Annotated in this window: 57 protein-coding genes (2 of these 57 running past the window's edge); 39 read left to right on the top strand and 18 right to left on the bottom strand. The window is 70.9% G+C overall.

The features are described from left to right. Positions 1-489: the 5' portion of a winged helix-turn-helix domain-containing protein gene (locus tag NQ151_RS08045; RefSeq protein ID WP_257507846.1), read on the bottom strand. It extends 258 nt beyond the left edge of the window; 489 of the gene's 747 nt are visible here — the first part of the coding sequence; its start codon is at positions 487-489; its stop codon lies beyond the left edge, outside the window. Between the two features lie 418 nt (positions 490-907). Between NQ151_RS08045 and NQ151_RS08040 the strand changes: the two genes are divergently transcribed. The 5 genes from NQ151_RS08040 to NQ151_RS08020 all read left to right on the top strand — a co-directional run bounded on the left by NQ151_RS08040 (position 908) and on the right by NQ151_RS08020 (position 3,065). Then, positions 908-1,477, top strand: a complete 570-nt coding sequence (locus NQ151_RS08040; protein WP_257527657.1) for a P-loop NTPase family protein — start codon at positions 908-910, stop codon at positions 1,475-1,477. Between the two features lie 60 nt (positions 1,478-1,537). After that, a complete protein-coding gene (locus NQ151_RS08035; protein WP_257527656.1) occupies positions 1,538-1,837 on the top strand; it encodes a GNAT family N-acetyltransferase in 300 nt (99 codons plus the stop codon). Further along, positions 1,837-2,247 carry a DUF1622 domain-containing protein gene (locus NQ151_RS08030; RefSeq protein WP_257508723.1) on the top strand — a complete coding sequence of 137 codons (411 nt, stop codon included), beginning with the start codon at positions 1,837-1,839 and terminating at the stop codon, positions 2,245-2,247. The genes NQ151_RS08035 and NQ151_RS08030 overlap by 1 nt, the downstream gene beginning before the upstream one ends. A gap of 87 nt (positions 2,248-2,334) precedes the next feature. Beyond that, entirely contained in the window at positions 2,335-2,550 is a 216-nt protein-coding gene (locus tag NQ151_RS08025; protein ID WP_257507849.1) for a hypothetical protein, read from the top strand. Beyond that, complete coding sequence (locus NQ151_RS08020) at positions 2,547-3,065, top strand: hypothetical protein (protein ID WP_257507850.1); 519 nt, start codon at positions 2,547-2,549, stop codon at positions 3,063-3,065. Before NQ151_RS08025 ends, NQ151_RS08020 begins: the two co-directional genes overlap by 4 nt. On the opposite strand, the gene NQ151_RS08015 is transcribed toward NQ151_RS08020, so the two are convergent. Continuing rightward, positions 3,047-3,826 carry an alpha/beta fold hydrolase gene (locus NQ151_RS08015; RefSeq protein WP_257527655.1) on the bottom strand — a complete coding sequence of 260 codons (780 nt, stop codon included), beginning with the start codon at positions 3,824-3,826 and terminating at the stop codon, positions 3,047-3,049. The two genes, NQ151_RS08020 and NQ151_RS08015, sit on opposite strands and share 19 nt — an antisense overlap. A 52-nt stretch (positions 3,827-3,878) precedes the next feature. Between NQ151_RS08015 and NQ151_RS08010 the strand changes: the two genes are divergently transcribed. Continuing rightward, positions 3,879-4,163 (top strand): DUF2277 domain-containing protein, encoded by a 285-nt coding sequence (locus NQ151_RS08010; RefSeq protein WP_257507852.1) that lies wholly within the window; start codon positions 3,879-3,881, stop codon positions 4,161-4,163. Here the strand turns inward: NQ151_RS08010 and NQ151_RS08005 are convergent. Next, on the bottom strand, positions 4,142-5,488 hold the full coding sequence (locus NQ151_RS08005; RefSeq protein ID WP_374113791.1) for an MFS transporter: 1,347 nt from the start codon (positions 5,486-5,488) through the stop codon (positions 4,142-4,144). The genes NQ151_RS08010 and NQ151_RS08005 overlap by 22 nt on opposite strands. A gap of 58 nt (positions 5,489-5,546) precedes the next feature. On the opposite strand from NQ151_RS08005, the gene NQ151_RS08000 reads away from it, so the two are divergent. From NQ151_RS08000 to NQ151_RS07980, 5 genes are all read left to right on the top strand, one after another. Beyond that, entirely contained in the window at positions 5,547-6,698 is a 1,152-nt protein-coding gene (locus NQ151_RS08000; RefSeq protein WP_257527654.1) for an exonuclease SbcCD subunit D, read from the top strand. Next, positions 6,695-9,688 (top strand): AAA family ATPase, encoded by a 2,994-nt coding sequence (locus NQ151_RS07995; protein ID WP_257527653.1) that lies wholly within the window; start codon positions 6,695-6,697, stop codon positions 9,686-9,688. The genes NQ151_RS08000 and NQ151_RS07995 overlap by 4 nt, the downstream gene beginning before the upstream one ends. Before the next feature lie 9 nt (positions 9,689-9,697). Next, the gene (locus NQ151_RS07990) at positions 9,698-9,877 is read left to right on the top strand and encodes a hypothetical protein (protein WP_257527652.1); all 180 of its coding nucleotides are present in this window, start codon (positions 9,698-9,700) and stop codon (positions 9,875-9,877) included. Between the two features lie 10 nt (positions 9,878-9,887). After that, positions 9,888-10,016 carry a hypothetical protein gene (locus tag NQ151_RS07985; protein ID WP_257507856.1) on the top strand — a complete coding sequence of 43 codons (129 nt, stop codon included), beginning with the start codon at positions 9,888-9,890 and terminating at the stop codon, positions 10,014-10,016. Positions 10,017-10,119: 103 nt separating this feature from the next. Beyond that, entirely contained in the window at positions 10,120-10,698 is a 579-nt protein-coding gene (locus NQ151_RS07980) for a hypothetical protein (RefSeq protein ID WP_257507857.1), read from the top strand. 21 nt (positions 10,699-10,719) lie between these two features. Here the strand turns inward: NQ151_RS07980 and NQ151_RS07975 are convergent, their stop codons facing one another. Continuing rightward, positions 10,720-12,801 (bottom strand): NAD(+) synthase, encoded by a 2,082-nt coding sequence (locus tag NQ151_RS07975; RefSeq protein ID WP_257507858.1) that lies wholly within the window; start codon positions 12,799-12,801, stop codon positions 10,720-10,722. Between the two features lie 56 nt (positions 12,802-12,857). Between NQ151_RS07975 and NQ151_RS07970 the strand changes: the two genes are divergently transcribed. Beyond that, the gene (locus NQ151_RS07970) at positions 12,858-16,361 is read left to right on the top strand and encodes a TM0106 family RecB-like putative nuclease (protein ID WP_257527651.1); all 3,504 of its coding nucleotides are present in this window, start codon (positions 12,858-12,860) and stop codon (positions 16,359-16,361) included. 48 nt (positions 16,362-16,409) lie between these two features. Here the strand turns inward: NQ151_RS07970 and upp are convergent, their stop codons facing one another. Together upp and NQ151_RS07960 are read right to left on the bottom strand one after the other, a co-directional pair. Then, complete coding sequence (gene upp / locus NQ151_RS07965) at positions 16,410-17,042, bottom strand: uracil phosphoribosyltransferase (RefSeq protein WP_257527650.1); 633 nt, start codon at positions 17,040-17,042, stop codon at positions 16,410-16,412. A 161-nt stretch (positions 17,043-17,203) separates the two neighbouring features. Further along, entirely contained in the window at positions 17,204-17,872 is a 669-nt protein-coding gene (locus NQ151_RS07960; RefSeq protein ID WP_257527649.1) for a hypothetical protein, read from the bottom strand. Positions 17,873-18,011: 139 nt separating this feature from the next. On the opposite strand from NQ151_RS07960, the gene tadA reads away from it, so the two are divergent. Beyond that, complete coding sequence (tadA, locus tag NQ151_RS07955; protein WP_257508725.1) at positions 18,012-18,449, top strand: tRNA adenosine(34) deaminase TadA; 438 nt, start codon at positions 18,012-18,014, stop codon at positions 18,447-18,449. Between the two features lie 103 nt (positions 18,450-18,552). Here the strand turns inward: tadA and NQ151_RS07950 are convergent, their stop codons facing one another. Both NQ151_RS07950 and NQ151_RS07945 read right to left on the bottom strand, forming a co-directional pair. Further along, complete coding sequence (locus NQ151_RS07950) at positions 18,553-19,512, bottom strand: cation diffusion facilitator family transporter (protein ID WP_257507862.1); 960 nt, start codon at positions 19,510-19,512, stop codon at positions 18,553-18,555. A 23-nt stretch (positions 19,513-19,535) separates the two neighbouring features. Beyond that, positions 19,536-20,651, bottom strand: coding sequence for an alpha/beta fold hydrolase (locus NQ151_RS07945; protein ID WP_257527648.1), 1,116 nt, complete (start codon positions 20,649-20,651; stop codon positions 19,536-19,538). A 138-nt stretch (positions 20,652-20,789) separates the two neighbouring features. On the opposite strand from NQ151_RS07945, the gene proC reads away from it, so the two are divergent. Then, entirely contained in the window at positions 20,790-21,623 is an 834-nt protein-coding gene (gene proC / locus NQ151_RS07940) for a pyrroline-5-carboxylate reductase (protein WP_257507864.1), read from the top strand. 6 nt (positions 21,624-21,629) lie between these two features. Here the strand turns inward: proC and NQ151_RS07935 are convergent, their stop codons facing one another. Beyond that, the gene (locus tag NQ151_RS07935) at positions 21,630-22,301 is read right to left on the bottom strand and encodes a potassium channel family protein (RefSeq protein WP_257507865.1); all 672 of its coding nucleotides are present in this window, start codon (positions 22,299-22,301) and stop codon (positions 21,630-21,632) included. Beyond that, entirely contained in the window at positions 22,294-23,736 is a 1,443-nt protein-coding gene (locus NQ151_RS07930; RefSeq protein WP_257527647.1) for a TrkH family potassium uptake protein, read from the bottom strand. Before NQ151_RS07930 ends, NQ151_RS07935 begins: the two co-directional genes overlap by 8 nt. Positions 23,737-23,803: 67 nt before the next feature. Between NQ151_RS07930 and NQ151_RS07925 the strand changes: the two genes are divergently transcribed. The 6 genes from NQ151_RS07925 (at position 23,804) to NQ151_RS07900 (ending at position 25,631) form a co-directional block, all read left to right on the top strand. Then, on the top strand, positions 23,804-24,208 hold the full coding sequence (locus tag NQ151_RS07925) for an ArsR/SmtB family transcription factor (protein ID WP_257507867.1): 405 nt from the start codon (positions 23,804-23,806) through the stop codon (positions 24,206-24,208). 125 nt (positions 24,209-24,333) lie between these two features. Then, positions 24,334-24,525 carry a helix-turn-helix domain-containing protein gene (locus tag NQ151_RS07920; protein WP_257507868.1) on the top strand — a complete coding sequence of 64 codons (192 nt, stop codon included), beginning with the start codon at positions 24,334-24,336 and terminating at the stop codon, positions 24,523-24,525. Between the two features lie 80 nt (positions 24,526-24,605). Further along, positions 24,606-24,704 carry a 30S ribosomal protein bS22 gene (locus tag NQ151_RS07915; RefSeq protein ID WP_003792170.1) on the top strand — a complete coding sequence of 33 codons (99 nt, stop codon included), beginning with the start codon at positions 24,606-24,608 and terminating at the stop codon, positions 24,702-24,704. A gap of 78 nt (positions 24,705-24,782) precedes the next feature. Then, on the top strand, positions 24,783-25,076 hold the full coding sequence (locus NQ151_RS07910; RefSeq protein WP_257527646.1) for a rhodanese-like domain-containing protein: 294 nt from the start codon (positions 24,783-24,785) through the stop codon (positions 25,074-25,076). A 1-nt stretch (position 25,077) separates the two neighbouring features. Then, complete coding sequence (locus tag NQ151_RS07905; RefSeq protein ID WP_257507870.1) at positions 25,078-25,335, top strand: glutaredoxin family protein; 258 nt, start codon at positions 25,078-25,080, stop codon at positions 25,333-25,335. Continuing rightward, positions 25,332-25,631, top strand: a complete 300-nt coding sequence (locus NQ151_RS07900; protein WP_257507871.1) for a Dabb family protein — start codon at positions 25,332-25,334, stop codon at positions 25,629-25,631. Before NQ151_RS07905 ends, NQ151_RS07900 begins: the two co-directional genes overlap by 4 nt. A gap of 72 nt (positions 25,632-25,703) precedes the next feature. Here NQ151_RS07900 and NQ151_RS07895 read toward each other — a convergent pair whose 3' ends face one another. Together NQ151_RS07895 and NQ151_RS07890 are read right to left on the bottom strand one after the other, a co-directional pair. After that, positions 25,704-26,492: a tyrosine-protein phosphatase gene (locus NQ151_RS07895; RefSeq protein WP_257527645.1), complete on the bottom strand. Its 789-nt coding sequence runs from the start codon at positions 26,490-26,492 to the stop codon at positions 25,704-25,706. Positions 26,493-26,532: 40 nt separating this feature from the next. After that, a complete protein-coding gene (locus NQ151_RS07890; protein ID WP_257527644.1) occupies positions 26,533-27,969 on the bottom strand; it encodes an MFS transporter in 1,437 nt (478 codons plus the stop codon). Positions 27,970-28,279: 310 nt separating this feature from the next. Here NQ151_RS07890 and NQ151_RS07885 point away from each other — a divergent pair, with 310 nt between their 5' ends. After that, positions 28,280-28,939 carry a YoaK family protein gene (locus NQ151_RS07885; protein ID WP_257527643.1) on the top strand — a complete coding sequence of 220 codons (660 nt, stop codon included), beginning with the start codon at positions 28,280-28,282 and terminating at the stop codon, positions 28,937-28,939. After that, positions 28,936-32,421: an FUSC family protein gene (locus NQ151_RS07880; protein ID WP_257527642.1), complete on the top strand. Its 3,486-nt coding sequence runs from the start codon at positions 28,936-28,938 to the stop codon at positions 32,419-32,421. The genes NQ151_RS07885 and NQ151_RS07880 overlap by 4 nt, the downstream gene beginning before the upstream one ends. A 73-nt stretch (positions 32,422-32,494) precedes the next feature. On the opposite strand, the gene aspS is transcribed toward NQ151_RS07880, so the two are convergent. After that, the gene (gene aspS / locus NQ151_RS07875; protein ID WP_257527641.1) at positions 32,495-33,847 is read right to left on the bottom strand and encodes an aspartate--tRNA(Asn) ligase; all 1,353 of its coding nucleotides are present in this window, start codon (positions 33,845-33,847) and stop codon (positions 32,495-32,497) included. Between the two features lie 99 nt (positions 33,848-33,946). Between aspS and NQ151_RS07870 the strand changes: the two genes are divergently transcribed. The 6 genes from NQ151_RS07870 (at position 33,947) to ccsB (ending at position 39,601) form a co-directional block, all read left to right on the top strand. Continuing rightward, on the top strand, positions 33,947-34,642 hold the full coding sequence (locus tag NQ151_RS07870) for a DedA family protein (RefSeq protein WP_257527640.1): 696 nt from the start codon (positions 33,947-33,949) through the stop codon (positions 34,640-34,642). A 50-nt stretch (positions 34,643-34,692) separates the two neighbouring features. Then, positions 34,693-35,325 (top strand): histidine phosphatase family protein, encoded by a 633-nt coding sequence (locus NQ151_RS07865; protein ID WP_257527639.1) that lies wholly within the window; start codon positions 34,693-34,695, stop codon positions 35,323-35,325. After that, positions 35,325-35,939: a TlpA family protein disulfide reductase gene (locus tag NQ151_RS07860; protein WP_257527638.1), complete on the top strand. Its 615-nt coding sequence runs from the start codon at positions 35,325-35,327 to the stop codon at positions 35,937-35,939. Before NQ151_RS07865 ends, NQ151_RS07860 begins: the two co-directional genes overlap by 1 nt. After that, positions 35,936-36,685 carry a cytochrome c biogenesis CcdA family protein gene (locus NQ151_RS07855; RefSeq protein WP_257527637.1) on the top strand — a complete coding sequence of 250 codons (750 nt, stop codon included), beginning with the start codon at positions 35,936-35,938 and terminating at the stop codon, positions 36,683-36,685. Before NQ151_RS07860 ends, NQ151_RS07855 begins: the two co-directional genes overlap by 4 nt. Beyond that, positions 36,666-38,396: a cytochrome c biogenesis protein ResB gene (gene resB, locus NQ151_RS07850; protein ID WP_502883560.1), complete on the top strand. Its 1,731-nt coding sequence runs from the start codon at positions 36,666-36,668 to the stop codon at positions 38,394-38,396. Before NQ151_RS07855 ends, resB begins: the two co-directional genes overlap by 20 nt. 155 nt (positions 38,397-38,551) lie before the next feature. After that, entirely contained in the window at positions 38,552-39,601 is a 1,050-nt protein-coding gene (gene ccsB / locus NQ151_RS07845) for a c-type cytochrome biogenesis protein CcsB (protein WP_257527636.1), read from the top strand. A gap of 45 nt (positions 39,602-39,646) precedes the next feature. Here ccsB and NQ151_RS07840 read toward each other — a convergent pair whose 3' ends face one another. Then, entirely contained in the window at positions 39,647-40,897 is a 1,251-nt protein-coding gene (locus NQ151_RS07840) for an MFS transporter (protein WP_257527635.1), read from the bottom strand. Between the two features lie 64 nt (positions 40,898-40,961). Here NQ151_RS07840 and NQ151_RS07835 point away from each other — a divergent pair, with 64 nt between their 5' ends. Next, on the top strand, positions 40,962-41,570 hold the full coding sequence (locus tag NQ151_RS07835) for a CGNR zinc finger domain-containing protein (protein WP_257527634.1): 609 nt from the start codon (positions 40,962-40,964) through the stop codon (positions 41,568-41,570). A gap of 99 nt (positions 41,571-41,669) precedes the next feature. Here the strand turns inward: NQ151_RS07835 and NQ151_RS07830 are convergent, their stop codons facing one another. After that, positions 41,670-43,721 (bottom strand): YhgE/Pip domain-containing protein, encoded by a 2,052-nt coding sequence (locus NQ151_RS07830; protein ID WP_257527633.1) that lies wholly within the window; start codon positions 43,719-43,721, stop codon positions 41,670-41,672. Further along, entirely contained in the window at positions 43,718-46,540 is a 2,823-nt protein-coding gene (locus NQ151_RS07825) for an efflux RND transporter permease subunit (protein WP_257527632.1), read from the bottom strand. The genes NQ151_RS07830 and NQ151_RS07825 overlap by 4 nt, the downstream gene beginning before the upstream one ends. Before the next feature lie 174 nt (positions 46,541-46,714). On the opposite strand from NQ151_RS07825, the gene NQ151_RS07820 reads away from it, so the two are divergent. After that, entirely contained in the window at positions 46,715-47,290 is a 576-nt protein-coding gene (locus NQ151_RS07820) for a TetR/AcrR family transcriptional regulator (RefSeq protein WP_257507886.1), read from the top strand. Here the strand turns inward: NQ151_RS07820 and NQ151_RS07815 are convergent. Next, a complete protein-coding gene (locus NQ151_RS07815; RefSeq protein WP_257527631.1) occupies positions 47,283-48,272 on the bottom strand; it encodes an o-succinylbenzoate synthase in 990 nt (329 codons plus the stop codon). The two genes, NQ151_RS07820 and NQ151_RS07815, sit on opposite strands and share 8 nt — an antisense overlap. Before the next feature lie 77 nt (positions 48,273-48,349). Between NQ151_RS07815 and NQ151_RS07810 the strand changes: the two genes are divergently transcribed. From NQ151_RS07810 to NQ151_RS07780, 7 genes are read left to right on the top strand one after another with little or no spacing between them, the layout of a single operon-like run. Then, the gene (locus NQ151_RS07810) at positions 48,350-48,685 is read left to right on the top strand and encodes a PadR family transcriptional regulator (RefSeq protein ID WP_257527630.1); all 336 of its coding nucleotides are present in this window, start codon (positions 48,350-48,352) and stop codon (positions 48,683-48,685) included. A 1-nt stretch (position 48,686) separates the two neighbouring features. Continuing rightward, positions 48,687-49,655 (top strand): permease prefix domain 1-containing protein, encoded by a 969-nt coding sequence (locus tag NQ151_RS07805; protein WP_257527629.1) that lies wholly within the window; start codon positions 48,687-48,689, stop codon positions 49,653-49,655. 29 nt (positions 49,656-49,684) lie between these two features. Next, a complete protein-coding gene (locus NQ151_RS07800; RefSeq protein ID WP_257527628.1) occupies positions 49,685-50,641 on the top strand; it encodes a hypothetical protein in 957 nt (318 codons plus the stop codon). A 5-nt stretch (positions 50,642-50,646) separates the two neighbouring features. Further along, entirely contained in the window at positions 50,647-51,444 is a 798-nt protein-coding gene (locus tag NQ151_RS07795) for an LLM class F420-dependent oxidoreductase (protein WP_257507891.1), read from the top strand. A gap of 40 nt (positions 51,445-51,484) precedes the next feature. Beyond that, positions 51,485-52,384 carry a 1,4-dihydroxy-2-naphthoyl-CoA synthase gene (locus tag NQ151_RS07790; RefSeq protein ID WP_257507892.1) on the top strand — a complete coding sequence of 300 codons (900 nt, stop codon included), beginning with the start codon at positions 51,485-51,487 and terminating at the stop codon, positions 52,382-52,384. Positions 52,385-52,391: 7 nt separating this feature from the next. Then, entirely contained in the window at positions 52,392-53,549 is a 1,158-nt protein-coding gene (locus NQ151_RS07785) for an AMP-binding protein (RefSeq protein WP_257527627.1), read from the top strand. 22 nt (positions 53,550-53,571) lie between these two features. Next, positions 53,572-54,549, top strand: a complete 978-nt coding sequence (locus NQ151_RS07780; RefSeq protein WP_257527626.1) for a 1,4-dihydroxy-2-naphthoate polyprenyltransferase — start codon at positions 53,572-53,574, stop codon at positions 54,547-54,549. Position 54,550: 1 nt separating this feature from the next. Here the strand turns inward: NQ151_RS07780 and NQ151_RS07775 are convergent, their stop codons facing one another. After that, positions 54,551-54,838: a DUF4229 domain-containing protein gene (locus NQ151_RS07775; RefSeq protein WP_257507895.1), complete on the bottom strand. Its 288-nt coding sequence runs from the start codon at positions 54,836-54,838 to the stop codon at positions 54,551-54,553. A gap of 85 nt (positions 54,839-54,923) precedes the next feature. Here NQ151_RS07775 and NQ151_RS07770 point away from each other — a divergent pair, with 85 nt between their 5' ends. Further along, positions 54,924-55,286, top strand: coding sequence for a PLD nuclease N-terminal domain-containing protein (locus NQ151_RS07770; RefSeq protein WP_257507896.1), 363 nt, complete (start codon positions 54,924-54,926; stop codon positions 55,284-55,286). Beyond that, on the top strand, positions 55,283-55,405 hold the beginning of the coding sequence (gene menD / locus NQ151_RS07765) for a 2-succinyl-5-enolpyruvyl-6-hydroxy-3-cyclohexene-1-carboxylic-acid synthase (RefSeq protein ID WP_257527625.1). It continues 1,662 nt past the right edge of the window; only the first 123 of its 1,785 coding nucleotides appear in the window; the start codon lies at positions 55,283-55,285; its stop codon lies off the right edge, out of view. Before NQ151_RS07770 ends, menD begins: the two co-directional genes overlap by 4 nt.

The raw sequence follows: 55,405 nt of genomic DNA, 5'->3' as shown, positions 1-55,405 counted from the left end.
CTCGAACTCCTTGAAGGTCAGTGCGGCCGACGCGCCGTCGATCAGCACGCGCTTGCGCGAGATGTCGACCGTGACGCCGCCGGGGGCGACGTCCTCGTCGGGTTCGTCCTGCTGCGTGCGGGCGACGGCGCTGGGCTCGTGCAGCGCCAGACGCACCACGTCGACGTCGCGACCGCCGGCGCCGGTGGGGGCCAGCGCCACGGTGGCGTAGGTCTCGGCGTGTGGGGCGAGCTCGCCGAGCGTGCGACGCAGCGCCTCGACGAGAACGGAGAGCGAGATGCCGTCTGCTGCGGCCTTGGCCTCGTCGATGCCGACATAGAGCGCGAAGCCGCGCGGTGCCGTGCCGGCGGGAAGCGGCCGGCCGGCCGCGGGAGCCGCGGGAGCGGCGGGAGCCGGGGTCGGCGCAGCGGCGGCGACCGGAGTGACATCCTCGACGGCGCGGAGGTGGCGGGTGGTGGCGGGACGGGTGAGAAGGGCGGTGGTCGACATGGAAGCGGTCCTATGCGGAGGGGAACCCGGGCGCTGGGCCTGGAGCGGGTTCGCGTGTGTGCTGCGGAGCCCGGGACGGGCTGTGTGTCTGAGCAACCGCTGGCGCGTCGTGGGCGCTCAGTGCGGTGCTCGGGGGCTCGGTCGCGGCGTTCAGATCAGCGGCGACGGGAGCCCGACGGGTCATCGTGTCAGCGACACATTCGGCAACACATGACAGCAACACGGCCGGCCATCATCATGGCGGCAGTCCCGTTCGCCTCCACGGCGGACAGAGAGCGTGCGTTGACAGTCATGGGGCTCATTATGTCCAACCGTGTCGCAGCATGTCAAACCGCTCGGATGCCGCAGTCTCCGCATGACGAAATATGACAGATTGCTCAACCCGGGCTCCATCGGCACCACCGCGTACCCTGGGGCGATGCCCAGCGACGCCGTTCCCGTGCCCCGCCGCATCCGCATCGTCGGCACCTCGGGGTCCGGGAAAACTCGGCTGGCCGAGCAGGTCGCCGCCGTTGCCGGGATCCCGCGGCTCGAGCTCGATGCCGTGTTCTGGGATGCCGACTGGCAGTACCGCGACCTCGCCGAGGCACACGACACCATCCGCCGGTTCGTGGCCGAGAACCCCGACGGCTGGGTGATCGACGGCAACTGGACCTCTCGTCTGGACGGGCTGCTCGCGCCCGGGACCGCGGGGGGTCCCGATGTGGTCGTCTGGCTCGACCACGCGCGCCCCGTCGTCATGGCCCGCGTGATCCGCCGGACGCTGCGGCGCGGCATCCTGCGCGAAGAGCTCTGGCACGGCAATAGGGAGCGCCCGTCGTCCTGGCTGCGGCTCGACCCGGAGGAGAACATCATCCGGTGGGCGTGGACGCAGCATTCCCGCCAGCGCGAAACCATGGCGGCTCGGGCCGCCGACGGCTGGCCGATCGTGCGCCTGTCCGGACAACGCAGCGTGGATGACTGGCGCGATTCGCTCCTGCGGCACTGAGTTCTCCAGAACCCGCGCGCTGCCGGCCGGAAGGTCCGATCCCAGGCGTAGCCTGGTGGCATGACCGATCTTCGGTTCGAGAATCAGGCTGATGCGTCCCGCTGGGCGATGTATCGCGGCGACGATCTGGTGAGCGTCCTGGACTACCGCGACGATGGCCACACGGTCGCGATGACCCGCGCCTACACGGTGCCGCCGTTCCGCGGCCACGGTTATGCCGCGCAGCTCGTCGACCACGCCGTCGCCGAACTCGAGGCCCGTGGCGACCGCGACGTGGTCGCGACGTGCTGGTACGTCGCGGATTGGTTCGCCGCGCATCCCCGCCATCGCGGCATCCTGAGGCAGCCCCGGTCGGCGTGATGGAGACCGTGTTCACCGCGGTCGCAGTCGGCTTCGAAGTCGTCGGCGCGGTGGTCATGGTGATCGGCTTCGTCATCGCAATCGTGCTCGGTGCGCTCGCGCTGCTGCACCAGCGGGGCGGGCAGGTCGCGTTCACCACGCTGCGCACGACGCTCGGGGGAGCGATCCTGCTCGGACTGGAGGTGCTGGTCGCCGCCGACCTCATCCGCACCATCACGTCTAAGCCGTCGTTCGAGGATGCCGCGATCCTGGGCATGATCGTGCTGATCCGAACCGTGCTGTCCATCTCGATCCAGATCGAGATCGAGGGCGTGCTGCCGTGGCGGCGGGCGCTGCTCACCAGCGGAGCCCAGGTCGTGGCAGGCGAGGTCGCCAAGGCCGGCACGGTTCGAACCGCCGACACGACGTAGCACTACGCGGGGCGCGCCCGTTCGTCAACCCCGTGCGGCGGGTTGAGCCGGAGCGCCAGAGTGGGGTGCAGACGAGAGGAGCACGCCATGACCGGAAATCCGGATCAGGATCTGCCCGAGGGTGTCATCAACGCCGACCCGCCCGGTGGGTGGAGCGGTATCGACGACGTCGAGACACGGGAGCGCAACGCGGATGCCGTCGGCTCGCCCGACCTCAGCGGCGCCCCGGAGGACGTGGGCGACGTCGAATCGGCCGAACCGTCCCGCGGAGCCGACCCCGACATGGGAGTAGAGGAATCATGAGCGAGCGTCAGAACGAATTCGACAACACCGGCGGCAACTACCCCGACCAGGGCGGTGCCGACGAGGACGCGATGCAGAAGACCGCCGCCGACAGCCCGACGGTCACCGACCCGGCCGAGGAAGCCGGCAGCGCTGCGCCGGCACCCGTCGACGGGTCCGCCCCGCCTGCCGGTCCGCCCAGCCACGAAGCGGTGGGCATCGGTGTCACCGACAGCGGCGAGAACGTCGGGACCGAGCACTTCGGCCAGGACGAAGGCCGCGACACGCTCACCGTGAGCGAGACGCAGCAGCAGGACCTGTCCGGCGAGCAGGAGCAGCGGCTGCCGGCGATGGCGCAGAACAACGCGCCCGAGGTCGACAAGGTGGCGGGAATCCTCGCGCAGACGCGCTCGGACCTCGCGACCGAGCCACACGATCGCATCGTGCACGTGCTGCGCCAGCGGCTGGAGCAATCCGGTATCCACCTGCCCGACGACGAGATCGCGGAGCTGGCGCGTCAGGTGTCGACGGGCTGAATCCCGAGGTCGGCGAGGATCGCGCGCGCGGCCGGCGCCGCGTCGCGGATCATCGTCTCGTGGCCGTGGCCGGAGATCTCCACCAGCGGGGCGCGCAGCGCTGTGGCCACCTGCCGGCACCACGCCGGCGGGCACACCACGTCGAGTTCGCCCCGGATGACCAGTCCCGGCACGGTCACGCGCGGGTAGACCAGCTCTGGCCGGTGCACCAGCATCGCCCGCATCTTGCGGCGCAGGTGCGGACCCGCCCGCACGTATTCCCGCGCGCCCAGCAGCAGCACCGTCGGGCTCTCCACCAGCAGGTCGTGCGCGAGGCGCCCCAACTGCGCCAGGGCGCTACGGGCCGCGGGGTCGACCGTCGGACCGATCAGCACGACGCGGTCGACGGCGCCCGGATGCCGCGCGGCAAGTTCGGCGACGACCTGCGAGCCCATCGAGTGGCCGATCGCGATGGTGTCCCCATCGGGTCGGTCCTCGGCCGCGAGATAGGCCGCGAGCAGGTCGGCCAGCCGTTCGATCGTCGGGATGCGGATCGGTTCTTCGGCCGCGCCGTACCCCGGCAGATCCACCGCCACCACGCGCCCGTGCGGACTCAGCTGTTCGACCAGATCACCGAACACCCGCCGTCCCATGCCGATGCCGTGGACCAGCAGAAACGTGCGGCCGCCCGTTCCCCGCTCGGCGACGACGAGTTGGGCGCCGCCGTGCGTGAACGTGGTGACACGGTCTTCCTCGGGGGTCGTCGGTGCGCGGTCGTCCACGCTCCGAGATTAGAGGGTGGCCGCTGCGGCATCCTGAGCGTACGGTGACCGCATGTGCCGGAACATCCACACCCTTCACAACTTCGAACCCGCCGCGACGGACGATGAGGTCCACGCCGCCGCGCTGCAGTACGTGCGCAAGATCACGGGGACGACCAAACCCTCCCAGGCCAACGCCGAGGCGTTCGCCCGCGCCGTCGACGAGATCGCGCACGCCACGCGCCACCTGCTCGCGGACCTCGTCGCGGTGTCAGCGCCGAAGAACCGCGAAGAGGAGGCCGCCAAGGCGCGCGCCCGGGCGGAGAAGTCGGGCCGCTACGCGCCGCGCGTTGCCTGACCGCGGCGGCGTGGCTGGTCCATGCCGATGTGGATGCGGGTGCGCTTGCGTTCGATCACGATGAACACCCACCCGATCACCCACAGCGGGATCTGCGTGAGGAACGCAAGGCGGAACGCATCGAGCGTGTAGGTCTCCGGCGTGCCGGCGCCCTGCAGGTCCAGCGCCACACCGATCAGGAAGATCGCGATCAGCCCGGCGAGGAAGCCGCCCGCGTTGGTGATGCCGGTGGCGGTGCTGAGCCGGTGCGACGGGTTGTGAGTGCGGGCATGGTCGAAGGCGATCATGGATGCAGGTCCCCCCATCGACAGCGCGATCGCGAGACCGAACAGCATCCACAGCGGCGCGGGACCAGGCTGGGCGATCACGATGAGCCAGGCGACGGCCTGCACCGCGATCGAGGGGAGCACGAGGGCGCGTGAGCGGAAGTTCGGGATGCGGCTGGACAGCATGCCCATGAACGGCCCGATCGCGATCCCGGCCAGCACGTAGACCGTCGTCACCAGCGCCGCCTGGCCCTGCGTGAGCCCTTCGCCGGCGGTGAGGAACGGGATGCCCCACAGCATGATGAAGGCCGATCCGGCGAACGGGGTGGTGAAGTGGGACCAGAACGCGAGCCGGGTGCCGGGATGCGACCAGGCGGCGCGCACGCCGACCCGGTTGTCCAGCGCCGAGGTGACCACCCGGATCGCGCCGGTCGAGGCGTCGACGGTGACGTCGGTGTCGCGGTCGGGCGGATGGTTGCGGATGAGGGCGAACACGAGCACCGTGAACAGGACGCACAGACCCGCGACGCTGCCGAACGCGATCGACCAGCTGGTGGCGTGCAGCAGCGCCGCCAGCGGCACGATTGCGGCGATCTGGCCGAGCTGGCCGAGGATGCCGGTCAGCTGCACCATGACCGGGCCGCGCTGGGAGGGGAACCAGGTGGCGATGAGTCGCAGGACGCTCGGGAACACTGCGGCATCACCCGCCCCCAGCAGCATGCGCGCGGCGATCGCGACGCCCACGTTCGGCGACACCGCCATGACCAGTTGGCCGACGGCCATCAGCGCCATACCCGCAGTGATCAGCGGACGCGCACCGTAGCGGTCGAGCATGAGCCCGACGGGGATCTGCATCGCGCCGTACACGCCGAGCTGGATCACGGCGAACATCGACAGCGTCGACGCGTCGATGTCGAAGCGGTGAGCGGTATCCACACCGACCGATGCCAGCGACGTGCGGTTGGTGACCGAGAGCATGTACGCGGCGACGCCGACTCCCCACACCAGCCAGCTGCGCCACGTCGGGGCGGCGGCGGAGGGGAGGGTGGTCACGGCCATTCAGCCTACGCGGGCGATCCTCCCCGTCGATGTCGGAGGCGGCGCATACCGTGTGAATATGCGCATCCTGCACACTTCGGACTGGCACATCGGGCGGACCTTCCACGGTCACTCCACGCTCGATGCGCTCGGTGGTGTGCTCGACGCGCTTGTGGCCCAGGTGCGCGAGAACGACGTGGACGTCGTGATCGTCGCCGGCGACGTGTTCGACTCCGCCACGCCCGCCGCCGGCTGCTACGCGCTGCTCACCGACACGCTCGCCGCGCTGGCCGATGCCGGCGCGCAGGTGGTCGTCACCAGTGGCAACCATGACTCCGCGGCACGCCTCGGCTTCCAGGCGGCGCTGCTGCGCCCCGGCATCCACGTCGTCACCGATCCGCAGACGGTGGGCACGCCGATCACGGTGTCCGATGCGCACGGTCCCGTCCACATCTACGGCATCCCGTTCCTCGAGCCGGCGCTGCTGCGGCACACCTGGCCGGGGGTGCGCTCGCAGGCGGAGGTGCTCGACCGTGCCATGCAGCTCGTCCGCACCGACCTCGCCGCGCGCGGCGGGCGATCGGTCGCGATCGCGCACTGCTTCGCCGCCGGCGTCGAGCCCACCCCGCATCTCGAGCGCGACATCCAGCAGGGCGGCCTCGACGTCGTGCCCCTGTCGACGTTCGACGGGGTCGACTACATGGCGCTCGGGCACATCCACGGCCGGCAGCGGCTGTCGGACCGGGTGCGCTACGCCGGCGCCCCGCTGCACTACAGCTTCGGCGAGGGTGACAAGCCCCGCGGCTCGTGGCTCATCGAGCTGGATGCCGGCGGACTGGCGGGCGTGCAGTGGCTGGAGCTTCCCGTGCCGCGCCGGCTGGTCACGCTGGTCGGGCCGCTGGAGGAGCTGCTCTCCGACGAGAAGTACGCCCCGCACGAGGGCGAGTGGGTGTCGGTGGAGTACACCGACACGCTGCCGCAGCGGGACCCGATGCGCCGGCTGCAGGAGCGGTTCGCGCACTGCGCGTGCGTCGCACACAAGCCGGCGCAGAAGACCGGAGACGACAGCGGCAACAGCTACGCGCAGCGCGTGCGTGGGGCGCGCAGTGACCGCGAACTGCTCGACGCGTTCCTGCGCCACGTGCGCGACGGTGAAGGGGCCAGCGACCGCGAGACAGCCCTGATCGAGGATCTGCTCGACGCCCGCACGCTCGCGGAGGCGGCGACATGAAGCTGCACCGGCTGGAGCTCACCGGGTTCGGGCCGTTCCTTTCGACTCAAACGGTCGACTTCGACGCGTTCGCGCGCGACGGCATCTTCCTGATCTCCGGGCGCACCGGAGCAGGCAAGTCCAGCATTCTCGACGGGGTGAGCTTCGCCCTCTACGGCAGCGTGCCCAGATACGAGTCCGGCGACAAGCGACTGCGCAGCGACCACTGCGCACCGGAGGACCCCACCGAGGTGCGGCTGGAGTTCACCGTTGCCGACCGCCGATGGCGCGTGACGCGCGGCCCGGAGTATCAGCGTCCGGCGCGGCGCGGCGGGGGACTGACCACCGAGCCCACGCGGGCCGAGCTGGAGGAACTGGTCGACGGTCAGTGGATCGGCCGCGCAGCCAAGCCGCGCGATGTCGCCCTCGCCCTCGATGAGGTGCTGGGCCTGAACGCGCAGCAGTTCCAGCAGGTCATCCTGCTCGCGCAGAACAAGTTCTCCCGGTTCCTGCTCGCCTCCGGGGGCGAGCGGCAGCCGCTGCTGCGCACGCTGTTCGGCACGCGACGGTACGAGGACTACGTCCGCGCAATCGGGGAACGAAGCAAAGCCGCGCTCGCCGGTCTCGACACCCTGGGCGAGCACGCCCGCACCCTGCTCGACCAGGCCGAGCGCGTCATCGCCGAGCACGACCTCGCCGGCGACGCCGTGGCCCCCACCGATCTGGCCGGCCGCCGCGACGCCGCCGAGCGCGCCGTGCAGCGCGCCGACTACCGGGTCGAGACGCTCGGGCGCGAGCGGGCGGATGCCGACAGCGCCTTCGCCGCCGCGACGACCGCCCACGCCGCCCGCGTCGCCCTCGCCAAGGCGCACGCCGACCTCGCGCAGGCCCGCGAGCGACTGGCATCCCTCGAGAGCGACGCCGAGCGCATCGCGGGCGACCGGGTGACGCTGGAGCGCGCCCGGGCCGCCGAGGGCATCCGGTCGGTGCTCACCGCCGCCACTCGCGCGGCGCAGCTCGCGACGGCTGCCGCCGCGACCGCCGCGGCCGCCGATCGCGCGTGGGCGCAGGTCGCCGGCGACGCTGAAGCCGACGTCGACCTGGCCGTCATCGACGAGCAGCTCACCGGCGACCTCGCCGTGTGGGCCGCCGCCGCTCGGCAGGAAGCCGAGCTTTCGGCGCGGGAGGCTGCTCTTGCCACAGCGCGCGAGCGGGTCGCCCGGCTTGAGCGGGAGCTGGCCACGTTCGATGAGCAGCGCGCTTTGATCCCCGCCGAACGCGTGAGGCTCGGGGAACACCTCACGGCCGCCCGAGCACGAGCGGCGGTGCAGGGCGCGGCGCGCACGCAGCGTGACGCGCTGGCGGCACGGGTCGCCGCAGCCCGCGAGGCCGAGACGCTGGCTGCCGCCCTGCACGATGCCGATGTGGTCCGCGCTGCCGCTGCGGCCGCCTCGGCCGCGGCAGGCGCCGCGGTGGCCGCGCTGCTGCAGCGCCGCCTCGACGGCTACGCCGGCGAGCTCGCCGCCGCACTCGTCGACGGTGAGGCCTGTGCCGTGTGCGGTTCCACGGCGCACCCGCTGCCTGCCGCACGAGGCGACGAGCCGGTCACCGACGAACTGGTCGCCGCGGCCGAGGCAGACCGCGACGCCGCACTCGCCGCCGAACGTGGCGCCGCCGAGACCGCACGTGCCGCGCGTGACGCGCATGCGCAGGCGGCCGCCCGCGCCGGCGGCGAGCCGCTGGAGGCCCTCGAGACGCAACTCGCGGCGGCTGCAGACGCGCTCACCGCCGCCGAGGCCGCACAGCGCGAGGCGGAGCAGCTCGACAGCCAGCTGCGGGAACTCGACGATCTCGACGCCGCATCGCACGCGGCGCGGACGGCCTGCGACGCCGACCTCGGCACCGCACGCGAGTCGTTCGCCGCGCTCGAGGCGACGCTGAAGGACACGCGACAGGCGGTCGCCGCCGCTCGGGGCGACTACCCGACCGTGGCCGAGCGCATCGCCGTGGCCACCACGCGGCGTGACGCGGCACGGGCCTGCCGTGCGGCGCGCGCCGCGGCGGCACGCGCCGCCGAAGACCTCACCGCGGCGGTCGCCGAGCGGGACGCGCACCTGGCGGCATCCGTGTTCGCCGACCCCGCCGACGCGACCGCGGCGCTGCGCGACGCCGGGGCGGTGCGGGAGCTCGCCGACCGTATCGGCACACACGACACGGCACTGGCGGCCACCAGGCAGCGCGCCCTCGAGCTCGAGCTGGAACTGGCCGGGTCGACCGACGAGCCCGTCGACCTGACGGCATCCGCCGCCGCCGTCGCTGCAGCCGACGCGGCCCGCGCCGCCGCGATCGCCGCGGAACGCGATGCGCAGAACGTGGCCGCCCGCCTGCGCGACCTCGTGGTGCAGACGGATGCCGCGTACGCCGCGGTCGCCGCGCACGCCGAGGAGGCAGAGGCGGTGCGTCGGCTGGCCGACACCGTCGCCGGCCGCGCACCCAACACGATGAAGATGGACCTCGAGACCTTCGTGCTCGCCGCCGAACTGGAAGAGATCGTCGCGGCGGCGAACGTGCGGCTGGAGGAGATGTCGTCGGGGCGTTACACGCTGCACCACTCCGACGCGCGGGCCGCCCGCGGTGCCGCGTCGGGGCTCGGGATCGATGTGCTCGACGCGCACACCGGGCAGCTGCGACCGCCGCAGTCCCTCTCCGGCGGAGAGACGTTCCTGGCATCCCTGGCCCTCGCCCTCGGCCTCGCCGAGGTGGTCACCGCGCGGGCCGGCGGGATGCGCCTGGACACGCTGTTCATCGACGAGGGTTTCGGCTCGCTGGACGCCGACACGCTCGAGCTGGCGATGCGCACGCTCGACGAACTGCGCGCCGGCGGCCGCACCGTCGGCGTCATCAGTCACGTCGAGGCGATGAAGGAGCAGCTGCCCGCGCAGCTGCTCGTGGAGGCGACGCCGCGCGGGCCGAGCCTCATCCTGCAGGACGAGGCAGTGGCGGCCTCGTAAGCTGGCGGCATGAACACAAGCACAGTGTGGACCGTCATCGGCGTCATCGTGGCGGTCATCATCGCGTGGATCCTGGTCAGCGTGCTGGGGAGCCTGCTCTGGTTCGTCGCCAAGCTGGCGATCGTCGCGGTGGTCGCGGTCATCGTCTTCCTGGTGCTGCGGTCGGTCTTCGCCGGTTCGCGGGACTGAGGCGGTCGCCATGAGCTCCGCCGGCCCTGACAAGAACAAGCCGTCCACGGCACGTGTGACCATCTGGCTCGTCGTCGGTGCGATCGGCGTGTACTTCCTGGCATCCGGGATCATCGGCATCGTCTCCGGAGGCAGCTGAGCCAACCGGGTTCTTTCTCACGGGGCGGGGTCGTGGCCCCCGCGACCGTTCTGGGAGAGGATGGGAGGACCGCCGGTCCAAGCCGGGGGGAGAGGCTCGACACATGGAATCGGTTCCGCTCGATACGCCAGACGGCATCACCGCGAGGCTCGGCTGGGACCCGGGCGTCAGCGTGCACGATCGTCGCCGGATCCTGACCCGCGAGATCATCGCCGGACTCCTTCGCTGCGAGACGCGCGAGATCCGCGTGGAACGCGAACCTCCTCGCGGGTACGGCTACCACACGCGCCTCATCGCGTCGCGCGATGGAGTGAACCTGCCCTACGCGGTCAAGACCGCCAGCTTCCGCGCCGCCACCGTCGTTGCCGTGTCCGATCCGGCCACGCCACTGGGCATCGACGTGCGCGACATGCATCCGGACGCCGCCGACATCCACATGATGCAGAAGCACTCGCACCTGCTGGATGAGAACAACATCCCCGCGCTCCTCGAGCACTGGACCAAGGTGCAGGCCGTCCTCGAAGCCGATGGCCGCGGCGTGCGCGTCGCAGCGGAGCATGTGCGGCTGGACCCGGCGCGACGCAAGGGATGGCTTCCCGACCGCAGGGCCGGGTACCACCTGGTCGACCTGTCCCGCGAGGGTTGGATCATCACGATGGCCTACGGGACCACCCCGGTCTGAGCCTCGCCGCGGCTGACCCGGCTACGACCCCGGCAGTGCGGCGTCGAGCTCAGCGAGCCACGCGCGGGCGTTGCCGTCGCTCGGCGCGCGCCAGTCCCCGCGCGGGGACAGCGAGCCCGCCGCCGAGACCTTCGGGCCATTGGGGATCGCGGAGCGCTTGAACTGCGCGAACCCGAAGTAGCGCTGCAGGAACACCCGCAACCACCGCACGATCGTGTCGCGGTCGTAGCCGTACCGATCGGCATCGGGGAAGCCGGGAGGCCACGCACCGGCATCCGGATCCTTCCACGCATGCTCGGCGAGGAACGCGATCTTCGACGGGCGGAAGCCATAGCGCAGCACGTAGAACAGCGTGAAGTCGTGCAGGGCGTACGGGCCGATGGTGTCCTCGGTCGACTGCACCTTGCCGTCTTCGCCCGCCGGCACGAGCTCGGGGCTGATCTCGGTGTCCAGCACCGAGCGCAGCACCGACACGGCGTCGTCACTCAGGCTCGTCGCGGCGTCGTCGGAGGCGGCTCCCGCCCCGGACGGGCGGTGCGCGATCACCCAGCGGATGATGTGCTGGATGAGGGTCTTGGGCACGCCCACGTTGACTGCGTAGTGGCTCATGTGGTCGCCGACGCCGTAGGTGGCCCAGCCGAGCGCGAGCTCGGACAGGTCGGACGTGCCGATGACGATCCCGTTCTCGCGGTTGGCGATGCGGAACAGGAAGTCGGTGCGCACGCCCGCCTGCACGTTCTCGAACGTGACGTCGTAGAGCGGCTCGCCCGCAGCGTACGGGTGCCCGATGCCCTTGAGCAGTTCGTTCGCGGCGGGGCGGATGTCGATCGTGGAGATCGTCGCCCCGATCGCTTCGGCGAGGGCGATCGCGTTGGACTTCGTGTGCTCGCTCGTCGCGAAGCCGGGCATCGTATAAGCGAGGATGTCGCTGCGGGGCCGCCCCATCCGGTCCATCGCCCGCGCCACGACCAGCAGCGCGTGCGTCGAGTCGAGGCCGCCGCTCACGCCGATCACCGGGCGCGGGCCGCCGATGGCACGCATCCGCTGCTCGAGCCCGGATACCTGGATGTTGAACGCCTCGTAGCAGTCCTGGTCCAGTCGTGCCGGGTCGTCCGGCACGAACGGGAATCGGTCCAGTGGCCGGCGCAGGCCGACGTCGGTCGCGGGCGGCTCCAGGAACAGCTCCACGGTGAGGAATTCCCCGCCGTCGGCGAGCCGGTTGTCGTCGAACGTGCCCTGGCGGATGCGGTCCTGACGCAGCCGGTCGAGGTCGACGTCGACGACGCTGCGCCGCGGTCCCTCCGGGAACCGGTCGGTCTCGGCCAGCAGCGTGCCGCCCTCGTAGACCATCGTCTGGCCGTCCCAGGAGAGGTCGTTGGTCGATTCGCCCATTCCCGCCGCCGCATACGCATACACCGCGAGGCAGCGCAGCGACTGCGACTGGCACAGGATCTTGCGGTCGTCGGCGCGGGCGATCGTGATCGGGCTGCCGGACAGGTTGGCGAGCACCGTCGCCCCCGCCAGCGCCGCGCGCGACGACGGCGGCACCGGCACCCACACGTCCTCGCAGACCTCGGCGTGCAGCACGAGCCCCGGAACGTCGCGCACGTCGAACAGCAGGTTGTTGCCGAAGACCGCCTCGTACTCACCGACGCGGATCGATTCACCCGCCCACGGTGTGCCGGCCGCGTACCAGCGCCGCTCGTAGAACTCCCGGTAGGTCGGCAGATACGACTTCGGTGCGACGCCGACCAACTCGCCGCGGTGGATCACCACGGCGCAGTTGTAGATGCGGTTGCGGTGACGAAGCGGAGCCCCGACGACGAGGACGGGAAACAGATCGGTGGATGCCTCGACGAGGCGCTCGATCGCGCGCTCGGTGGCATCCAGCACGGCATCCTGCATCACCAGGTCTTCGATCGAGTACCCGGTGAGGCAGAGCTCGGGGAAGATCGCGACAGCAACCGACTCGTCGTGGCATTCGCGCCACGAGGCGAGCACCGTCTCGGCGTTGGTCGCCGGGTCGGCGACGGCCAGCGGGATCGTGCACGCGGCGATGCGTGCGTACCCGTGCCGGTAGATGCTCTCGAAGGGGAGGCTCATCCTCCCAGTCTGGCACTGTCCGACCCCGCGGCTAGGGTCGAACGCGGAAGGTGGACATGCGATACATCGAAGACGAAGCCCGAATCGTCTGGAGCGCGAGCGACCTGAAGGCCGCTGCCGAGTGCGAGTTCGCTTGGCTGCGAGCAATCGACGCCAAGCTCGGACGGGTCGCCGCGGTCGAAGACCCCGAAGACCTCACTCTGGAACGCGCCGGCCGGCTGGGTATGGCGCACGAGCGTCGCGCGCTGGAGGCGTACCGCGAGAAGTACCCGAACGGGGTCGTGGAGATCCCGGAGGCGCGATCCACGGATGCCGCGGCTCTCGCCGACGCGGTCCAGCGCACCCAGGAAGCACTGCGCTCGGACGCGAAGGTGATCTATCAGGCCGCGTTCGCCGCCTCCGACTTCGTGGGCTTCGCCGACTTCCTGGTGCGTGACGACGCCACCGGCAGGTGGGTCGTGCAGGACACCAAGCTCGCTCGTCACGCGCGCGTCACGGCGCTGATGCAGTTGGCAGCATACGTCGTTCAGCTCGATGCGCTCGGCGTCGCGCGCGCCGACCGTGTGGAGCTGCTGCTGGGCGACGGCACCACGTCCACCCACGCGGTTCGCGACCTCCTGCCCACCTTCCGGTTGCGCCGCGCGCGGCTGCTGGCACTCATCGAGGACCGCGACGTGACGTCGGGGTCCGCCGGCGCGCCGATCCCATGGGGCGACCCCCGCGGCGAACTCGGCGTCATCGCGTGTGGACGCTGCGCCACCTGCGACCTGGAAGTCGTCGCGCACCGCGACCTGCTGCTGGTCGCCGGAATGCGCCCGGTGCAGCGCGACCGGATGCGGGCGGGCGGCATCACCACGATCGATCAGCTCGCCGCCGCGACCGAGGCGGTGCCGCGCATGTCGTGGGACACGTTCGCGGGGCTGCGGACGCAGGCGCGCCTGCAGCTGGACAGTCCCGCCGGCGTGCCCGAGCCCGATCCGGTGGGCGAGCCTGCGCAGCCGGACGAAACCCTCGCACCGACCCCCATCCCCACCTTCGAGGTCGTCTTCCCGCAGGCCCTCGGCGCCCTGCCGATGCCCGACGCCGGTGACCTGTTCTTCGACTTCGAGGGCGACCCGCTGTACACCGAGGGCGCCGGCACGACGTGGGGGATCGACTACCTGTTCGGGTGGGTCGACGTGCGCGAGCAGTACTCCGCGCTGTGGGCGCACAGCTTCGCGGAGGAGAAGGAGGCGTTCGAGCGCTTCCTCGATCTCATCGCGCTGCAGCGCCGGGAGCGGCCCGGCATGCACATCTACCACTACGCGCCCTACGAGCCCACGCACCTGCTGCAGATGGCCGCCCGCTACGGCGTGCGCGAGGGCGACGTCGACCGGCTGCTGCGCGACGGCGTCTTCGTCGACCTGTATCCGATCGTGCGGCGGGCGCTGCGGGTGGGTTCGCGGTCGTACTCCATCAAGAAGCTGGAGCCGCTGTACATGGGCGCCGAAGTGCGCACCAGCGACGTGCAGCGCGGCGACGATTCCATCGTGAAGTACGTGCAGGCCCGCGCCCACGCCGCGGACGGCGACGCCGCGGCATCCGAGGCCATCTTCGCCGACCTCGCCGACTACAACCGTTACGACTGCGTCTCCACCCGGCGGCTGCGCGACTGGCTCGTCGAGCGGGCGAAGGATGCCGGCATGCGACCTTCCGTCGAACCCGACCCGGTCGACTCCGGCTACGACCCGTCGCCGCGCGCCGAGGCGCTGGGCCGCATCACCGCCGACATGAACGAGGTCGACGCGCAGGCGCTGCGGCTGGCCGCCGCGGCCATCGACTACTACCCGCGCGAGCGCAAGACCTTCTGGGCGACGCATTTCCTGCGGCTACGGGAGCCGGTGTCGGTGTGGGCCGACAGCCGCGACGTCGTCGTCTTCGACGCCGAACGCTCCCGCGTCGTGCAGGACTGGCATCGCCCCGAGGGTGGACGGGTCGACCGCCGCCTGGTCGAACTGCGCGGCGAACCGGCCCCCGGCACCCGGCTGAAGCAGGGCGGCAAGCCGTTCCTCATCTACGAGCGCCCCGCGCCGTTCCCCGTCGACGCCGGTCCCCGGGCGCTGCACGCCGCCCGGTCGGCGGAGATCGTCGAGGTGCTCGACGACGGCGTGATCGTCAGCGAGACGCCCATCGACGGATTCACCTGGTCGCAGCTGCCGGTCGCGCTGACACCCGAAGGGCCTCCCGGTGCGGGCAGCCAGCAGGGTGCGATCGACGAGTGGGCGGATGCCGTCATCGCCGCTTCTCCCGCGATGCGGGCGGATGCCGCGACCGATCTGCTGCGCCGCATCCCGCCTCGTACCCGCTCCGGCGCGCTCGCGCGCGGCACCGGCGACATCGTGTCGGACATCACCGCCTCGATCGCCGACCTCGACGGCAGCTACCTGGCCGTGCAGGGGCCTCCCGGCACCGGCAAGACCTACGTCGGATCGCACGTGATCGCCCGGCTCGTCGCCGAGAAGGGCTTCCGCGTCGGCGTCGTCGCGCAGTCCCACGCGGTCGTGGAGAACATGCTCGACCGGGTCGTGGCCGCGGGAGTGCCGAAGACGCAGGTCGCCAAGGCGCTGAAGGAAGCCCCGACCGGCGAGGAGCCGTTCACCGTCATCGCCAAGAACGGCATGGCTGCATTCACCGCCGACCAGCCCGCCGGGTTCGTCGTCGGCGGCACCGCGTGGGACTTCTGCCACCCCGCCCGCATCCCGCGGGGGAGTCTTGACCTGCTCGTGATCGACGAGGCGGGCCAGTTCTCCCTGGCATCCACCATCGCCGTCTCGGTCGCCGCGTCCCGCCTGCTGCTGCTGGGCGACCCGCAGCAACTGCCGCAGGTGAGCCAGGGCACCCACCCCGAGCCGGTGGACACGTCAGCGCTGGGCTGGGTGATGGACGGCGCCGAGGTGATCGACGAGACGCACGGGTACTTCCTGGCGCAGACGTGGCGGATGCATCCGGCGGTCGCCGAGCCGGTGTCGCAACTGGCGTACGCCGGGGAGCTGGCATCGCACCCATCGTCGGCCGCGCGGCTGGTGACGGGCATCGATCCCGGCGTCCACCCGATCGCGGTGCGCCACCACGGCAACGCGACGCAGTCGCCGGAAGAAGCCGCCACGGTGGTCGCGCTGGTGCGCGACGTGGTCGGACGCGGGTGGACCGACGGCGCGGGTGCGCCGCCGCGACCGCTCACCCCGTCGGACATCATCGTGGTGACGCCGTACAACGCACAGCAGGTGGAGGTGGAGGAAGCCCTCGCCGCCGCCGGGTTCGGTGAGGTGCCGGTGGGTACCGTCGACCGGTTCCAGGGTCAGGAAGCGGCGATCGCGATCGTGTCGCTCGCGGCATCCAGCGGGCGTGACGCACCGCGTGGGCTGGAGTTCCTGCTGCTGCAGAACCGGCTCAACGTGGCCGTTTCGCGCGCGAAGTACGCCGCCTACGTCGTGTACGCGCCGGGACTGCTGGACGACCTGCCGCGCACTCCCGAGGGGGTGGCCCGCCTCAGCGCCTTCGCGCGTCTCGTGCGAGCGTGAAGGGCGGGCGGTGCGGGCGCGCGTTCGGCGCTCGCACCACCCGGTGGGTCAGACCGTGCCGTACAGGCGGTCGCCGGCGTCGCCCAGGCCCGGCACGATGTAGCCGTGCTCGTCGAGACGCTCGTCCAGGGCGCCCAGCACGAGGGTGACGTCACGGTCGCCGACCTGCTTCTGGATCGCGGCGACACCCTCCGGTGCGGCGAGGATGCAGATGGCGGTGACGTCCTGCGCACCGCGGGCGAAGAGGAAGTCGATGGCCGCACCCAGCGAGCCGCCGGTGGCGAGCATGGGGTCCAGCACGAAGCACTGCCGGTCGCTGAGATCGTCGGGCAGCCGCTCGGCGTAGGTCGCCGGCTGCAGCGTGACCTCGTCGCGCAGCATCCCGAGGAATCCCACCTCGGCGGTCGGCATCAGCCGGACCATGCCCTCGAGCATGCCCAGTCCCGCGCGCAGGATCGGCACCACGAGCGGGCGCGGCTCGCTGAGCTTGACGCCGGTCGTCTCGGTCACGGGTGTCCGGATGTCGACCGGCTCCACGTGCACATTGCGCGTCGCCTCATAGGCCAGCAGTGTGACGAGTTCCTCGACCAACTGCCGGAACATCGGTGACGGGGTGCGCTCATCGCGCAGCACCGTGAGTTTGTGAGTGATGAGGGGGTGGTCGGCCACGTGCACACGCATGGGTCCAGCCTACGGGGTGGGCTCCTGCGCTGCGGGCGCCTCTTTCTCGGGCCAGACCGACCGTGACGCGAAGTATGCGAATCTCGGGCCTGCTGCGGCATCCACGCGGCGTCCGCGCAGGCGATCGTGAGCCCGTGCCCGAACGCGGCTGGCGACGGGGATCATCGCGCCGGCGAGGGGTCGGCGACGACGGTCATCTGCGCGGGCAGTTTCCGGCGTAGGCGCGGGGGTGCGTCAGGGGAGAGTAACTCGGTCGCGGAGGTGAGCGCCACCGGCCCCTCCATGAGCCGCGTGGCCAGGCCCGGTTCGGCGCGGAGGGTCAGCCCGGACGGCAACGCCCCTCCGTTCAATACAGTGATGGTCGACGGCGACGCGGGAGTGATGCCGTCTTCAACCAAGACGCTGAGCGCCTCTCGCGCGTCGCCGGCGGCATCGCCGGGCCAGGCATGCGCGCGCAGCCGGGCGGGCCGCACCGTCGTGCGGGCGGGGGAAAGAGTGTCACGTCCCGCGGCGAGGTCGTCGGTGACGGTCAACTCACCGCCACCGCTGAGGCGGGGGTCTTCGGGGTGCGCCGGAGGGTGGGCTGGGGCGTCAGCGTCGATGTGGAGCCGCCGCACCACCGCCCACGGGTGACCGCCTCTGCCCCACACCGCCGTGCTGGAGAGCCACGCGAACCGCCCGTCGGGGAACCGTGCGAAGGCGGTGAACGTCGCGGCGTCGGTCGGCGGGGCCGTCGTGGTGAGGATGACGCCGTCCGGGTGCTCATCGAATGTGGCCACCGAGGCCGGGAACATCAGGTCACGTACGCGTGCCGTCGCACCGTCCGGCATCCGCTTCTCCTCCCGCCGTGAGCGAGTCTAGGGCGCAGCCCAACCCCCGGCCCAGGGGGTTGAAGTTCCCAGTCCGCGCCGGGCGGGCAATAGCCTGGAGCGCGTGAACCTGCCTGGGCGTGACACCGATCTCGTGGCGATGCAGCGCGCGCTCGAGCTGGCCGCCGAGGCGGCGGAGCACGGCGACATCCCGGTCGGAGCCGTGGTGACGGATGCCGCCGGCACGATCATCGGTGAGGGACGGAATCTGCGTGAGGCGACGCACGACCCGCTCGCGCACGCCGAGGTCGTCGCCCTGCGGGCGGCCGCGCAAGCGCTGGGCTCGTGGAACCTGTCGCGCTGCACGCTCGTGGTGACGCTGGAGCCGTGTCTGATGTGCGCGGGCGCCATCATCCAGTCGCACGTGGACCGGCTGGTGTTCGGCGCCTGGGACGACAAGGCCGGGGCGGCGGGCTCGATGTACGACGTCGTGCGGGACCGGCGGCTGCCGCACCGGGCCGAAGTGGTCGCCGGGGTGCGGCAGGACGAGGCATCCGCGCTTTTGCGTGACTTCTTCGGCGCACGCCGCGAGCCCTGAGCCCGGGCGCGCGGGCAGCGCGAATACTCACTCGAGACGACGAATACTCGCTCGGCGGCGTGAATACTCACTCGGCGGCGTGAATACTCACTCGGCAGCGGGGTCAGTCGATGGACGTGACGATGATGTCGCTGGTGGGCAGGCTACTCGGCGTGCGGCGGATGTCCGGCTCGATGTAGACCACGCGGGCGGCGGGGACGGCGGCGCGGATGCGGGATTCGATGTCGTCGATGTCCGCGGCCACCACGCCGAGCTGTTTGTCGGACGCGAACCCGACCTTCGCGGCGACCAGCAACTCGTCGGGACCCAGGTAGAGCGTCTTCATGTGAATGAGCGACTCGATCCCGGGGCTTCCTTCGATCGCCGCGACGATGCGGTCGTGGTCGGCGTCGGTGGCGCCCTCCCCGACCAGCAGGCTCTTGGTCTCCACGCCCAGCACGATGGCGACGAGGATCAGCAGCGCCCCGATCATGAGGGTGCCGATCGCGTCGAAGACCGGGTTGTGGGTGATCGCGGCCATGCCGACCCCGAACAGTGCGAACACCAGGCCGGTGAGCGCCGCGAGGTCCTCGAGCAGCACGACCGGCAGCTCCGGCGCCTTGGCCCGCCGCACGAACGCGACCCACGACGTGCCCTTCTCGCGCACGTGGTTGGACTCGCGCACCGCGGTGCGCAGCGAGAACGACTCCAGCACGATCGCGATGACCAGCACCGTCAGCGGGACCCAGACGTTCTCCAGCTCGTGCGGGTGCGTGAGCTTGTCGATGCCTTCGTAGATAGAGAACAGCCCGCCGACGGAGAACAGGATGATCGCCACCACGAAGGCGTAGACGTACCGCTCGCGGCCGTAGCCGAACGGGTGCTCGCTGTCGGCGTCGCGCTTGGCCCGCCGCCCGCCCAGCAGCAGGAGCAGCTGATTGCCGCTGTCGGCGACCGAGTGGATCGCCTCGGCGAGCATGGATGCCGAACCCGACAGCAGCCAGGCGACGAACTTCGCCAGCGCGATCCCGACGTTCGCGAGCAGCGCCGCGACGATCGCCTTTCCGCCACCCGATGCGCTCACGGCCGTCCCTCCGACGTCTTCGCTCAGTCCGAGGAGGCGATGACGATGGCCTCGGTGGGCGGGGCGGGGTTCGCCGGGCGGCCGATGTAGCCGATCGCGGCCAGCAGCTCGTGGCGGAACACCGCCGGGCGCTCCAGGTGCGGGGTGTGCCCGACATCTTCGAGCGCCAGCTCGACCACGTAGCCCCCGGCGTCGGCGTAGGCACCGAGCACATGGCGGGTCTGGGCAACCATCTCCTGCGGCGGCGCCACGTCGACGCCGGGCCACTCCGGCACGATGCCCAGCAGCCCCAGTTGGTTGACATCGGAGAACGAGGCATCCGAGACGACCACGTCCGCGGTGCCGTGGATCCACAGGATCGGCGGCTTGCGCTCCAGGTCCACGATGCCGGAGACGTCGAAGTACCGCGGCGCCACGGTGTTGAGCGCGCCGATGGGACCCGCCCCGTAGCCGGGCCAGTTGTCGCTGTGCACGCTGTCACCGGGGTAGTTGCCGGTGGCGGTGGAGGTGCTCAGCATCGACGCGACCCACACGTCCTCGTGCTCGGTGCGGTACCCGGGGGCCACGTAGGACGAACGGAAGACGTTGCGCGGAGACGTGGATGCCTCATCGCTGCTGTCGCCTGCGGTCAGCCGCTCGACGAAGTCCGGGTTGGCCGTACCCGCCCCGCAGCCGGCATCATCGGCGGTCAGCCGGCTGCCGTCGCGGCGGGTGCCGCCGAATCCGTAGGGGGAGACCGGCGACTCCAAGGTCAGGGAGAGCACCGGGTGATCCAGCGCGTACTGCATGACCACGCCCGCGCCCATTCCCCAGCCGACCAGGTGCGTCGCCGGCAGGTTCAGCGCCTCGAGCGTCGCGTGCACGTCGTCGCTGAAGTCACGGACGCCCCGCGTGGCGTCGACCGGCTCGTGATCGGTGTCGCCGTAGCCGCGCAGATCCACCGCGATCGGGCGCAGGTCGCCGGGCAGATCCTGCATGATCTCCTGCCAGAACAGGCTCGACGCCACGTTGCCGTGCACGAAAACGACGGTGCGGTCGGCGGGCGTGGCGGGATCGTCTGCGATGCGCTCGAGGATGTTGACCGTCAGGCGCGGCGTCTCAATGAGCCGCGCCGAGATCCCGTCGAGGAGGGTCTGCATGATGAGTCCTTCGTCTGCTCGGTGAGAGGGCCTCCGGGGCCGTTCCCGTGCTCGTCACTATAGCCGCGTGCCCGGTGACCGCCGATGGCACCCGGCCGTCGCAAATCCCTCTCGCGGCACGTCTGAAAGGATGGATGCATGACTTCTGCGCTGCCTGCTGTCGCGATCCTGGGTGCCGGTTCGATGGGCGGGGCCGTGCTGCACGGTCTGGTGAAGTCGGGCCTGGCACCCTCGGTCACAGTGACCAACCGCACCGCGGCGAAGGCGGCCAAGCTGGCAGACCTCGCCGGGGTGACGAGCGTCGCCCTGGAGCAGAATCCGGACGGCAACGTGCAGGCCGCGGCATCCGCAGACATCGTCCTCATCGGCGTGAAGCCGGGTATGGTGCCGGATCTGCTGCGCGAGATCTCCGGCGACCTGCGGCCCGGGACGATCGTGGTGAGCCTGGCCGCCGGCGTCACCGTCGCGACCTTCGAGCAGATCCTGGGCGACGGCGTCGCGGTGCTGCGGTCGATGCCGAACACCCCCGCGCTGGTCGGCAAGGGCGTGACCGGCCTCGCCGCCGGCACGACCGCGACCGCCCACGACGTCGCGCTGGTGCGCCGGCTGTTCGAGACGGTCGGCGCAGTCGTGGAGGTTCCCGAGGACCAGATCGACGCGCTGTCGACGATCTCCGGGTCGGGACCGGCGTATGTGTTCCTGCTGATCGAGGAACTCACCAAGGCCGCCGTCGCGAAGGGCTTCGATGAGGCCTCCGCGCGGCTCATGGTCGAGCAGACGTTCCTGGGCGCGACGGCACTGCTGGAAGCGTCCGGCGAGGAGCCGGCGGAGCTGCGCCGTCAGGTCACCAGCCCCAACGGGACCACCGAACGGGCTGTCGCCGTGCTGGCGGAGGCGCGCCTGGACGACCTGTTCACGACGGCGACGGATGCCGCGCTCGCGCGGGCCCGGGAGTTGGCCGCCGGATCCTGACGCGGGTCAGCGGTCGAGTCCGGCGAACCGCTCGATGTCGGAGTTGGTGCCCGACACGATGATGAGGTCGTGGTTGGTGACCACCGTGTTGGCCTCGGCGTAGCGGAACGGCTTGCCGGGGCTCTTCACACCCACCACCGTCACGCGGTACTTGGTGCGCACGCCGGATTCGTTCAGACCCACGCCGCGGATGAACTTCGGCGGGTACATCTTGGCGAGGACGAAATCGTCGTCGAACCGGATGAAGTCCAGCATCCGCCCGCTCACCAGGTGCGCGACGCGCTCGCCGGCTTCACGCTCCGGGTAGACGACGTGGTTCGCGCCGACGCGGGCGAGGATCTTGCCGTGCGACTGCGAGACCGCCTTGGCCCAGATCTGCGGGATCTTCAGGTCGACGAGGTTGGCGGTGATGAGCACGGATGCCTCGATAGACGAACCCGTCGCGACGATCGCCACCTGGAAGTCCTGCGCGCCCACCTGCCGCAGCGCGTCGATGTTGCGGCCGTCGGCCTGCACGGTGTGGGTGACGCGCTCGGACCACTTCTGCACCAGCTCGAGGTTCGCGTCGATCGCGAGCACCTCACGGTCCAGGCGGTCCAGCTCGCCGGCGCACGCGGCACCGAAGCGGCCGAGGCCGATGACGAGGACGGGGGCATCGCCCCGGATCTGCTCAACCAACGATCGGCCTTTCCACCGGCATCGAGTACAGCTGCGAACGTGTCGTGGCAGCCACCGCAGCCGCGAGAGTCACTGTACCAACGCGGCCCATGAACATCGTCGCCGCCAGCACGTAGATCGCGGAGTCGGGCAGCTCCGCCGTGAGGCCGGTCGACAGGCCGACGGTCGCGAAGCCCGAGATGACGTCGAACAGCACCAGCTCCACCGGCGCCTTGGTGATCTGCGCGATGGTGATGGTCGACACCGCCACGATCGTCGCGCCCCAGGCCACGACCGACAGCGCGACCCGCTGCACGTCGCTCGGGATGCGCCGGCCGAAAACCTCCACCGACTGGCGCCCCTTTGCCTCGGACCACACCGCGAGGGCGAGCACCGCGAGGGTGGTCACCTTGATGCCACCCGCCGTGGACGCCGACCCGCCACCGACGAACATGAGCATCGAGCCGACCAACAGCGACGAGCCGTTCAGTTCGCCGATCTCGATCAGCGAGAATCCGCCGGAGCGGGTCATCGCCGAGAGGAAGAGCGATTGGAACGCGGTGTCCCAGGCATCCATCGACCCGAAGGTCTTCGGGTTGAGGTACTCCAGTCCGACGAACACGACCGCGCCGACGAAGAACAGCACGATGGTGGTGATGAGAGTGAGCTTGGCGTGCAGCGACCAGCGCCGCACGTGCCAGGTGTGCCGCCACAGCGTGAAGATCACCGGGAATCCGATCGACCCCAGGAATACGCCGGCCATCAGCACCGTGAGCAGGAAGTAGTCGTCCGCGAAGGGCGCCAGGCCCTCGGCATTGGGAACGAAGCCGGTGTTCGTGAACGACATCGCCGCGTAGTAGGGCGCCTCCCAGAGGGCGGCGACCGGGTCGATGCCGGCGATGATCAGTGCCGGGTAGATCAGGACGGTCAGCGCGGCCTCGATGATGAGCGTGGAAAGTGCGACCGTGGCCAGCAGCTGACCGACTTCCCCCAGCCGCACCGTCTGGCCCTCGTTGACGGGACCGCCGTGTGCGCGCAGCGGGTTGCTGTCACCGGCGGCGATGAGCTTGGCGCGCAGCCCCAGGCGCTTGGAGATCACCAGTCCCAGGATCGACGCGAGCGTCAGCACGCCCAGTGCCCCGACGTTCACGCCGATGTAGGTGATCACGTGGCCCAGCGGCGACCAGTGTGAATACATGTTCACCGTCGACAGGCCCGTCACGCAGATCGTCGACACCGCGGTGAACAGTGCGTCGGCCAGTGCAGTGCGCTTCCCGTCCGCCGCAGCGGCGGGGAGTGAGTACAGCGCCGTGAACACCAGGATGAGCGCGACGAAGATCAGCACGGCGAACCGGGCGGGAGAGGAGGTGGTCAACGCCCGCAGTTCGTCCCACGCCGAACGAAGTCCGGCCAGGGTGCGGCGCCGCAGACGCGTGCCGACGGTGTGCCCCGTCATGCGGCGTCCCCCTCGCTCTTGGATCCGTGTCATGGTACTCCCGCACGGCCGCCGCTAACCTATCCCCATGGCGGATATCTTCGACGTGATCGCCGACGGCACCCGTCGGGACATCCTGCAGCTTCTGCTCGACCGAGCGTCCAACGGCGAGCGTGGTGGTACCAGCGTCTCGCACATCGTGCACGACCTCGGCGTCAGCCAGCCGACGGTCTCCAAGCACCTGAAGGTGCTGCGCGAAGCCGAGCTCGTTTCCGTGCGCGAGGAGGGGCAGCACCGCTACTACAGCCTGTCCACGGCGCCCCTGGATGCGGTGGACGACTGGCTCGTGCCGTTCCTGCTCGAAGACGAGGCCGACGACGGCGCGCACACCCTCAACGACTCGGCGGCGCAGGCGGCCGACGCGGTCGGCCGGGCCGCGGCATCCGCCAAGCACGCGTTCACCAGCGTGTTCAACAAGATCCCCGGCCGCTGACCGAAGCCGGGCTCCGCGGTCGCGATCGGACTAGCACGCGCTCGTCCCATCTGCACCACCGGTCACACCTGTTTACACGCGTCGCCCGTTCGCTCTAGAGTGACCACAGCGTGAGGGGGGAAACCATGGCTGAGCTGCCTGATATGCGGTTCTTGACGGTCGCTGAGGTCGCCGACCTCATGCGCGTGTCGAAAATGACCGTCTACCGCCTGGTGCACGCCGGCGAATTGCCCGCCGTGCGCTTCGGTCGCAGCTACCGTGTCCCCGAGAGTGCCGTCCTCGAGGCCCTGCAACGTCCCATCGCCGACGTCGGCTAGACTGGCACGAGGCATTTTCCGTTTGCCCGATCTTGGGCGTGGTACCACCGCGCCCAGACCCCCGACATAGTGAGGTTCCCGTGGGTTCTGTCATCAAGAAGCGTCGCAAGCGCATGGCGAAGAAGAAGCACCGCAAGCTGCTTCGCAAGACTCGCCACCAGCGCCGCAACAAGAAGTAAGCGGCATCCACTAAGCGCCCCCGACCGGTCGATGACCGCGTCGCAGGGGGCGCTTCGTGTTCCGCCGAAAGGAGTGTCATGAAGTCGATCACCGTTCAGCAGCTGCGGGAGCGTCAAGGCACGCCGCTCATCGACGTGCGCGAAGAGCATGAGTTCGCCGCCGGCCATGTGCCGGGGGCGATCAACCTGCCGATGTCACAGTTGGGCGACCAGCTCGACCGGCTTCCTGACGAGCCGTTCGACGTCATCTGCCAGGTCGGCGGCCGCTCCGGTCAGGTCGTCGCCGCGCTCACGCAGCGCGGTTACGACGCGACCAACGTCGACGGCGGCACGAGCGACTGGGTCGCGGCGGGTTTCCCGATCGAGCACTGACGTGACCACGATCACCCTGATCTCCAAGCCCGACTGTCACCTGTGTGACGTCGCGCGCGAGATCGTGGAGACCGTCGTCGCCGAACTCCCCGAAGACCGCGTCGCGGTGCAGGAGAGGTCGATCCTCGACGATCCCGCGCTGTACGACGCGTGGTGGGAGAAGATCCCGGTCGTCCTCGTCGACGGCCGGCTGCACGCACACTGGCGCGTCTCGGCCGACCGGCTGCGCGCGGCACTGACCGAGGAGGTCCCCGGATGATCCGTCACATCGTGGCATTCAAGCTCGCCGCCGACGACGCGGCGACGCGCACCGAGCAGGCCGCCGAGGCGGGCCGCCGGCTGGAGGCGCTGGTCGGTGTCGTTCCGACGCTGCGCTCGATGAGCGCCGGCGCGAACGCGCTCGACCTCCCCGGCAACTGGGAGCTCGCCCTCGTCGCGGACTTCGACGACGTCGCAGGCCTCGATGCCTACCAGGAGCACCCCGCGCACAAGGAGGTCGCCGCGTTCATCGGCGGCATCCGCTCCGACCGCGTGGCCGTCGACCTCGAGATCTGACGCCGCCGCGCGTTCGGGTGGCAGTTGTGGTCGCTTCGCGCGCCCGCAAGCGGCACGAAGTGACACCTGAGCTCAGGTGGTCAGGCGCGTGCGCAGCGCCGCAATCTCCGCGTCGGTGAGGCCGCCGGTGCCGAGGTAGGCCGCCGCGCCGCCCTGGTCGTCGACCCAGGCGAGGGCCTCTTCGATGGCGGATGCCGGTGACCCCGCGATGAGGGTGGTCAGCGCCGGGGTCAGCGACACGCCCATGGCAGCCACGGTGCCGAGCATGCGATCCGCCCACGGCCCGGCGAGGTTGCGCTCGGACAGCGTGTAGTCCGCGACGATCGCGTCGCGCTCGACGCCGGCCGCATCCAGGATCAGCGCGATGGCGACCCCGGTGCGGTCCTTGCCTGCGGTGCAGTGCACCAGCACGGCTTCGTTCTCGGAGGTCGGAGTCCCGATCGCACGGGCGACGTCGGCGAACGCGGATGCCGCGTGCTGCAGCATCCCGAGATAGAGGGCGCCGAGGGTGGGCAGCCGGTCCAGCGCATCGCCGATCGCGTGAGCAACGGCATCCGGATCACCGGTCTGCATGGCCTGTTGCGCGAGCCCGGTGATGGCGCCCTCGAGCAGCGGAAGCTGCAGCGTGCGGAAGGTGCGGCCGGCCGGCAGCCGGTCTGGGGCCATCTGCTGCTCGAACGGGGTCCGGAAGTCGACGATCACGTCGATGTCGGTCGCGGCGAGCTGCTCGAGGCCTCTGGGGGTCAGGCCGCTGAGGGCATCCGAGCGGTAGAGCACGCCCTCCCGGGTGGTGCCACCTGATGCCAGCGGCATCCCGCCGGTGTCGCGGAAATTGACGGTTCCATCCAGGCGCTGCGGCATGCGGCGAGCCTAACCCGCCGCATGCGGCAGCTGCGTCGGGTCAGCTGTGCGCGACCGATGCCGCGCCGCTGCCCGGGATCATCTCGTGCCGGGGGCCGCGGATGAAGACGATCGCGATGACCGCGGCGATGGCCATGCCGACGGCGGCGGCGACGAACGCCGCGCTGTACCCGTCGATCAGGGCGTTTGCCGGTGGCAGGCCGGCACCGTGCGGGCCGACGACCGAGGCGTAGATGGCGGTGAAGACGCTCAGGCCGATCGAACCGCCGATCTGCATCGCCGAGTTGGCGGTGGCCGAGGCGATACCGGCATCGTGTGCCGGGACGCCGGCCAGCGCCAGGTTCTGCAGCGGCACGAAGATGAACGCCATACCGGCACCCATCACGATGAGCGGGGCCAGCACCTCGACGGCGTACGCGCCGCCGGTGATGCGCGACAGCAGCAGCAGGGCCGCTGCCACCACGATCGGGCCGGTGATCATCAGCGGACGCGCGCCGATGCGCGCGAGCAGCTTCGTCACGATCGGCGCGGTGACCATCGTCCCCAGCGGCAGCGGCAGGCTCGCAAGCCCAGCCTCGAGGGCCGACATGCCCATCACCAGCTGCAGGTGGAACGTGAGGTACAGCGTCGCGCCGATCATCACGCTGCCGGCAACGGCCTGGATCAGGAACGCGCCGGCACGCACGCGGTGGGTGACCACGCGCAGTGGCAGCAGCGGCTGGTCCACCTTCGTCTCGATCCACACGAACAGCGCGATGAGCGCCACGCCCACGGCGAGGAAGAGGATCGTCGAAGGGCTGCCCCAGCCGTGCTCGGCGAGGCTGAAGCCGTACACCAGCGAGCCGAGGCCGAGTGTGACCGTGATTGCCCCCCAGACGTCGTACCGGTTGTCGCCTTCGGCCCTGGATTCGCGCAGGAACAGCAGCGCACCGACGATGCCGACGATCACGAAGAAGATGTTCACCAGCAGGCACCACCGCCAGCTGAGGAACTCCGTCAGCACACCGCCGAGCGCCAGCCCCACGGCGGCGCCGGCACCGGCGACGGTGCCGAACACGGCGAAGGCGGTGTTGCGGTCCCGGCCCGAGGGGAACGTCACCGTCAGCAGTGCGAGGGCGGCCGGTGCCAGCAGTGCCGCGAACACGCCCTGCAGGCCGCGTGCGGCGATGAGTTCGAACCCGGACTGAGCGAGCCCGCCCCACAGCGACGCGAGGCCGAAGCCGACCATGCCGACCATGTAGGTGCGCTTGCGCCCCCAGTAGTCGGCGATGCGTCCGCCCAGCAGTAGCAGCGCGCCGAACGCGAGGGCATAGGCGGTCACGACCCACTGCCGCGCACTGTCGGTGAGATCGAGCGCGATCTGGGCTTGAGGGAGCGCGATGTTCACGATCGTGCCGTCCAGCACCACCACGAGTTGCGTGAGGGACAGCACCGCCAGGGCCCACCAACGGGTGCGCCCGGACAGGGGTGTAGACATCAAAAAAACCTCCGGGGGTCTGGGTGAGAGATGCCGGAGGTTTCTAGCCTCGGACCGCCGGAGGAACCCCGGTCGGCCACCCTGCGACTGTGCGCAGGCAGAATTCGAGTTTACCGCGGCGCGGGGACGAGGGGTGTGTCAACCCCCCTGTCCGCCGTCTCCGGGGCCACCTAAGCTCGCCCGCATGACCGACGTCGAGCGCTCGAGGGGCAGCCACCTGCACGCGGTGCCGCACCCCGTTCGGTGAGACGTCATGCGCGCGGCTTCTCTCGAAGGGACGTGGTTCGACGATGATCCGCAGGGTCACGGAGTGTCGCGTGTCCATGTCGGGTGTCTCCTCGCGCTGACCTTCGGGACGGGGATCGTCGACGCCCTCAGCTGGATCTCGCTGAACGGCGTGTTCACGTCGAACATGTCGGGGAACGTGCTGCTGCTGAGCATGGGGGCGGTCGGTGCGGGCGGCACCGATTGGGGGCCGGCGCTGTTCTCGCTCGGCTGGTTCCTGCTGGGTGCTGCCGTGGCCGGTCGCATCGGACGGGGTGAACCGCCGAGATGGACGTCACGTACGACCGCGGTCGTCGCGGGCGTGGCCGTCCTGCTCACGGTGGTGGCGGCGGCGACCGCCGTCTGGCCGCCTCATCGGTTCGCGGCATCCGCCTTCACGGTGACGGCGGTGCTGTCGTTCGCGATGGGGGCGCAGGGGGCGGCAGCGGTGCAGGTGGCGGTGTCGCAGATCATCACGGTCGCGGTTTCGAGTACGACGGTGGGGCTGGGCATGACTCTCTTCCTCGGCGTGGGCCTGCGCGATCTCGGCGTGCTGCGCCGGATGCTGGCGATCGTGCTGATGGGGCTGGGTGCCGCCGTCGGGGGTGTTCTCGCCGCTGACGCATTCGCTGTCGGGATTCTGGTGGCAAGCATCGTCGCGGCATCGGCCGCGGTGGTGGGACACCGCTCCCGGGATCGGCTGTGAGCGCGACCGCATGGCTCCTCGGCGGGGCGCTTCTGGTGCTGGTGACACTGGGTGACGCGCTGGTCACCGTGCTGGACGCCGACGCCGGCGGCCCCGTCGTGAACCGTCTCGTGCGCGGTGAGTGGGTGCTGCTGCGCGGGGTGACGCGGCGGCTGCGGCGCGCACGGCGGCCGGCCGCCCTGCGCCAGGCGGGTTCGCTGCTCATGGTCACGGCGATCGTGTGGTGGGTGTGTGGCACCATCGCCGGCTTCAGCCTCATCTACTTCGGCGCCATGCTCGCCGCACGGGATGCCGACGCGGACTATGCGCACGCGCTGTACCTCGGCGCGTGGCCCGCGTCGCAGCTCGTCCGCGGCAGTACGGGCGACGACGACGCGCTGCTCGTGATCGCCGTCGTGCAGGCGGTGGTCGCCGTGCTGGTGGGCGTGCTCGTCCTGGCGTTCGTCTCCGGCGTGGCCGGGGTCGGGCGGGCGCTGCGCACCCTGTCGGCGCGCTACTTCCGGGCCGGGCGCGGCATCCCCGACCCCATCGACGTGCTCGCGCCGTATTTTCCCGATGGCCGGCCGCGCCGTCTCGATCCGTGGCTCGGGTCGATCATCGAGCCGCTGAGCGCCTACTCGGCTGGACTTGCCCGAAACCCGCTGGCGTACTACCTCCAGAGCGGGCGGGATCAGGTCTCCCTGCCGTTCAGCCTGTACATGACGGCGGGGGTGGTCGGGGCGCTGCGCTGGGGGATGCCGACGGCGAGTGCGGCCGCAACGCAACCGGCGCTCGTACCGCTGGCCGATCACCTCGAGGAGCTGCAGTCACGGCTGCGGCGGATGCTGCGCGTCCCCGTGCCATCGGCTCCCGCGCCGGTGCGGGTCGAGCAGTTCGCCCAAGAGGTGGCGGCGTTTCGGGAACCGGGGCGAAGGCGCAGCATCGACCCCGGAGTGCTGCGGTTCCTCACCGTGGAACGACGTGCGGCCGCGCTCGTCCGCTCGTCGGCGACCATCGACCCCGACGACGCCCATCGTCGCTACACGCAGTGGCTCGCGTTCGACGTCGAGGCGCAGACGCTGCTGGCCGCCGTCAGCCGTGACCTGGACTACCAGCCCGTCTACCGGGGCCTCGCCGCCACGGCGGGCGCGGGCGCCCTCGACCGTACGCCCGGCACACCGTTGCCGGCCGCGATCACCGGCCCCCGGGTACCGATCATCCCGGCACCTGGCGAAGACCCTTCCGGCAGCGGTCGGCGTCCCTTCGGACCCACGGCCTGGGTGCGGCGGCAGCTGCTGTTCATCGATCCCGGCCGGGTGCGGGTGACCGATGCGCTGCGAAGTCTTGCCGCCGTCGCGGTGGCGGTCGTCCTGGCGGTGGTCGCGACGAACGTCATGTCGGTGGCCGCCACGGGCAGCGCAACGATCGCCGCGATGATCGCGCTGTTCGCCACGCCCTCGGTGGCCGCCGGCGCGACGGCGCGGGCGCGGCTGGCAGCGACGGCGGTCGCGGTCATCCCGGTCGCATTCGCGATCACCTTCGGCAGCCTGCTGCCGAAAGATCCCGTCGCCATCGCGGTCGCGATGGCGATCGTGGCGGCAGTGGCGGTGTGGCTGCGCAGATTCCGCCGACTGACGGCGCTGGCGCAACTGGGGTTCGTGACGTTCTACTTCAGCCTGCTCATCGGTCTCACCCCCGGCGCGATCCTCAGCACGCTGGCGTGCGCCGTCGCGGGACTCGCGGCCGCCTGGCTCGCGCAGACCATCCCGGAGCCCACCGTCCCCCGTCAGCTCGACGGCGGGATCGCCGCCCTCTACGAGCGCGTCGGGGTGCTCGTGGACACGATGGTCGATCTCGTGTCGACCGGCCGCACCGACCGGCGGCTGGTGCGCGCGCTCCTCGCCGAGCGTGCGGCGCTGGAGCGCACGGTCGACCAGATCAGCGGGCCGATCGACAGGCTGACGCCCGCGCAGATGTCGCCCGAGCGAGCGCGCACACTGCGCATCCGCGTGTTCGACGTGCAGTTGGCGGCGGAGAACCTGCAGGCGCTGCTGCCGGTCGTGTCGCGTACCTCGATCACACCGGAGGAACGCGCGAGGCTGGCGGCCGATCTCGTGGCGGTGCGTCTCGAACTGAGCACGTTCCGGGACGGCGCGTCGGGTACGGCACCCCCGGTGCGGCGCGCGCCATGGCAGCCGCCGCACGGACTTGCTCCCGAGGTGCGCCGCATCCTGTTCGCCACGGTCGAGCTCCTCGAAGCGGTCGACGGGTTGCGGCTGCTGCAGCTCGCCCCCGATGGGACCGGCGAGGCGGATTCCGGCGGCCCGCGCGGCGCGGAGACAGAGGGCGTCGCCGCTGATAGCGCCGCCGCGACGGAAGGCGTCGCCGCGGCGGATAGCGCCGCCGCGGACAGCGCCGCCGTCACGGACAGCCCCGCCGCCACGGAGGCTGCCGCGGCACGATCGACGGCGCATGCCGCCCCGGCGGCGGAGGCTGGTGGGCTGCGTCCCAGCGACAGGCAGGCGGTGCAGGCAGGGTTCGCCACGGGCCTCGCGCTATTCCTGGGGAGCCTCGTGTCCACCAGTCACCAGTACTGGGCAGCGATGCCGGCGTTCCGGGTGATCAGCGACTCCGATGGTGAGACGCGACGCAAGGCGATTCAGCGCATCGTCGCGACGATGGCCGGCTCCGGCATCGCCTTCGGCCTGGCGATCGTCGCGGGACACAGCGCGCTCTGGGCCTTTCCGCTGCTGATCGTGAGCGTGTTCTTCATGACGCTGTCGCGGTCGGTGGCCCCGGCGTGGATGGGCTTCTGGGTCACCCTGATGCTGGCGACGATGTACGACCTGCAGGGCACCCTCGATGTCGAGACGGTGCAGATCCGGCTGGTGGAGACCGCGATCGGTGCGGTCGTGGCGGCCGTGATCGCCGCCGTTGTGCTGCCCACGCGCACCGGTACGCGCGTGGTGGCGAGCATGGGCCACATCCTCGACGAGACCGGCGCGCTCCTCCAAGACCAGCTGGCACCACTCGTAGGCGGTGTCGCGCTCGAGCGGGACGCGCGGGCGGAGCGGGAGAGCCAGCTCGGCCGGCTGATGATGCAGCTGGAGGAGCTCGCCAAGCCCGTCCGGCGCAATCCGGGCGCGTTGCGTGCGGATGGCATCGAGGCTCAGCTGACGGCGCTGTGGTCGGCGCTGTACTACGCACGTCGCCTTGGCCGTGCCGTGACCCGCATCCACCCGTCGATGCCGGAGGCTGCGGATTGGGGTGCGCTCGTGCAGGCGACCGACGAGAACGTACAGGCCGCGCGCGACGTGCTCGCGGGGCGGCTCCCCGAGCGACTGCATCCGGCGGAGGACTTCGCCGTGGCATCCGAAGCGGCGGCGCGGGTGTCGCTGCAGCTGACCCGGCTGAATCAGGCCCTGCTGGCCCTGATCGACGCCGTCGCCCCCGGCACCACCGCCGCGACCCTGACCTCCGCCGCCCCGCCCTCCACCCGGTGAAACGACAGCTGGTCGCCGAGACCGTGGGAAATTCCCAACGTCTCGGCGACCAGCTGTGGTCTCACGGTTTTGGTTAGGGGGCCAGGCGCGTGGGGCCCCGGAAGAGGTAGGTCACCTCGCGGATCGAGTCCTGACCCAGCAGCAGCATCATGACGCGGGCCAGGCCCATGCCGAAACCGCCGTGGGGCGGGGCGCCGAAGCGGAAGAAGTCGAAGTAGAAGTCCAGGTGCTCCGGCTCCAGACCCTTCTCGCGCGCCTGCTCGATCAGCACGTCGACGCGGTGCTCGCGCTGTGCGCCGGTGGTGATCTCCACGCCCTTGAACAGCAGGTCGTACGACTTCGTCAGCCCGGTCTCGGCGTCGCGCATGTGGTAGAACGCACGGATCTCGGGGTGGTAGTCGGTGATGAAGACGAACTGGTGCCCGTAGGTCTCCTCGACGTAGGCCGAGATCTGTCGTTCGCCCTCGGGGTCGAGGTCACCGTCGGTGCGGGGGACCTCGTAGCCGCGGGACTTCACGATCTCGAGGGCCTCGGCCAGCGGGATGCGCGGGAACGGGATCTGCGGCACCTGCACCTCGATGCCGAACAGCTCCTCGATCTCGGCGCCGTGCTTGTCCTTGACCGCCTGGATGGCCGTCGCCAGCAGCTCTTCCTGCATCGCGGCGACGTCTTCGTGCGAGTCGATCCAGCTGATCTCGGCGTCGATCGAGGTGAACTCGGTCGCGTGACGGCTCGTGAACGACGGGTCGGCACGGAAGGCGGGGGCGATCTCGAAGATCTTGCCGAAGCCGGCGACCTGGGCCATCTGCTTGTAGAACTGCGGCGACTGCGCGAGGTAGGCCGTCTTGTCCTCGAAGTAGGGCACCTCGAACAGCTCGGCGTTGGACTCCGACGCGGATGCCATGAGCTTCGGGGTGTGGATCTCGATGTAGTCGCGCTCGATCCAGTACGAGCGCATCGCGTGCTCGAGGGTGGTCTGCACGCGGAAGATCAGGTTGTTGCGGCGCTGGCGAAGGTCCAGGAACCGCCAGTCCATGCGCTTGTCCATGCCGCTGTCGGCGGCGATGGGGGTCTCCGGGAGGGCGGCGGATGCCACCTCGAGCGAGCCGATCTTGATCTCGACCCCGCCGAGCTTGACGCGCTCGTCGTGCTTGAGCTCACCGGTGACGGTGAGGAAGGTGCCGGTGGTCAGCTCGGAGATGAGCGAGGTCAGCGCGAGCTTGTCGGCATCCGGCTCGGGTGCGTCGACCGCGTCGGCGGCGGCGGGGCGGGTGGCCGGGTTGACCAGCTGCACCGCGCCCGTTTCATCCCGCAGGATGACGAACTGCACCTTCTTTTGATCACGGACGGTCTCTACCCATCCGGACACCGTGACGGGCCCATCGGGGAGACCCTGAAGCTGCTGGACGAGAACGCGTTCACTCACGATCGACCAGTCTACGTGGGGGAGGCTTTCGGGAAATCCCGCCCGACGCGTACGGGCTTCCCCCAGGTTCCAGCGTGGCCCCTTCCCTACCGTGGGGTTATGACGCTCGCCGCCGTGACGATTGCCGCCGCCGCCACCGATGCCTCGGACGGCTCCTGGCTGACCGCACTGGCGGACTGGACGGTGTCGCTCATGGACACCATCGGCCCCGTCGGCGCGGGAGCTGCGACCGCGCTGGAGAGCCTGTTCCCGCCGCTGCCCAGCGAGGCGATCCTGCCGATGGCGGGTCTGGCGGCCAGCCGCGGCGGATTCACCCTGCTGGAAGCGCTGCTGTGGACCACGGCCGGATCGGTCGTCGGCGCCTTCCTTCTTTACGGGCTCGGCGCCTGGCTCGGTGCCGGTCGGCTGCGCTGGATCGCCGCGAAGGTGCCGCTGCTGCACCCCGAGGACATCGACCGCACCATCGCCTGGTTCGCCAAGCACGGCGGCAAGGCGGTGTTCTTCGGACGCATGATCCCGATCTTCCGCAGCCTCATCTCGATCCCCGCCGGCGTCGCCCGGATGCCGCTGTGGCGCTTCGGGCTGCTCACTCTCGCGGGCAGTGCGATCTGGAACAGCATCTTCGTGCTGGCCGGGTTCTTCCTGGGGGAGTCGTGGCACATCGTCGAGGCGTATGCCGACGTGCTGCAGTACGTCGTGATCGTCGCCGTCGCGGTGGGCGTCGCCTGGTTCCTCTACGCGCGGATCCGGCTGCTGCTGGACACACGCCGCGCGATCGACCCCGACGCGGCTTAGGTTCCGCCCGCTCAGCGCGTGCACAGAACCGACCACCGTAGACTTGCCGCGTGCCTGCCGATCGCCTCCATCTCGTGCGCCACGGGGAGGTCTACAACCCCCGCCGGGTGTTGTACGGCCGGCTCCCCGGCTTCGGCCTGAGCGACGACGGCCGCCGCATGGCCCGGCAGGCCGCCGAGTACGTGCAGGCACTGCAGCGCCCCGTCGGCCACCTGGTGTGCTCGCCGCTGCAGCGCACCCGCGAATCGGCCGAGCCGTTCACCGAACTGTTCGGCGTGGAACCGGTCATCGATGACCGCGTCATCGAACCGACCAACGTGTTCGAGGGCCGTCGCATGAAGCGCGCGCTGGTCAACCCCATCAACTGGCGTCACCTGCGTGCCCCCGATCTGCCCAGCTGGGGTGAACCGTACGCACACATCGTGGCGCGGATGGATGCCGCGATGCGCGACGCCTGGGCGGGCACCGCCGCCGGCGACGCGGTGATCGTCTCGCACCAGCTGCCCATCTGGGTCACCCACCTCGCCGTCACCGGCGCATTCCTGCGACACAACCCCACCCAGCGCCGCTGCGCGCTGTCGAGTATCACGAGCCTGCGCCTGGACGACGACGGCACCTGGTCGGAGATCGGCTACGTGGAGCCGGCGACGCTGTCCGGCGCCGTGGACGTGGGAGCGGTGTGATGGCCCCGCGACGCACTCCCCGGCTGCGCACCGTCGCCGCCGCACTGGCCGCCGTGGCGCTGACGGCAGGCCTTGCCGCCTGCACCGGGCAGAACGACGACCTCGTCGATGCCTACCAGGAGGGCGACGGCTTCGTCTCCCGCGACTTCGCCGTCACCGAGATCGCCGCGGCCGACCGTGAGGCGCCGATCGAGTTCTCCGGCACCGCCGTCGACGGCGGCACCGTCACCAGCGATGAGCTGGCCGGCGACGTCGTCGTGGTCAACTTCTGGTACGCCGGGTGCGGCCCGTGCCGCGCCGAGGCCCCCCACCTGCAGGAGGCGAACGAGCAGTTCGCCGACGCGGACGTGTCGTTCCTCGGCGTCAACATCTACGACGAAGCCGCCACCGCGGCATCCTTCGATCGCACCTACGGCATCACCTACCCGTCGGTGCTCGCCCACCGCGACCCCGACCTGAAGCTCGCGTTCGCCGAGGTGACGTCGCTGCAGGCCGTGCCGACGACCCTCGTGCTCGACGGTGAGGGGCGCCTCGCCGCGCGCATCATCGGGCAGCTGCAGGACGCCTCGATCCTGACCACGATCGTGCGCGACACCCTGGCGGAGAGCTCGTGAACCCGTTCGCGATCGTCTTCGACGGCGCACTGTGGCTGGCGATCCCGATCGCGATGCTCGCGGGGCTGGTGTCGTTCCTGTCCCCGTGCGTGCTGCCGCTGGTCCCGGGGTACCTGGGCTTCCTCGGCGGGGCCGCTCCGGCCCGCGCCGGCGGCACCGGCGGGAAGAACAAGTCCCGGCTGCTGTGGGGCGTGCTGCTGTTCATCGCAGGGTTCACCGCGGTGTTCGTGGCGATCTTCGTGATCGGCGGGACGCTCGGTCAGCTGTTCATCCGGTATCAGGACCCGATCACGCGCGTGCTGGGTGTCATCGTGATCCTGCTGGGCCTGGTGTTCATCGGCGTCTTCGGCGTCGCCCAGCGCACCTTCCGACCCCGCATGCGCGAGAATCTCGGCTTGGTCGGGGCCCCGCTCCTCGGTATCGCGATGGGCATCGGCTGGGCGCCGTGCATCGGCCCGACGATGACGGCGATCCTCGCGATCTCGATCAATCAGGGCGACCCGGTGCGTGCCGGCATCCTCGGGGTGGCTTATTCGCTGGGCCTGGGCCTGCCGTTCATCCTGCTGGCCATCGGCTTCGGCTGGGCGACCCGCTCGGTCGCGTTCGTCAAGCGCTACATCCGCGCCATCAACATCATCGGAGGCATCCTGCTGATCGCTCTCGGACTGCTGATGGTCACGGGTGTGTGGACCGATCTGATGTCACGGCTCGGGGCGGTGATCGGCAGTGTCCAGCTCCCCCTCTGACACGGTGACCCCCGACGAGCCGATCGACGGTCCCATGCGGCCCGCCGATCACGCCGACGGCGACGCTCCCACCGGCATCCAGCAGCCCAACCTCGGCTTCGTCGGATGGCTGCGCTGGGGCTGGCGGCAGCTGACCAGCATGCGCACGGCCGTCGTGCTGCTGCTGCTGCTGGCGATCGCCGCGATCCCCGGGTCGATCGTGCCGCAGCGCAGCGCCGACCCCAACGGTGTCACGCAGTACAAGTCCGACAACCCGGACCTGTACCCGATCCTCGACGGGCTGAGCCTGTTCGACGTGTACTCGTCGCCGTGGTTCTCGGCGATCTACATCCTGCTGTTCATCTCGCTGATCGGGTGCGTCATCCCGCGTACCAAGCACCACTGGAAGGCGATGCGCTCCCGCCCGCCGCGCACGCCCGCACGGCTGTCGCGCCTGGACGATCACACCGATGCGGTCGTCCCGCTGCCGGAGGGGACGGATGCCGAACCCGTCGCCGCCGAGGCGATCGACCTCGCCGGCGACCAGCTGCGCAAGGCCGGGTACCGCGTGGAGCGCTACGACGGCCGCGGCGTTTATTCGGTGTCGGCCGAGCGGGGCTACCTGCGGGAGACCGGCAACCTCGTCTTCCACGGGTCGCTCGTGGGGGTGCTGGTGGCCGTGGCCGTCGGGGGCGGGTTCACCTACACCGGCCAGGACGTGCTGGTGGAGGGGCAGAGCTTCGTCAACACGCTCGCGGACTACTCCTCCTTCAACCCGGGGCGGTTCGTTGATACCGAGGCGCTGCCGCCGTATTCGATGACGCTGGAGGAGTTCCAGGTCAACTACATCCCGATGGGCGAGCAGGGCGCCGGGCAGGCGGGCGATTTTGCCGCCGTGCTGACGACGAAGGTGCCCGGCCAGGACGAGCAGGCCGCCGAAGTGCGGGTCAACCACCCCGTCGACCTCGAGGGCGACCGCATCTACCTGATGGGCAACGGCTATGCGCCGACCATCACCGTGCGCGACGCCGACGGTGAGGTCGTCTTCAGCGAGTCGGTGCCGTTCCTGCCGCAGGATGCCGCCATGACCTCGCTCGGTGTCGTCAAGGTGACCGACGGGCTGCCGGAGCAGCTGGGCATGATCGGGTTCTTCTATCCCACCGCGACGGCGCTGAGCACCGGCGCGCTGACCTCGGTGTACCCGGCGCTCATCAACCCCGTGGTCACCCTCGACGTCTACGCCGGCGATCTCGGCATCGACGACGGCACGCCCCGCTCGGTCTACACGCTCGACCCGGAGGGCATGGAGCAGCTCACCGGTCGCGCCGTGGATGCCGACTCGATCGAGCTGGCCCCGGGCGAGACGGCCGACCTTCCCAACGGCTGGGGCACTGTGACGTTCGAGAATGCCTCGCCCGCCGGTGCCGAGGGGTACACCGAATCGGTGCCGCGATTCGCCTCGCTGTCCATCCACCGCGACGTGGGCGCCCCGTGGGTGCTGTTCTTCGCGGTGCTGGCGACCCTCGGGCTCATGGTGGCGCTGTTCATGCCGCGCCGGCGCATGTGGGTCAAGGCGACCGTCGACGGCGGCACCGTGCGCCTCGAGTACGCCGGTCTTGCCCGAGGCGAGGACCCGACGCTGCGCGCGGCCGTCGACGACGTCGCCCGTCGCCACACCGACGCCCTAGAGTCCCGCCTCCGCTCCCGAGTGAGTATTCGCGCTGCCGAGTGAGTATTCGCGCTGCCGAGTGAGTATTCGCGTCGCCGAGTGAGTATTCGCGTCGCCGAGTGAGTATTCGCTTCGCCCAGTGAGTACTCGCACCCCACCCCTCTGTACCGCCCCGCCCGCCCGCTTCGGCGGAAGGGGCCCGACGTAGACTGGATGCCATGCCTGCGACCGAAGCGCTCTCGCTCGACGACGTCTCCCTGCTGCTGGTGTGGACGGCCATCGTCATCTATGCGCTGGCCTTCGTGGCATACGCCGTCGACCTCGCCCGCCGCTCCGACCAGGCCGTCAAGGCGCAGGATGCCCGTGCGCGCGAGCTCGTCGGAGCCGGCGCTGCCGGTGCCCGCGAAACCGCCGGTCAACTGCGCGCGCAGGAGGAGGCGGCCGCGGCCGAACTCGACGCGCGCCCCGGCAAGCGCGCCCGATACCTGTGGGCGCGGATCGGCACCGCACTGACGTGGCTCGGCTTCGGATTCCACGTCGCCGCCGACGTGCTGCGCGGCATCGCGGCCGAGCGGGTGCCGTGGGCCAACATGTACGAGTTCGCCCTCACCGGCACCATGCTCATCGTCGCGGTGTACCTCGGCGTGCTGTTCCGCTACGACCTGCGCTTCCTCGGCGCGTTCATCACCGGTCTGGTCGCGGTGCTCCTGGGCGGGGCGACGCTGTACCACGTCGACGTCGTGCCCCTCATGGACCCGCTCAAGAGCGTGTGGCTCGTAATCCACGTCTTCGTGGCATCCCTGTCGACAGCCTTCTTCGCACTCGCGTTCGCCCTGTCGGTGTTGCAACTGTTCCAGGCGCACCGAGAGACGCGGGCCCGCGCCGCCCAGGCTGCCGCCGTCGACGGCGCCGCCGCCCGCCCGGTGCGCTCGGGGTTCCTGCGCATTCTGCCCAGCGCCGACGCGCTGGAGTCGCTGGCCTACCGGTTCGCGATCATCGGGTTCATCTTCTGGACCTTCACCCTCATCGCCGGGTCCATCTGGGCCAACGACGCGTGGGGCCGCTACTGGGGCTTCGACACGAAGGAAGTGTGGACCTTCGTCATCTGGGTGCTCTACGCCGGATACATCCACGCCCGCGCCACCCGCGGCTGGCGCGGCGTGCGCTCCGCGTGGCTGTCGATCATCGGCTTTGCCACCGTGATCTTCAACTTCACGATCGTGAACCAGTTCTTCAAGGGACTGCACGCCTACAGCGGCCTGGAGTAATCCGGCGCCTGGGTCGGGGAGTGGATGCCGGAACCCGCCGCCGAGTCAGCGGCGGCTGACCACCGCCAGCTCAGCAGGATCGCCGATTCGCGGCAGCGGCGACAGCGCGACCCACACGATCGTGCCCAGGCACAGGATCGCCCCGATCGTCATCGCCCCGCGCGTGCCGATCGCTTCGCCGACGAACCCGCCGGCGGCCGATCCCAGCGCGACGGTGCCGTAAGTCAGCCACCGCATGCTGGCATTGACGCGTCCGAGGATCCGATCCGGCGAGCGGTACTGCCGGATCGTCACGAGGATGACGCTCGACAGTGCGGTGCAGGCGCCGTTGACGGCCAGGATGCCGCCGAGCGCGGCGATGACCGCCACGGTGCCCCACGAACGCTCCACGACGGGCAGCCCGAGCAGCACGACGCACTCGACTGCGGCGCACCACATCAGCGGACGACCCGCGCCCCATCGCCGCACGACCGCCGCGGAGCACATCGCGCCCAGCACGGCACCGGCCGCCCCCACCGCGAAGACCAGTCCGATCGCCGCGGCATCCAACCCCAACGTCGCCACCGCGTGCAGCGGCAGCAGCACCATCACCCACTGGGAGAACGGGTTGTAGATCGCGGAGAACCCGAGGTTGGCCACGAGGTACCGGTCGGCCCGCACGAACGCGAGCCCGTCGCGCAGCGCCCGGAGGAACGGCGTGGATTGTCCCGGCGTCTCCGGCACGCGCACGCGGGCCAGCGCAATGGCGGATGCCGCGTACCCCACCGCCGTCGCGCACAGCGCCGCCGGTGCGGTCAGCAGCTGCACGAGCGCCCCGCCGATGCCTGGGCCGCCGACCTGCATCGTGGCCGTCGTCGCCTGCAGGCGCGCGTTCGCCTGCGGCAGGAAGGCCACGGGCACGACCGCCGGGAGGAAGGACGGTGTCGCGACCTCGAACAGTACGAGGCCGCACCCGACGATGCCCACCAGCGCGATCAGCAGCGGCATGGACAACCCGCCGGATGCCGCGATGATCGCGGTCGCGGTGATCACCACCGCCCGCACGACGTTCGCGGTCATGAGCAGGGGGCGGCGGCGGAGTCGATCCACGAGCACCCCCAGCGGCAGCGCGAGGATCAGGAACGGCGCCCACCGTGCCACCCCGAGCAGGCCGAGATCGGCCGCCGAGGCGTGCAGCGTCAGCACCGCCAGCAGCGGGATGGCCAGCTCACCGATCTCATCGGCGAGCACGGCGGCACCCTGAGCACCCCAGATGCGGCGGAAGTCCGGCATCCACACGGGTGTTTCGGGTTTCATGCATGTGACGCTTCCACATCGGGTGCACATGTGTAAAGGGGCAATTGTGCGTTAGTCTGCCGGCATGGATGCCGCATCTGTCCGCGTCGAGCCGCGAGAGGTCTTCGCTCGCATCGGGGGAGATGTCTGCCTCGATCTGGTCAACACCGTCGACTGGCGGCTCAGCGCGACCCGGCGCATCGAGCACCTGGCCGAGTTTGCCGACCTGGTGCGATGGGCGGTGCAGACCGGGCTGATCGATGCGGCGGAGGCTGCCGCGCTCACCGCGTCGGCCGAGGCCGATCCGCAGGCCGCCGCCGCCGAACTCGACCGCGTCGTCGCGCTGCGCGAGGCGTTCTACGCCGCCGCGTTCGAGGCCGGGCCCGCCGATCCGGTGACCGCCGAGCACGCGGCAGCGGTGGCGGCGGGCGGGCTGCAGCAGCACGACGACGAGTGGCGGTGGCGGCATCCGGTGAATCTCGCCCTGCCCCGGCGGCGGATTGCGATCGCCATGCTCGACCTGCTTCGCCATGGCCGCACCGACCGCCTGCGCCAGTGCGGCGACGCCGCGTGCGGCTGGGTGTTCCTCGACACCTCGCCCCGGCACAACCGCCGCTGGTGCGTCAGCGAGGACTGCGGCAACCGCAACCGGGTGCGCGGCTACTACGCCCGCACTCGCGCCGCCGCGGGCTGAGCCGCCATCTCCCCGGTACAGGCGATCTCACCGGCACAGGTCGTTTCGCGGGGAATCGTCCTGTTGCGGGGAGTTCTCCTGTGTCGGGGAGAGGGGCGCTCAGGCCGCAGCGGGCTGCAGCACCGCGCGGGCCGAGATGGTGCGCCGGCTCGCCACCGCGATGGTGGTCGCCAGGAATGCCAGGACTGCCCACATCAGGAGTCCGACCACGGCCGCACCCACGCCGCCGGTGGAGGCCAGGGCGCCCAGCAACGCCTGGTAGGCCGGGGCGGTGGGCATGAGCGACGCGATCGAACTGAGCACACCCGGTGCCGTCGAGACGATGCCGGTGGCGATCGCGAGCACGCCGACGAGGGCGGCGGCCCACCGTCCCGCGCCGCCGAACACGGCGACCAGAGCCTGGTTGACGGCGGCGAAGGCGACACCGGCGAGCATGCACAGCACCGCGAACAGCGACCACTGGCCGCCGTCGTAATCGGCCGCCAGCTGCACGATGCCCGCGACGAGCAGACCCTGCGCCGCGCCGATCGCCGCAGCCGGGGCGAGGGAGCGCAGCGCCAGCAGCGCCGAGGGGCGACGGGACGTCAGCGTCCGGGCGGACACCGCCCGCAGCGCCACGAACGAGCCGAGCCCGCCGAACCACAGCGGCAGCATGGTCAGCAGCGGCACCGCCGATTCACCGAACAGGTTGGTGCCCAAGCCTTCGGCACCGACGGGGTCGGCGACGACCGACGCCAGGTCGCTGGCCTCGGCGTCGGTGTACGACGGGAGCGAGTCGGCGGCGGTGTGCAGACCGGCCGCGAGCGTGTCGGTGCCGTCGGCGAGCTGCCCGGCGCCGTCGGCGAGAGAGGCGCCGCCGTCCGCGGCATCCGCTGCCCCGGACGCGAGCGCATCTGCACCCGACGCCAGCTGCGCGGCGCCGGAGGACAGCTGCCCGGCACCGTCGGCGAGCTGGCGCACGCCGCCGGCCGCCTGCTGTGCGCCGTCGGCGAGACCCTGCATGCCGCCGGCGACCTGCGCGGACTGCGTCGCGAGCTCCTGCAGCCCGGCGCCGAGCGCGGGCAGCTGGTTGAGTCCTTCCAGGCCCGCAGCGATCGTCCCCGCCTGGCTGATCAGGGCCTGCGCCGTCGGCAGCGCGGCCTGCGCCTGCTGCGCCGCGGCGGTCAGGTCGGCACACATCTCGGGGGTGCCCGCCGCGTCGCACTGCTCCGCGAGGCGAGCCAGCTCCGCCGCCGACGAAGTCAGCTGCTGGTTGATCGCGGCGCTGTCCGCGCCGATCCCGTACGCGGCATCGATGACCTCCTGCGGCACCTGCGGCATGTCGGCCGGAAACTGCCCGGCGATCGTGCCGAGGGCGTCGGCGATGCGATTGGTGCCGTCGGCGAGGGTGGTGGCCCCGCCGGCCCAGGCATCCAGGCCATTTGCCGCTTCGGTCGCCCCGCCGGCGAGCCCGGCTGCTCCCGACGCGATGCCGTCCGCTCCGGTGCCGAGTTCGGCGGCACCGGAGGACAGCAGCCGGATGCCGTCGGCCAGGCTCACTGCGCCCTCGGAGGCCGTGCGCGCCCCGCCGGCGAGTTCGGTCGCGCCGTCGGCGGCCTCGCCGAGCTGGTCGCCGAGGGTCGTGAAGCCGAGGAACACGTTCTCGAGGTACACCTGCGACAGCTCGGTGCCCATGAGCGTCGCGGCCGCCCCGGTGACCTGCGCCGTGATCGCATCGTCCACGACCAGGCTGTCCGGCGCGGTGGTCACCGAGATCGTGGCCCGCTCCGGGGTGGCGCCGGGGGCGGTGGAGGTGGCGGCGGCGGAGAAGTTCTCCGGGATCGTCACGACGGCGTCATAGCTGCCATCGGCGAGGCCCTCGCGGGCGTCATCATCGTTCGTGATGGTCCAGGTCGGGTTGCTGGGGGTCTCATCGGACCCCTCGACGAGGCCCGCGGTGAGCTGGCGGCCCAGCGGCACCATCTGCCCGTCCAGGGTGACCGGCTCGTCGTCGTTGACGACGGCGACGGTCATCGCGTCCAGCCGCTCCGCCGGGTTGTACAGCGCGGCGATCAGGATGCCGCCGATGACCACCGGCAGCAGCAGCACGCCGGCGAGGGTGAGCCAGGTGATGGGTCGGCGCGAGCGGGCGCGCTCGAGGAAGAGGGTCATGCGTGGGCCTTGCTTTCGGAGATGGATGCCGCGGCGGCGTCATCCGACGCGGTCGCGGGCACGTCGTGCAGTTCGAGGATGGCCGGCGCGGCGCGGTGAGCGGCGGCGAGCACGATGCTCGCGGGGCCGTCGGGCTGTCCGGTCGCGACGACAGTGAGCGCGGCGCGGGGATCGTCGGACCGCTCGCGCAGCGCGGCGGCCGCGTCGCGCAGCACCGCTGCCGCGGCGTCGCGGTGCTCGGCGGGCAGGGCGTCGAGTCCGTCGACGACCACCAGACGCGGTGACCCGTTGCACGCGGCGTGCAGCGCACCGACCGGGTCGGCGGCGCCGTCGAGCAGGGCCACGCCGACGTGCGCACGCACCCAGGCGGCGCGTCCGGGCAGCAGGTGTCCGGCGACCCGCAGCAGGCCGTCGTCGGGCGTCACCCGCCCGGCCACCATCAGCGCGAACGCACGCGCCGCGCGGGGTTCCCCTGCCACCAGCAGCGTGCCGCCGTCCTCGACATGGAACGATGCGCCGGCGAACAGCGTCACCTCGTCGCCGTGGGCGTCATCGGCGCGCACCGTCACGCCCTCGCCCGCCACGGCGGCGGGCCGGTCGGGCCAGTGGGCGCTGGCGAGTTCGCGCTGTACGGCCTCGCCCTCGATGTCGAAGTGGGGCAGACGACGCTCGAGCCACCGCGGCATCCACCACGCCTTCTCGCCGAGCAGGGCCATCACCGCCGGGACGAGGGTCATGCGCACCAGGAACGCATCGATCGCGATGCCGACGGTCAGCCCCAGGGCGATCGGCTTGATCGACGAATCGCCCTCGGGCACGAAGGCCGCGAAGACGGCGAACATGATGACCGCCGCCGCCGTCACGACGCGTGCCGACGCGGTGAAGCCGGAGCGCACCGCTGCCACCGCGGTGAGTCGATCGGCGCGGCCGCCCCGCTCCCGCCGGGCGTGCACGTAGTCCTCGCGCATGCGCGAGACGAGGAACACCTGGTAGTCCATCGCGAGGCCGAACAGCACGCCCATCAGGATGATCGGCATGAAGCTGATGACCGGGCCGGTGCGGGCGACATGCAGCGCGTCGGCGAACCAGCCCCATTCGAACACCGCCGCCACGACGCCGAAGGATGCCGCCACCGACAGCAGGTAGCCGGCGGCAGCGGTGATCGGCACCCAGATCGAGCGGAACACGATCGTCAGCAGCACGAGCGACAGCCCGACGACGAAGATGCCGAACGGCACCAGAGCGGCGCCGAGCCGGTCGGAGATGTCGATGCCGACGGCGGTGTACCCGGTGACCTTCAGATCGACCCCGTACTCCTCGAGCAGGCGGTCATGCTGCCCGCGGAGCTCCCGCACCAGGTCGGCGGTGGCGGGGTCATCGGGTGCTGTCTCGGGCACGATCTGGACGATGCCGGTGTCGGCGGTCTCGTTCGGGGTCGCCAGTGCCACCTCGGCCACGCCGGGGATCTGCGCGATCTCGTCGCCGAGGTCGGTCATGAGCGTCAGCGGGTCGGTGGAGGTGACGATCGTGCCGGTCATGACCAGCGGCCCGTTGGTGCCGGGGCCGAAGTGCTCGGCGGTGAGGTCGTACGCCTGGCGCGCCTGGCTCGACGTCGGCTGCACGCCGGCGTTGGGCAGGGCGAGTCCGAGCGATGCCGCCGGGATCGCGACGATCCCCAGGCCCACCACGATCGCCACCGTCGTCACGACCGGGTGACGGGTGACCCCGGTGACCCAGCGCTGAGCGAAACCACCGCTGGAGCGGGGTTTGCGGGGCCGGCGGGGTGCGCGGCGTGCCCAGCCGACCACGCGGCCCTTGGTGAAGCCGAGCAGTGCCGGGGTGAGGGTGACTGCGACGGCCACCGCAATCGCGACGGCGGCGGCCGCGGCGATGCCCATCGTGGTGAGGAACGGGATGCCGGCGAACGCCAGGCCGATCAGGGCGATGAGCACGGTGACCCCGGCGAACATCACGGCGGAGCCGGCGGTGCCGGTGGCTCGGGCGGCGGACTCTTCGGGGTCGATGCCCTCGCGCACCTGATCCTGATGTCGCGCGACGATGAACAGGGCGTAGTCGATGCCGACCGCCAGGCCCAGCATGAGCGCGAGCATGGGCGCGGTCGAGGAGATCGACGAGAACGCGGTCGCGACGTAGATCAGCGCGATCGCCAGCCCCACCCCGATCAGGGCGCTCACCAGCGGGAACCAGGCGACCGCGAACGAGCGGAACGTCACGATCAGCACGAACAGCGCCAGCAGCACGCCGACGGCTTCGATGATGGTCAGGGCGGGGATGGATGCCGAGAACAGATCGCCTCCCAGCGCCACCTGCGAGCCCGCCGGCAGCGAGTCGCGCAGCTGCGCGGTGACATCCTGCAGTGCGTCGGTGGCGGCCTCGCTCACGTCGGTGGCCTGCCCGTCGAACTGCACCCGCACGATGGCGGCCTGGGCGTCCTCGGAGACCAGACCCGTGACCATCTCGTCGAACGGGTCGGTCACCGCCAGCACGTCGTCCAGATCGGTCAGGTCGGTCACCGTGTCGGCGATGGCATCCGCATACGGCTCGTCCGTGACCTGGGCGCCGTCGGCGGCCACCACGACCAGCTGGGCGCTGGTGCCGCTGGCCTGCGGGAAGGTGCGCTCCAGCAGCAGGATGCCCTCCTGCGCCTCGGTGCCCGGGATCGAGAAGGCGTTGTCGGTGCCCTTCATGAACAGTCCCGCGCTTCCGCCGACGATCGTCAGCAGCAGCAGCCACGACAGCAGCACCCGCCACGGGTGACGGTACGACCAGCGGCCCAGGGAGAACAGGAGAGTGGACACGGCGTCCTTCGATCGGCGGTCGGCAGGTTCGATACAGCGCTGTATCCGATACGTAGGTGTATCGTAATAGCCGCCGGAACCGCGAGTCTGTGCGGTTCATGTGAAACGGACAGGACCGAGATGACTCAGGTGCGACCGCTCACCCGCAGCAGAGAGAACACGCGAGGGCGGCTCATGGATGCCGCACTCGAGGTCTTCGCCGAAATCGGGCTGGACGGGGCCTCGGTGGAGGCGGTGTGTGAACGCGCGGGCTTCACCCGCGGTGCCTTCTACTCCAACTTCGCGTCGAAGGACGAGCTGTTCCTGGCGCTCATCGCCCGGCTCGCTGAGGCGAAGCTCGAAGAGGTCGAAAGCCGGGTGCGCGAGCTCGAGGCGCACCACGTCCCTGCTGCGCCGACCGAACTCGTCCGGCGGGTCGTGGGACTGTCGCTGGGCGGCGACATGGATCCGGCGCTGGTGAGCGAGATCCGCGCGCAGGCGCTGCGTGACCCGCAGATGGCCCAGGCATATCTCGCCTGGCAGGACGGCATGGTCGAGCGCACCACGCAGATCATCTCGGGGCTCGTCGACGCGTACGGCCTGCGGTTGCGCCTGCCGGCGGACGAAGCTGCCCGGTTGTTCATAGAGGTTGCCGACGACACCAGCGTGCGCGCCGCGCTGCAGGGATTGAGCGCCGCCGAGGCGGGCGAGCTCCTCAACGCACGCGCGGAACGCCTCGCGAACGCGCTGGTGGACGCTCCGCTCAGCTGACCGACAGCAGGGCGTGGCAGCGCGCGACGCGATCCAGCCACCAGTCCCGGCGATCGTCGGATGCCGCGTGGGTCGCCAGCGCGTCGGCATCCGGCTGCACTCGCCCGACGGGCAGCCAGCCGCCCTGGGGGACCAGCGGGGAGGCGATGACGTCGCCGGTGAACAGCGCGGCCGTCCCCAGCCCGCAGTCGAACTCGAGGTCGGGCAGCGCGGCGGCCAGCGCCAGGCCCATCGAGAGCCCGATCGAGGTCTCCAGTGCACTGGACACGACGGCGGGAAGCCCCGCCTCGGCCACGATCTGCAGGGCACGGTGCACACCGCCCAGCGGCTGGGCCTTGACCACCACGATGTCCGCGGCGCCGGCGCGGGCGACGGCGAGTGGGTCGGATGCCTTGCGGACGCTCTCGTCGGCGGCGATCGGGATCCCCATGTAGCGGATGCGACCGCGCAGCTCGACCAGTTCGGCCACGCTCGCGCACGGCTGCTCGATGTATTCCAGATCGAACTCGGCGAGGGCGTGCACGGCGTGCTCGGCCTCATCGACGTTCCAGGCGCCGTTGGCGTCGAGCCGCACGCGCCCCTCCGGCCCCAGCGCCTGCCGCACGGCGCGCACGCGGGCGACGTCGTCGGCGAGCAAGTGCCCTGGCTCGGCGACCTTGACCTTCACGGTGCGGCATCCGTCGAATCGGGCCAGCACCTCGGGCACGCGGCTCGCCTCCACGGCGGGCATGGTGGCGTTCACCGGCACCCGGTCGCGCACCGCCGCGGGGGACTCCTGCCAGCCGAAGTCGATCGCGCCGGCCAGCCACGTGGCCGCCTCGGCATCGTCGTATTCGGTGAACGGGGAGAACTCGGTCCACCCCGCGGGCCCCCGCAGCAACACTGCCTCACGGGTGTCCACGCCGCGAAAGCGGGTGGCCAGGGGGAGGGCGACCACGACGGCGCCGTCGAGGAGTTCGGTCAGTGCGGGGAGCGGGTTCACCCTCCCATCCTGTCAGTGCGGAGACAGCTGCATCTTGTGGTGGACAATAGTGTGTGAGACACAGTAACGTGTGGGGCATGAGCGAGACGGAAGCCCTCGATACGCACCTGCAGGAACTGCGGCGCGGCACGATCGTGCTCGCGTGCCTGCGGCTGCTGCAGGAGCCCGGGTATGGGTACGGGCTGCTCGAGGAGCTCAGCCGTCGCGGCTTCGACACCGACGCGAACACCCTCTACCCCCTGCTGCGCCGCCTGGAGAAGCAGGGGCATCTCACGAGCGAGTGGAACACCGACGAGGCCCGGCCCCGCAAGTTCTACCGCACGAGCGAGGCCGGGCAGCGCCTGGCCGGCGCCCTCACCGACGACTTCACCGCGATCGCCGACGCGATCGCCGGCCTCCCCGAGGAGAAATGACATGACAGTGCAGTCGACCTTCACCGATCGTTACGTCGACGCAGCGACGCGCTCCGTCCCAGAGAAGCAGCGCCCCGATCTGGCCGCCGAACTGCGCGCCTCGATCGAGGACCAGGTCGATGCCCGTGCGGCATCGGGCCAGCCTCCCGCCGACGCGGAGCGGGCCGTGCTGAGCGAGCTCGGCGACCCCGAGAGGCTCGCCGCCGGGTACACCGACCGCCCGCTGCACCTGATCGGTCCGCGCCTGTACCTGGACTGGCTCCGGGTGCTGAAGCTGCTGCTGTGGATCGTGTTGCCACTGGCCGCGATCGGTTTCGCCGTCGGAGCGGTGCTCGCCGGCGGCGAGGCCGTCGAGATGATCAGCGAGGTGATCGGCGGCGTCATCGGCGGCACCCTGTCCGTCGGCATCCACGTGGCGTTCTGGGTGACCCTCGCCTTCGCCATCGCCGACCGCGCGCTCAGCGGCAAGAGCACGCCGTTCACTGCCTGGACCGTCGACCAGCTGCGCGAGGTCCGCCCCGCCGGACAGGGTCTGGGCGACCTCATCGCCTCGCTCGTCTTCGTCGCGATAGCCGCGGGCGCGGTGATCTGGGACCAGGTCACGGGAGTGGTGTACCTGCAGGATCAGTGGATGCCGATGCTCGACCCTCGGCTGTGGCCCTGGGGGATCGCGGCGCTGCTCGTGCTGCTCGCCGCGGAGGCGGCCTTGGCCGTCGCCGTGTACGTGCGCGGGCGGTGGACGTGGCCGTTCGTCGTCGCGAACGCGGGGGTCGCGCTGGCGGTCGCGGTGCCTGCGCTCGTCCTGCTCGGGGGCGGGATGCTGGTCAATCCGGCGTTCTTCCCCGGCGGCTTCCCTGCCCTGTCGGATCAGGCCGCGTCGATCTCGGCGGCCGCGCTGGGAATCGTCATCGTCGGTGTGGCCGCGTGGGACATCATCGACGCCGCACTGAAGGCGCGCCGCGCGCGCTGAGGCACCCGACTGGCCAGAAAGGCACGGACATGCGATCAATCACAGGCGACGACTACACCGGCCGCTACGTTGCGGCCGCGACCGCGGCGGTACGGCCCGCCGAGCGCGTCGACTACGCCGCCGAGCTGCGCGCGTCGATACGCGACCAGATCGAAGGCCGCGTGGCGCAGGGGGAGGAGCCGGCGGCGGCCGAGGTCGCCGTGCTGAACGGCCTGGGGGACCCCGCCGTGCTCGCCGCCGGATACGCCGACCGGCCGCTGTATCTCATCGGCCCACGCTGGTACCCGACGTGGCGTCGCGTCCTGCGGATCGTGCTGTGGAGCGCGCTGCCGCCGGTGGCGTTCGGTGTCGTCGTGGCCATGGTCCTGGCGGAAAGGTCGCCGTGGGGGATCATCGGGCCGACCATCGGCATCACGCTCAGCGTCGGGGCAGTGATCTTCACCGGCATGACGATCGTCTACACCGCGCTGGAGCGGACGGGTGAGCCCGTCGGGACGTGGACCGTCGACCACCTACCGCGCGGAGAAATGGATGCCGGCACCCGGCTGGGCCCGGTCGAGATGACCCTTCACCTCGTCGCCGTCGTCTTCGCGATCGTGGGGCTCGTGGCGGTCACCGTCCCGTGGCCCATCGACGATGCCGGACACCTATCGGTGCTCGATGCCGCGCTGTGGCCGGGGAGCCTGATCGTCGGCATCCTGCTGGTCCTCGTCGGGGCCGTCGTCGCTCTGCGGGCGCGGGCGACCGGCCGGTGGGGAGTAGGAAGCGCGACGGCGGTCGCGGTACTCGCGCTGGCCTGGGCTGCTCCCGTCGTGGGGCTCGCGGTGACCGGTCGACTGTTCGATCCGGCCTTCGTGGCCTACCTCGACATCGACGACGATGCCCAGCTGGTGATCACCCTGCTGGTCGTGGTCGGCACGCTCGCAATCACGGGGTGGAGCGCTTTCGCCGCCTTCCGGCGCGCGCTGAAGCCCGTCCTAAACTGATCCTCATGCCCCTCCTCGACACCCCCGTGCGCCTCGGAATCCAGCTGCAGCCCCAGCACGCCCCGTACCCCGCCTTCCGCGAGGCCGTGCAGCGGCTCGAGGAGATGGGCGTGGACATCCTGTTCAACTGGGACCACTTCTTCCCGCTGTCCGGCGACCCCGACGGCTTCCACTTCGAGGCCTGGACCATGCTCGGTGCGTGGGCCGAGCAGACCGAGCGGGTCGAATTCGGCACCCTCGTCAACTGCAACAGCTACCGCAACGCCGACCTGCAGGCCGACATGGCCCGCACCCTCGACCACATCTCGGCCAAGGGCGGCACGGGACGGTTCATCTTCGGCACCGGGGCCGGCTGGTGCGAGCGCGACTACGACGAGTACGGGTACGAGTTCGGCACCCCCGGGTCCCGGCTGCGCGACCTGGAGCAGGGGCTCGCGCGCATCGAGCAGCGCTGGGCTCAGCTCAATCCCGCCCCTACCCGGCGCATCCCGGTGATGATCGGCGGCAAGGGGGAGCAGAAGACGTTGCGCCTGGTCGCTCGTCACGCCGACATCTGGCACAGCTTCGTGGGGCCCGACGAGCTGCCGCACAAGCTGTCCGTGATCGAGAAGTGGGCCGAGGCCGAGCAGCGCGAAACGAGTGGCCTGGTCATCTCCAACGAGTTGAAGGACCGCGACGAGGACTTCGCCGACGCGCTGTACGGCAGCGGCGTGCGCCTGTTCACGCTCGGGTTCCAAGGCCCCGACTGGGATTACTCGATCATCGAGCGCTGGCTGCGCTGGCGTGACGGCAAGAACGCCTGACCGTCTGCGGCAGCCGTTGCCGCCGGAATAGGCTGGAGTCATGGTCTCCGAGCTGTTCGATCCGACGATGTGGCAGCCGGCGCCCGGCGCCGATGCCTACACCGACATCACCGCGCACGTCTCCCGGGACGGGGGCATCGCGCGGATCGCGTTCGACCGGCCCGAAGTGCGCAACGCCTTCCGCCCCCACACCGTCGACGAGCTGTATCAGGCGCTGGACATCGCGCGGCAGGACTCCCGCATCGGCGTGGTGCTGCTCACCGGCAACGGTCCGAGCCCGAAAGACGGCGGGTGGGCGTTCTGCTCCGGCGGGGACCAGCGCATCCGCGGCCGCGACGGCTACAAGTACGAAGGCGACCAGGCTCAGGTGCCCGACCCGGCGCGCTCCGGCCGACTGCACATCCTCGAGGTGCAGCGGCTCATCCGGTTCATGCCGAAGGTGGTCATCGCGGTGATCCCGGGGTGGGCGGCCGGTGGCGGCCATTCGTTGCATGTGGTGTGCGACCTGTCGATCGCGTCCCGCGAAGAGGGCCGGTTCAAGCAGACGGATGCCGATGTCGGCTCGTTCGACGCCGGTTACGGCTCGGCGTATATGGCCCGGCAGGTGGGGCAGAAGATCGCCCGCGAGGTGTTCTTCCTCGCCGAGGAGTACTCCGCCGACCGCGCGTATGAGATGGGCGCCGTCAACCGCGTCGTGCCGCACGCCGAGCTCGAGCGCGAGGCGATCGCGATGGCGCGCACCATCCTCACCAAGTCGCCCACCGCGATCCGCATGCTGAAGTTCGCGTTCAACGCCGTCGACGATGGGATGGTCGGCCAGCAGGTGTTCGCCGGCGAAGCGACCCGCCTGGCCTACGGCACCGATGAAGCAGTCGAGGGACGCGACTCCTTCCTCGAGAAGCGCGATCCCGACTGGTCGCCCTACCCCTGGCACTACTGAGGCGAACATGAAACTTGAGGCGGTGGCAGGCGAAGACCCGCGCGGAGTGCTGCGGTGCCTGCGGGCCGCCATTCACGGCGCGGGACCCGCGCTCGGGCTCGGCATGGTGGAGCCCGCGCCGCGTGCCGTGCCGGCCGGCACCGCGGTCGTGGTGACGACGTCCGGTTCGACCGGGGTGCCCAAGTCGGTCGTGCTCAGCCGCAACGCGCTGACGGCCAGCGCGATCGCCACGACCGCGCGCATCGGTGAGGGTGACTGGCTGCTGGCCCTGCCGGCGTCCTACGTCGCGGGGCTGCAGGTGCTGGTGCGGGCGATCGTCTCCGGTCGCGAGCCGGCGCTGCTGTCGGGCGCGTTCACTCCGCAGGCGTTCGCCGCAGCTTCTCTCACCATGGCATCCACCCATCACGGCGAACGCATCGCCACGTACACGTCACTCGTCCCGGCGCAGCTGTCGAAGCTGCTGGATGCCGCGGAGCACGAGACCGTGGTGACCTCGGCGCTGCGCTCGTTCGAGGCGATCCTGGTCGGCGGCCAGGCGCTGCCGGCGGCCACTCTCGAACGCGCACAGGCGGCGGGGGCGCGGATCGTCCGCACCTACGGGTCGACCGAGACCAGCGGCGGGTGCGTCTACGACGGCGTCCCGCTGGACGGGGTGGGCCTGCGTACGATCGAGGGGGAGGTACAGATCACCGGCCCCACCCTCGCCGACGGCTACCTCGACGACCCCGACCGCACGGCCGCCGCCTTCCCGCGCGACAGCGACGGGACCCGGTGGTACCGCACCGGCGACGCCGGCATCGTCGCCGGGGGTGTGCTGCAGGTGCGCGGCCGGCTTGACAACGTCATCGTCAGCGGCGGCATCAACGTGTCACTGGATCGCGTGGAGCAGATCGTCCGTGGCATCCCGGGACTGTCGTCCGCCGTCGTCGTCGCGGTGCCCGACGAGCGGTGGGGAGAGGCGTCGGTGGTCGTGGCCACCCGGGGCGAGGCGCTGCGCCGCAGCGAAGCGGACAAGCTGGACTCGGCCCGCGCCGCGGTCGCCGCGGTCATCGGACCCCACGCCCGGCCGACGCGGCTCGTTCTGGTGGACGAGATCGCCACGCTTGCCAGCGGCAAACCCGACCGGGAGGCGATCCGCCGGGCCGTGCGCGACCTGACGCCCTGACTGCCGCCTAAACTGACTGCTCGTGGCAGCACCGACGCGCAAGAAGCGCAACAAACCGGCATCCGCTCGCAAGCCTCGCGGCAACCCGCAGAAGCCGCAGGTCTCCGGCGACCCCGCCCACGTGTCGAAGGCGACGCTGCGGGACTGGATCGGCGCAGCCCGGCTGCGCACGCTCCCGCTGGCGGTCACGCCGGTGCTCATCGGCACCGGCGGCGCGCTGCTGGTCGACCGGGCGTTCCACTGGGTGATCGCCCTGGCGTGCCTCGTGGTGGCGGTGTCGCTGCAGATCGGCGTGAACTACGCGAACGACTACAGCGACGGCATCCGCGGCACTGACGACCACCGGGTGGGGCCGGCGCGCCTCACGGCATCACGCAAGGTGAGGCCGCGCACAGTGCTCATCGTGGCGCTGTCGTTCTTCGCGCTCGCCGCGCTCGCGGGTCTGGCCATCGTCATCCGCACGCAGCACTGGTGGATGCTGGCGGTGGGGGCCGTCTGCATCATCGCGGCCTGGTTCTACACCGGCGGAAAGCGCCCCTACGGCTACGCGGGCCTGGGCGAAGTGTTCGTCTTCGTCTTCTTCGGGCTCGTCGCCACGGCCGGCACCGCATTCGTGCAGTCCGGCGCCGTGCTGCAGGAGACCTGGCTCGCCGCCGTCGGCGCCGGGCTGCTGGCGTGCGCCGTGCTGCTGGCGAACAACCTGCGCGACATCGACCAGGACCGCGTCGCGGGCAAGCGCACCCTGACGGTGCGCATCGGCAAGCGCGCCACCCAGGTGCTGTTCACGGTGTTCCTGCTGGTGCCGTTCGCGATCTCCGGCTACCTCGCGCTGCTGTACCCGATCGCGCTGCTCACGCTGCTCGCGCTCATCCCGGCCGCCGCGGCCATCCTGATCGTCTGGACGTACCGGGCTCCGCGCGAACTGGTCGTCGCCCTGGGCGTGACGTCGCTGACGTCGGTCGCTTACGGCGCGCTGCTGCTGTGGGCGTTCGCGGCCTGAGTCAGCGGGATGCCGCGTCGTCGCCGAGCGCGTCGCGGGCGGCATCCTCGGCATCGGCGTCGTTCTCCGCCGCGCTGCCGCGCGCGCGGCGCTCCGCCAGGCCCGACGTGACGTCGGCGAGGGGGCGCCGCAGGAACAGCAGCGACAGGCTCAGCCCGATGAGGGCGGCGAAGATGGCGGCGAGCCAGTAGTACTCCCGCAGTACCGGCGAGAGCATCATGAGGCCGAACGGCACCAGGAATGCCAGCAGTCGCAGCACCGAGTAGACGATTGCGGAGCGTGCGTTCACGTTTCCATCCTAGGCGTCGCCTGCATCCGGCTTCGGTTCGGTCACGGTAGGACACCGCCCGCCCGAGCGCGCCTAGGATGGAGGCGTGGCGCGTATCCTTCTCATCGTTGCGCTGCTGTTGGCAGTCTTCTGGGTCTACAGCATCGTCGACTGCGCCGTACAGCACCCGTCCCGCCATCGCGGCGTCAGCAAGCCGATGTGGATCCTCATCGTCATCGCGCTGCCGGTGCTCGGCGGCATCCTCTGGTTCGCCGTCGGCCGTACCCGCCGATCGGCCATCCCGCGGGTGAAAGCGCCCGATGACGATCCCGAGTTCCTCGGCCGCATCGGCGAGATCCGCGACCAGGACGAGCGCATCCGGCGCATCGAGGAAGAGCTCAAGGCGCTCGACTCCGAAGACGACGACCCCCGGTCGGGCAACCCGCCACAGCGCCCCACCGACGCATGAGCGCGGGGGAACAGGCACCGGCAACGGATGCCGCAGCGGCGCTGCTGGGCCGGCTCGTGGAGCTGGGCGTGCGGCACCTGGTGCTCAGCCCGGGCTCCCGCTCGCAGGCTCTCGCGCTC

This window comes from Microbacterium sp. zg-YB36 (assembly GCF_024623575.2).
In the GTDB taxonomy this organism is placed as follows: domain Bacteria; phylum Actinomycetota; class Actinomycetes; order Actinomycetales; family Microbacteriaceae; genus Microbacterium.
Note: the sequence above shows the minus strand (reverse complement) of the source record. Positions and strands in the feature narration are given on the sequence as shown.

Bases quoted from the DNA above. Each gene is read 5' to 3' on its own strand.
- NQ151_RS08040 (WP_257527657.1), top strand. From the start codon at position 908: ATGCCCAGCGACGCCGTTCCCGTGCCCCGCCGCATCCGCATCGTCGGC.
- NQ151_RS08035 (WP_257527656.1), top strand. From the start codon at position 1,538: ATGACCGATCTTCGGTTCGAGAATCAGGCTGATGCGTCCCGCTGGGCG.
- NQ151_RS08030 (WP_257508723.1), top strand. From the start codon at position 1,837: ATGGAGACCGTGTTCACCGCGGTCGCAGTCGGCTTCGAAGTCGTCGGC.
- NQ151_RS08025 (WP_257507849.1), top strand. From the start codon at position 2,335: ATGACCGGAAATCCGGATCAGGATCTGCCCGAGGGTGTCATCAACGCC.
- NQ151_RS08020 (WP_257507850.1), top strand. From the start codon at position 2,547: ATGAGCGAGCGTCAGAACGAATTCGACAACACCGGCGGCAACTACCCC.
- NQ151_RS08010 (WP_257507852.1), top strand. From the start codon at position 3,879: ATGTGCCGGAACATCCACACCCTTCACAACTTCGAACCCGCCGCGACG.
- NQ151_RS08005 (WP_374113791.1), bottom strand. From the start codon at position 5,488: ATGGCCGTGACCACCCTCCCCTCCGCCGCCGCCCCGACGTGGCGCAGC.
- NQ151_RS08000 (WP_257527654.1), top strand. From the start codon at position 5,547: ATGCGCATCCTGCACACTTCGGACTGGCACATCGGGCGGACCTTCCAC.
- NQ151_RS07995 (WP_257527653.1), top strand. From the start codon at position 6,695: ATGAAGCTGCACCGGCTGGAGCTCACCGGGTTCGGGCCGTTCCTTTCG.
- NQ151_RS07990 (WP_257527652.1), top strand. From the start codon at position 9,698: ATGAACACAAGCACAGTGTGGACCGTCATCGGCGTCATCGTGGCGGTC.
- NQ151_RS07985 (WP_257507856.1), top strand. From the start codon at position 9,888: ATGAGCTCCGCCGGCCCTGACAAGAACAAGCCGTCCACGGCACGTGTG.
- NQ151_RS07980 (WP_257507857.1), top strand. From the start codon at position 10,120: ATGGAATCGGTTCCGCTCGATACGCCAGACGGCATCACCGCGAGGCTC.
- NQ151_RS07975 (WP_257507858.1), bottom strand. From the start codon at position 12,801: ATGAGCCTCCCCTTCGAGAGCATCTACCGGCACGGGTACGCACGCATC.
- NQ151_RS07970 (WP_257527651.1), top strand. From the start codon at position 12,858: ATGCGATACATCGAAGACGAAGCCCGAATCGTCTGGAGCGCGAGCGAC.
- upp (WP_257527650.1), bottom strand. From the start codon at position 17,042: ATGCGTGTGCACGTGGCCGACCACCCCCTCATCACTCACAAACTCACG.
- NQ151_RS07960 (WP_257527649.1), bottom strand. From the start codon at position 17,872: ATGCCGGACGGTGCGACGGCACGCGTACGTGACCTGATGTTCCCGGCC.
- tadA (WP_257508725.1), top strand. From the start codon at position 18,012: ATGCAGCGCGCGCTCGAGCTGGCCGCCGAGGCGGCGGAGCACGGCGAC.
- NQ151_RS07945 (WP_257527648.1), bottom strand. From the start codon at position 20,651: ATGCAGACCCTCCTCGACGGGATCTCGGCGCGGCTCATTGAGACGCCG.
- proC (WP_257507864.1), top strand. From the start codon at position 20,790: ATGACTTCTGCGCTGCCTGCTGTCGCGATCCTGGGTGCCGGTTCGATG.
- NQ151_RS07930 (WP_257527647.1), bottom strand. From the start codon at position 23,736: ATGACGGGGCACACCGTCGGCACGCGTCTGCGGCGCCGCACCCTGGCC.
- NQ151_RS07925 (WP_257507867.1), top strand. From the start codon at position 23,804: ATGGCGGATATCTTCGACGTGATCGCCGACGGCACCCGTCGGGACATC.
- NQ151_RS07920 (WP_257507868.1), top strand. From the start codon at position 24,334: ATGGCTGAGCTGCCTGATATGCGGTTCTTGACGGTCGCTGAGGTCGCC.
- NQ151_RS07910 (WP_257527646.1), top strand. From the start codon at position 24,783: ATGAAGTCGATCACCGTTCAGCAGCTGCGGGAGCGTCAAGGCACGCCG.
- NQ151_RS07900 (WP_257507871.1), top strand. From the start codon at position 25,332: ATGATCCGTCACATCGTGGCATTCAAGCTCGCCGCCGACGACGCGGCG.
- NQ151_RS07895 (WP_257527645.1), bottom strand. From the start codon at position 26,492: ATGCCGCAGCGCCTGGATGGAACCGTCAATTTCCGCGACACCGGCGGG.
- NQ151_RS07890 (WP_257527644.1), bottom strand. From the start codon at position 27,969: ATGTCTACACCCCTGTCCGGGCGCACCCGTTGGTGGGCCCTGGCGGTG.
- NQ151_RS07870 (WP_257527640.1), top strand. From the start codon at position 33,947: ATGACGCTCGCCGCCGTGACGATTGCCGCCGCCGCCACCGATGCCTCG.
- NQ151_RS07860 (WP_257527638.1), top strand. From the start codon at position 35,325: ATGGCCCCGCGACGCACTCCCCGGCTGCGCACCGTCGCCGCCGCACTG.
- ccsB (WP_257527636.1), top strand. From the start codon at position 38,552: ATGCCTGCGACCGAAGCGCTCTCGCTCGACGACGTCTCCCTGCTGCTG.
- NQ151_RS07840 (WP_257527635.1), bottom strand. From the start codon at position 40,897: ATGAAACCCGAAACACCCGTGTGGATGCCGGACTTCCGCCGCATCTGG.
- NQ151_RS07835 (WP_257527634.1), top strand. From the start codon at position 40,962: ATGGATGCCGCATCTGTCCGCGTCGAGCCGCGAGAGGTCTTCGCTCGC.
- NQ151_RS07830 (WP_257527633.1), bottom strand. From the start codon at position 43,721: ATGACCCTCTTCCTCGAGCGCGCCCGCTCGCGCCGACCCATCACCTGG.
- NQ151_RS07820 (WP_257507886.1), top strand. From the start codon at position 46,715: ATGGATGCCGCACTCGAGGTCTTCGCCGAAATCGGGCTGGACGGGGCC.
- NQ151_RS07810 (WP_257527630.1), top strand. From the start codon at position 48,350: ATGAGCGAGACGGAAGCCCTCGATACGCACCTGCAGGAACTGCGGCGC.
- NQ151_RS07805 (WP_257527629.1), top strand. From the start codon at position 48,687: ATGACAGTGCAGTCGACCTTCACCGATCGTTACGTCGACGCAGCGACG.
- NQ151_RS07800 (WP_257527628.1), top strand. From the start codon at position 49,685: ATGCGATCAATCACAGGCGACGACTACACCGGCCGCTACGTTGCGGCC.
- NQ151_RS07795 (WP_257507891.1), top strand. From the start codon at position 50,647: ATGCCCCTCCTCGACACCCCCGTGCGCCTCGGAATCCAGCTGCAGCCC.
- NQ151_RS07790 (WP_257507892.1), top strand. From the start codon at position 51,485: ATGGTCTCCGAGCTGTTCGATCCGACGATGTGGCAGCCGGCGCCCGGC.
- NQ151_RS07785 (WP_257527627.1), top strand. From the start codon at position 52,392: ATGAAACTTGAGGCGGTGGCAGGCGAAGACCCGCGCGGAGTGCTGCGG.